Source organism: Methylobacterium sp. NPDC080182 (genome assembly GCF_050281105.1).
Taxonomy (GTDB): Bacteria; Pseudomonadota; Alphaproteobacteria; order Rhizobiales; family Beijerinckiaceae; genus Methylobacterium.
In genome coordinates this window covers 384,639-437,832 of the sequence record NZ_JBNNWO010000001.1, presented here as the reverse complement: position 1 = coordinate 437,832, position 53,194 = coordinate 384,639, and the positions used below count along the sequence as shown (strand labels likewise).

Sequence of the window (53,194 nt, the reverse complement as noted above, 5' to 3'; positions counted from 1 at the left end):
GGATTCGGCAGGGGCGTCGAGGGAGTCGCGGAATGGCGAAGGGGAGTCTGAAGCTGGGGGCGGCGGTGCTGGTCGGCACCGTCCTGTTCGGCACGGCGGCGTTCGCGCAGAGCGCGGCACCGGAATGCGGTGCCATCCAGAAGACCCTGGCCGAGCGCAAGGCTCTGGTCGGCCGCGCCAATGCGGCGTCGCAGTCCAAGAAGAAGATGACCCCGCAGGAGGCCTGCGCCCTGTTCGGGAAGCTCCAGTCCAACGGCGCGGAGGGCATCAAGTGGATCGCCGCCAACAAGGAATGGTGCTCGATCCCCGATTCCTTCGCCGAGGGCTTCAAGGCCGACCACGTGAAGGTCAGCGGCATCCGCACCAAGATCTGCAGCGTCGCCGCCCAGGCGACCAAGATGGAGGCGCAGGCCCGCGCCCAGGCGCAGGCCCAGGCGGGCGGCGGCGGCGGCGGGCTGCTCGGCGGCCCGGGCTTGACCGGAAGCTTCAAGCTGCCGCAGGGCGCTCTCTGAGATCGTCTGAGAGGATCGCGGATCCGGCGCGGGTCCCCCCTCGGCAGCGGCGGGGGACTCACGTGCGGGACGACCGGAGATCCGACCGATGAACGGCACGGTGTTTGACGACGGGCGGCCGGCCGACGCGGTCTCCGGGCACTGGGTCGACCGGCGGGCGCCCCGGCCCTGGCGCCCGTACCTGCGCCTGGCCCGGATCGACCGGCCGATCGGCTGGTGGCTCCTCCTCCTGCCCTGCTGGTGGTCGGCCGCCCTGGCGGCGATTGCCGCGGACCAGGCCTTTCCCGACCCCTGGCACTGCCTGCTCTTCCTGATCGGCGCCGTGGCGATGCGCGGGGCGGGCTCGACCTACAACGACATCGCCGACCGCGACCTCGACGCGCAGGTCGAGCGCACGCGCCTGCGCCCCCTGCCCTCGGGCCAGGTGCGGCCGCGCCACGCCGCCCTGTTCCTGGTGATTCAGGCCCTGATCGGGCTGGCCGTCCTGCTGCAGTTCAACGCGGAGGCGGTGATCATCGGTCTCTGCTCGCTGCTGCCGGTGGCGATCTACCCGTTCATGAAACGGGTCATGCCGCTGCCGCAGGCGATCCTGGGACTGGCCTTCGCCTGGGGGGCTCTGATGGGCTGGGCCGCGGTGTTCGCCCGCCTCGATCCGCCGGCGCTCCTGCTCTACGCGGGCGCCCTGTGCTGGGTGATCGGCTACGACACGATCTACGCGGTGCAGGATATCGAGGACGACGAGATCGCGGGGATCCGCTCCTCGGCCCGCCTGTTCGGCCGGCACGTGCGGCTCGCCGTCGGGCTCTGCTACGCGCTGGCCGCTCTGTTCGTGGTTCTGGCCGCGCGCGGGGCCGGAGCGGGGCTCGTCGGGTATCTGGGGGTCGCCGCCTTCGCCGGGCACCTCGCCTGGCAGGTCCTGTCGCTGCGCGAGCGCGACGGGCGCGGGGCTCTCACGCTGTTCCGGTCGAACCGGGACGCGGGCCTGATCCTGTTCGTCGGCCTCACCGCCGACGCGCTGCTGCGCAACCTGTTCTAGGCGCCGTCGGCACCCTCAGGTGCGGGCGATGATCTCGTTCTCGCCGCGGAAGATCTGCGGGCGCGCGGGCAGCCGGCCGGTCTTGCGGCGGGCCAGGAAGCGCGGGCGACGGCGGCCGAGACCGGCGTGGCGGCGACGGATGCGGACCTGACCGAGAATCAGCCGGCCGATCTGCTGGGAGACCGGGACGAGGAGGCCGTCCTCCCGGACGATCATCCGCACGAGGCCCGCCCGCGCCGCGATGTCGCGCCACAACGCGACCACGTCGTCCTCCTCGAAGCTGCCGAGGCGCTGCAGCACGTCGCCTTCGGCGTCGACGAGGATCAGGCTGAACCGGTCGGCGCCCACGATCTCGGCGTCCTCGGTGGCGTAGGCGAGCGCGATCCCGACGGCCCGGCGCGCGCCGGGGGCGCGGCCGATCACCGGCAGCGGCGAAGCGACGAAGCGGGGCGCGGTGTCGGCACCGTGCATCGGGTGTCCTGCGTGGCTTTTGTCCGTGGCCGGGGAAGTGTTCATCGGTCCGAGTCCCTGGAGCAAGTGGCGACCCCTGTCGGGCCGTCCGTTATGCCAAGCAAAATCGCACCCGAACTCCTCCGCACCGCTTAAGAGCCGTCGTTAAGCGAATCTGGACAGCGCTGTCATTTGCGGAATGCTCAATGCTTCCTTGAATGCTCAACGTTTCCTTGCGCAGATCGGTCGTTATCGATCGATCAACCAGCATCCTTGTGGCGCTGCGGGCGCCGCCGTACAACGGGGCGACCGGGCGCGCGATCCTCCGCGCCGGGTCTTCTCAGCCCGACCGGGTGAGCCCAAGCGGGCCCGGACGTCCGCCCGCCGGACGGGCGGGCCGGCGGGGCCCTCGCGGGCCGCACGGATTCCACGCGGAGCGCGATGCCAGAGCCTCTCACCGACGATGCCGTATCCGCCCTGATGCCGGAGTTGCGCGCCGTGATGCGCGAGGCCGCCGACATCGCGCGGCCGTTCTTCAGGCTCGGCGGGCAGACTTCGGCCCGCATCTGGTCGAAGGCCGGCGGCTCGCCGGTGACCGAGGCGGACGTCGCGGTCGATGCCTTCCTGAAGGTGCGTCTGAGCGCCCTCGTGCCGCGGGCGGCATGGCTGTCGGAGGAGACCGCCGACGACCCGGCGCGCCTCGGCCACGACCTCGTGTGGATCGTCGATCCGATCGACGGGACGCGGGCGTTCCTGTCGGGCCATCCGGACTGGTCGATCGCGGTGGCGCTCCTGTCGGGCGGCGAGCCGCTGATCGGCTTCGTCCACGCGCCGGTGGGCGACGCGGATTACGAGGCCGTGCGCGGGCGCGGCGCGACGCGGAACGGCGAACCGATCCGCGTCGATGCCAGGCAGAGCCTGCCCGGCGCCCGCGTCACCGGCCCGAAGCCGATGCTCGACCGCCTGGCCCGGGGCGCCGGAGCGGACCCGGATTTCGAAGTGATCGCGCGGATCCCGTCCCTCGCCTTGAGGCTCGCCCGCGTGGCGGACGGGACGGTCGATATCGGGATGATCTCCGGGAATGCCCGCGACTGGGACCTGGCCGCCGCCGACCTCGTTCTGCGCGAGGCGGGCGGGGTGGTCTGCGATTTCTCCGGGGCTGCGACGCCGTACAATCGCGCCGACCCGGTGCACGGCGAGTTGCTCGCCGCGCCGGTGGGCCTGCGCGACCCGGTTCTCGCCGCCTGGGACCGCTGAGGCCGAGGCCCCGCGTGTCCGCGGCGAGCGACCTCAGGCCGTCGCGGTCTCGCGGATCTTCACCGCGGCGGGCGCGAGCCCGAGACGCTCGGCGAGATGCCAGTGCAGTTCACGCGGGGAGTGGTAGTTGTAGGACCGGTCGATCAGGTCGCTGAGATCGGCCCCGGTCTGGTCCGCGGTCTTGGCCCGCGCCAGCTTGCCGACCCGGAAGGTCGGGGCATCGGTGACGGGGGAACGGACGCCGCGGCGCCGTGTATACTCGAATAACATCACTGTCTTTTCTTTTCTGGACCGGACGTTGGCTACGCCCGGCGTCGTTTCTGGGATATTGCCTCCGACGCGACCGGAACCCGGGCAGTCTCGCCCGGGCAGGCAGCGTCGGAAGGGGGAACCGCGTCTGGCGGCCGCTTCATGCGCCACCCGCAATCCTCAGTTGCACACTTCGGCGCATTGAGGGCGCGGGAGGCGCCTCGGAACCCGCGACGGTCAGGCCGCCTGCAGGTTGCCGGCGGCGTCCTTGCCGCTGCGCTTGTCCGTGAGGATCTCGTAAGCGATCCGCTGGCCTTCGATCAGGTTGCGCATCCCGGCGCGCTCGACGGCCGAGATGTGGACGAACACGTCCTTGCCGCCATCGTCGGGCTGGATGAAACCGTAGCCCTTGGTCTCATTGAACCACTTCACAGTGCCGGTATTCACGTAGTGTACCTCGTTCGTCCATAGGCCATCCGCGCGGCACGAGGGCCGCGTGATGCACCACGGTCTTTCTGGATTTGGCCAGTGCGGCGGGGCGCGAGTCGCTGAACCTTGAACAGCGTCAGCCTCGGTGGATAAGCCCCCCGAGGACGTATTTAGGCGCAGGCTGCGGCCGCAACAAGGCATGGGCGGCGTATCATCTGCGTCGCAGGCCGGAATCACAGGGGGCCGAGCGGCACCGCCCCCTGTGATTCCGGGCATTCACGATGCATATACGGAATGCGCTCAAGCAGTTAAGGCGCGTGGCTCTGGACGATACATGGCAGGCATCTCGGTCTCGCTGGACGGTGCGAACATCCAGCTCTCCTTCCAGAAGGACGATCAGGCGACGGCGGTGGTGATGGATGCCCGCGCCGCCCGGGCGCTGGTGCGCGCCGTCGGGCAACTCCTCACGGCGATCGACGATACGGACGAGCCCGACATGGCCGACGAGATGGGCGACGAGGAGGTCGCCATGCTCGACGTGACGTCGTCGGCCATCGAGGTCGGTACCGACGACGAGGGCCAGGCGGTGGTCGCCCTGCAGGCCGGCGCCCTGCCGCCGTTCCAGCTCCGCCTGACGGACGAAGAGGCCCGCCACGTCGTGACGAGCCTCTCCGAGATCCTCAATGCCCCGCGCGACGTGCGGACCTCGCACGGCGGTCACTGACGGCCGGGCGCACCGCCGTCGCGGGCGCCGTCACATGCGCGTCCCGGGATCCGTCGGCGTGCCGGGGAAGATGTCCGGCTCGGAGCCCGGACCGCCGGGTTCGCCGATCCCCGGATCGTTCACCGGATAGGGCGTGCGCGGGCCGGTCGGGCCGATATCGGGCTCCTCTTCGGGCGTCGGCGGGGGCGGCGGCAGGTCGCCGGGCGTGGGCTTGGGAAGGCCGGGATTGGCCATGACGCGACTCCTGATGGTTGGGATGGGGACCAACGGGCCGCCTTCCCCGGGGGTTCCGATCACCGGTCCGGGGTCCGCTCCAGGACGCGGCCGGGCGGCGGAGGGCCGCGGGAACGGGCGGCACGAGCCTCCGTTAGCCGGGCAGATCCCCCGACCGGAGACCGCCATGCCCGACATCCGCCAAGCCAAGATCCTGATCCTCGCCACCGACGGTTTCGAGGAGAGCGAGTTGACCGTCCCGCAGGCCAAGCTGGCCGAGGCCGGCGCCGCGGTGACCGTCGCCGCCCCGCAGTCGCGCCAGAGCAAGGGCACGATCCGCGGCTGGGACAAGACCGACTGGGGCCGGGAGGTCGCGGTCGACACCGACCTGGAGCAGGTCGACCCGGCATCCTACGACGCCCTCGTCCTCCCGGGCGGCCAGATCAACCCGGACAAGCTCCGGCTCGAGCCCCAGGCCCTCGCCCTGATCAGGAGCTTCCTGACGTCCGGCAAGGTCGTGGCCGCGATCTGCCACGCCCCGTGGCTGCTGATCGAGACCGGCGCGGCCAAGGGCCGCGACCTGACCTCGTTCAGCTCGATCCGGACCGACGTGATCAATGCCGGCGGCCGGTGGCACGACAAGGACGTCGTGACCGACCACGGCATCGTCACGAGCCGCAACCCGGGCGACCTCGACGCGTTCTGCGCGAAGATCGTCGAGGAGATCCAGGAGGGCGGCCACGGCGCCCGCCAGTTGGCGGCGTGACCCGCGCGGGCGCCGGACGACCGGCGCCCGTGCTCAGCCGCGGCCGCGCTCGCCGGTGACTTCCAGCACCGTACATCCGCGGATCGGGCGGCCGTACTCGTCCGCGCCCTCCACGGTCACCCGGTGGGCGCCGGGGGCGAGGTCGTCCGGGAGCCGCGCCGTCCAGATATGGGTCGAGGGCACCGCCTTCACCCAGCTCTTCTTCGTCTCCGGGTAGCGCTCGTAGAGCTCGGTGACGAACGGGTCGGGGCGGCGGGTGCGCGCCATCGGCCGGGGCGTCGCGTCCCCGACCCGGAACGCGAGGCGCGTGCGCGGGCCGCCGTCGAACACGTTCACCACCAGGGTCGTGTCGGCGAGCGCGTCCTGCGGCACCGGCGGCCGCAGCCCCTGCACCGGCCGGGTCCAGCGCACCACCTCGGGCGCGCCGGCCCGCAGCTCGCTCTCGAACAGGATCCGCATGGTCTCGTCCGGCTGACCCTGCGCGGCGACGTAGCGCGTCGTGTAGTCGGTGCCGCGGATCGACAGGACGTGGAACCCGTTCGGCGTGCCGTCGCGGCTGTCGGCCGAGGGGATGCCCGTGCGGGTGTCGGGACCGCTCCACCACGAGCCCGAGACGGCGGTGAGCACGTGATGGTGGTGGCCGTCGGCGAGGTGGTGGTGCTCGGTCGTGTGGGTGTGGCCGGCGAGGCTCAGCACCTTGCGGCCGGCGAGCAGGTCGAGGAGCGCGGCGCGGTCCGTGGTGTGGGTGCGGGGCTCTTCGGGGCCGGTCTCGGTGTGCAGGGGGATGTGCATGGCCAGCACGATCAGGTCGTCCCGCGGGATCTCGGCCAGGAGGTTGCGCAGGAAGGCCAGGCCGCGGTCGCCGATCCGGCCCCGGTAGGTGTTGGCGCCCACCGGCACCGGCGGCCCGAGCCACTCGACGTTGTCGAGCATCACGAACCACGCCCGTCCGTGCCGGAACGCGTAGGTCGGCGCGCCGAACACCCGCTTCCAAGTCTCGCGGCTGTAGCGCGCGTCCGGCGCCTGCATGTTGAGGTCGTGGTTGCCCGGCAGGCTGTACCAGGGCAGGCCGATCCGACCGACGATCCGGTTGGACCGGCCGTAGAGCGAGAGATCGTCGAACAGCACGTCGCCTGTGGTCAGGCCGAAGGCGGCCGGGATCGCCATGGCGCGGGCGACCGCGGTGTCGCGCACGTGGTCGAGTTCGAACCGGCTCTCGGGCTGGGGATCTGTGAACAGCACGACGTCGAAGTCGTCCGGCTCGTCCGCGCGGGTCAGGGTGAAGTCGATCGAGGCCGGGAGCGGCCCGGTGGGCGCGAGGCCGCGGTAGCGCAGGCCCAGCTCGGCGGGCGTGCCCCCGGGCTGGTGGATGTAGGAGTGGCGCGGCACGTTGTCGGCGTCGCGCGGCAGGGCGTAGCCCGGCGGCTTGATGACGAAGACCGCGCCGTCGCCCGACATCGGCAGGCGGTATCGGCCCCGCTCGTCGGTCCGCGCGATCTCGCGGCCGTTGGACACCAGCACGCCCGGCAGCGGGACCGGGTCCCCGCCGGCCGCGTCGCGCGCGGAGACGATCCCGGTGGCCTCGGCGGCCTCGGCGGGCTCCTGCGCACCGGCCCGGCCCGCGACGAGGCCGAGGGCGGCGGCGCCCGCCATGGTGCTCCGGCGGGTCAGGCCTCCGGGCTGGGTGTCGCGCGACATCGATGGCTCCTGCACGGCTTCGCGGCGCGGCGTCCCGCGGGAGGCCGGCAACCGGCATCCGGGACGCTGCCTGCGCGGCCAACCAGACGCGTTTGACCTCCGGATGACAGGCGCGGCCCCGAACGCGCGAGGCCCGCGCCTCGGCAGAGGTGCGGGCCTCGGATCGGGTTCGACGGGCGGGCGTCGCCGGGAGCGGCCGGCGCCCGCGGGTCCGACTACTCCTCGTCGCCGGGCTCGAAGGTCTGCGGCATCGGCTCGGCGCTGGCGACCGGGGTCGGCGCGCCGATGGTCGAGGGCACGTTCACGCCGTCACGCTTGTAGATGTCGTCGCGGAACTGGACGATGCCGTCCGGGGTCGACCAGGCGGTGATGTAGGTCCAGTAGACCGGCACCGGCTGGGAGATGTTGGCGTCGATGCGCTTGCCGCTCTCGATCGCCTCCTCGACCTTCTGACGGTCCCAGCCGGGCGTGTCCTTCAGCAGCCACGTGATGTACTCGCGCACGTTCTGCACGCGCACGCAGCCTGAGGAGATGAAGCGGAAATCGTCGCCGAACACGCCCTTGGTGTTCGTGTCGTGCATGAACACGCCGTAGGGGTTCGGGATGTTGATGCGGACGATGCCCATCGAGTTGAAGTCGGCGCCCGAATCCTGCCGGTAGGTGTAGCGGGTGCCCTCGTCCGAGAACCAGTTCACCGACTTCGGCGAGACCTCGGAGCCGTTCGACAGGATCCGGATCTTGTTGTCCGTGAGGTAGTTCGGATCCTTCTGCATCTTCGGGATCAGGTCCTTCTTCACGATGGAAGCCGGGACCGTCCAGGTCGGGTTGAAATTGATCTGCGTCGCCTTGGTGTTCATGATCGGCGACTGGCGGTCGATCTTGCCCACGCCGGCGGCGTGGAGCGTGACGACCTGACCGTTCTCGACCGTCTCGACGAGCGCGGCCGGGATGTTGGTGATCACGAAGCGCCGGCCGAGATCGCCCGAGTAGGAGCGCAGGCGCACGACGTTGATCTCGAGCTGGCGCAGGCGCACGTCGGCGGGCACGTTCATGGCCTGCTGGGTCGCCATCGTCATCGCGCCGGTCTGGCTGAGGCCGTGCCGGGCCTGGAACCGCTTCACGCCCGCGGCGACGTACGAATCGTACACGCCCGAGCCGCCCGCGGCCGGATCGAGGTCGCCGGTGACGATCAGGCGCTGGCGGATGGCCGCCACGGCCGGGCCGCGCGAGCCGATCCGCAGGTGGTCGGCGCCGGAAACCTGCCGCCAGCCACCGCGGGCGACGATGTCCTTGTAGCGCTCCACCATCTGCTCGGTGGACGTCACGGTCTGGGGCGAGAGGATCGGCACCGTCTCGCGCTGCACCTGCATGCCGGCGGGTGAGGCGTAGTCCTGCGCCCACTCGGCCTGGGCATAGTTGCCCTGATCGCGGGCTTGGGCGCCGCCGATGCCGAGCGCGCCGAGGGCGGCGACGCCGAGGATCGCGGGGAACCGGTTTTGTGCCTTCTTGCGCATCGGTCGCTGGCTCTGGTCCGGGGTTCGTCAGGTCGTGACGGGAGCGGATTGTCTCGGGCGCCACGGTGTCGGGATGGCGTTAAGACTCCCTATCGAAGGGGCCGGAATGTGGCATCGCCGTGCGCCAGCGCACGCGGCGTCCGTCTGCGGCACCCTGGCAACAGCCATCGTCGCGCCGGTGTGGCAGGGATGCCATAGCGGTCCGGTTCGGACGGCGCGCGGGAGCAGCATGGATTCGGGCGAGGCCCTTTCGGATCGACGTGTCGGGCCGGCCCTGCGGGCCGTCGTCGCCCTGCTGGCGCTCTACGCCCTGCTGCTCCAGGCCTTTCTCGGCGGCCTGATGCCGGTGCCGGCGGCGACCGACGGCCTCTGCGCGCAGCATGCCGACGCGTCCGCTCCATCGGGCGCGCCCGTCCCCCACGACCACGGCGATTGCTGCACGGCGGCCCAGGCCACCGGCCCGGCGCTCCCGCCGCGCCCCCCGTCCGTCGGCTTCCGATGGGTCGCGACCGCGGACCTGCGGCCGGCCTGGCCCCTCAACCGGAGCGTCGGCGCCCGCGCGCCGCCCGGCACCATCGCGTCCCCGAGGGGGCCGCCGACCGCCTGAGCGATCACCACCTCTCGGATCCCTCAGGACGGATGTATTCCCATGAAGACCCTTGTCTCGGCCGCCCTCGGCCTCGGGCTGCTCGCCTCCGCGGCGCAGGCCCACGCGGTGCTGGAACGCAAGCAGGCAGCCCCCGGCGCCTCGTATCGCGGCGTCGTCCAGATCATGCACGGCTGCAACGGCAAGCCGACGACGCGCGTGAGCGTCACCATCCCGGAGGGCCTGATCGGCGCCAAGCCGATGCCGAAACCCGGCTGGACCCTCGCGACGACGCGCGGACCCTACGCCAAGACCTACGCGACCCATCACGGCACGGCCGCGGAGGGCGTGACATCGATCACGTGGAGCGGCGGCTCCCTTCCGGACGATCAGGTCGACGAGTTCACCTTCCTGGCGCAGGTCGCCGGCACCTTCGAGCCCGGCGCGACCGTCTACGTCCCGGTCCAGCAGGATTGCGCGGAGGGCAGCTATTCCTGGTCGGAGATCCCCAAGGCCGGTCAGGACGCCCACGACCTGAAGGCGGCCGCGCCGTCCTTTCGGATCGTCCAGGTCGCCCAGGCGGGCGGCGCGCCGGCCGCGGGGACGGCCGCGGCCGCGACGACCGTGAAGGCCGGTGACCTGACGATCGAGACGCCGTGGCTGCGCGCCACGCCGAACGGCGCCAAGGTCGCCGGCGGGTACGTGCGCATCACCAACACGGGGAGCGCCCCGGACACGCTCACGGGCGCCACGGTGCCGTTCGCCAAGAGCAGCGACATCCACTCCATGTCGATGGAGGGCGGCGTCATGAAGATGGCGCCGGTCACGAACGGCCTGACCATCAAGCCCGGCGAGACCGTGGAGCTGAAGCCCGGCGGCTATCACCTCATGTTCGAGGACCTGACCGGCGCGCCGAAGGCGGGCGAGACGGTCGCGGGGACGCTCACCTTCCAGCGGGCCGGCGCCGTGCCGGTGACCTTCACGGTGGCGCCGATCGGCGCGGGCGCGCCGGGCGGCCAGCACCAGCACCAGCACTAGCAGCCCGGGACGGAGCTTCGGCCGCCGGGCGACAGCCGTGACGCGAGCAGATCCACGAGGCCGGGCCGCCGCGGCGCCCGGCCGTCGCGGCCGCGCGGACCCTCGGGTCGCCCCCGCGCGGCCGGCGCGCGCGCTCGCCCGGATCGTGGCGCTCCTCGCCCTCTACGCCCTGGCGCTGCAGGGCGTCCTCGGCGGCCTGGCCTCCGCCGCCGCGGGGCCGGACCACGTCCTCTGCCTCGCCGACGGCGGCCCGACCGATCCGGCACCGACCGGCAAACAGCTGCCGGCCCCTCACCGCGGGGATTGCTGCGTCGCCTGCCACGCGGCCGGCCCCGCCACCCTGCCCGGGCCGTCGGCCGTCGCCGCCGTCCCGGTCGCCCGACCCGTCGCGGCCGCCGCCTCACGGCCGCGGCGCGTCGCCCTCCCGCGGGCGCCCCCGCGTCCCGGCCTCGGAGCCCGCGCCCCGCCCGCCGTCTGACCGATCGCCCCACCTTCCCCGATCGCCAGACACGGATCCCGCCCCATGCCCCGCCAGTTCCGGGCCGGCCGCCGCGCCGCGCTCCTGCTGTTCACCTGCGCGACGCCGGCCGCGGCCCAGGCACCGTCCGCCGCCTCGGTCACCCTGTCCGAACTCAGCGTCGTCGGCGCCGCCGCGACGGACGCGCCGTCGCACGAGACCCGCGGCTCGCTCTCGGTGCCGAGCGTCGACCGCCAGAGGGCCGCGCTCGCGGGGACCGTCGGCTCCGTGGCCTTCGTCGACGCCGCGGCGCTCCAGGACCGCTACACCAACACGCTCCGCGACGTGCTCAAGGACGTGCCCGGCGTCTACGTGCAGGAGCGCTACGGGCAGGAGCTGCGCCTGTCGGTCCGCGGCTCGGGCATCGCCCGCGCCTTCCACCTGCGCGGGCTGGAGCTGCTGCAGGACGGGATCCCGCTCAACCTCGCGGACGGGAGCGGCGACTTCTATCAGGTGGACCCGCTCGCCCTGCGCTCGGTGGAGGTCTACAAGGGCGGCAACGCCCTGACCTTCGGGGCAACGACGCTCGGCGGCGCCGTCAACGCCGTCACGCCCACGGCCTACACCGCGCTGGCGCCCAACATCCTGCGGGTCGACGGCGGCAGCTTCGGCACGATCCGCGAGCAGGCCCAGATGTCCCGCATCGACGGGCCGCTCGACGGGCTGGTCAACGCGACGCTGACCAATTCCGACGGGTTCCGCGCCCACGAGGCCCAGGCCACGAAGAACTTCAACGCCAATATCGGCTACCGGATCGCGCCCGACATCGAGACCCGCTTCTATCTCGGCACCTACCTCACCGATCAGAAGCTGCCGGGCACCCTGACTCTCGGCCAGAGCCTCTCGACCCCGACGCTGGCCAACCCCACGGCGATCACCGGCAACCAGTCCCGCAAGGTCGAGACGGAGCGGATCGCGAACCGCACCTCGTTCCTGCTCGACGTGGGCAAGCTCGACGTCGACACCTGGGCGATCCACAAGAGCCTGTACCACCCGATCTTCCAGGCGATCGACCAGGACGGCTGGACCTACGGGATCAGCCCGCACTGGGCCGGGACCTTCGATCTCGGCGGCTTCCGCGACGACGTGGTGCTGGGCCTGCGCGCCTTCGCGGGCCAGAACTCCGCGCTGCAATTCGTCAACGTCCGCGGGCAGCGGGGGGCGCAGACGCTCAACGCCCTCCAGAGCGCCTCGAGCCTCGAGGCCTACGGCGAGAACCGATTCTGGTTCCTGCCGGACATGGCGCTGATGACCGGCGCGAAGGCGTTCTCGTCGAACCGGACCTTCAGCGACAAGGGCGGGCTGCCGGGCAACCCGAACCCGCGCTTCGCCGACGTGACCTACGCGGGCGTCAACCCGAAGGTCGGCCTGCTGTGGCAGCCGCGGCCCGACATCCAGATCTTCGGCGACGTCGTCCGGTCCCGGGACGTGCCGGACTTCTCCGACCTCGTGCAGCAGAACCTGCTGAGCACGACCTTCGTGCCCCTGCGGGCGCAGCGCGCCTGGACCTACGAGGCCGGCGCCCGCGGCCGCGTCGACCGCCTCGCCTTCGACGTGACGCTCTACCGCTCGGACCTGCGCGACGAGCTGATCAACTTCGCGACCAATCCCGGCCTCAACATCCCGGCCGCCACCTTCAACACCCCCCGCTCCGTCCACCAGGGCGTCGAGGCGGCCGTCACCCTGGACCTCGTCCGCGACCTCGCGGCGGCGGGCGACGGGCTCAGCGTGACCCAGATCTGGACCCACAACGACTTCCGGTTCGTCGGCGACCCGGTCTTCGGCAACAACCGCATCGCCGGGATCCCGGCCGACGTGCTGCGCACCGTGCTGAGCTACCGGCACCCGCGCGGCTTCCACGTCGCGCCGTCGCTCGACTGGGTGCCGCAGGGGGCCTTCGCCGATCACGCCAACACCCTGCGGGTGCCCGGCTACGCCCTGCTCGGCGTCGAGGCCGGCCTCGATCTCGCCGACGGCGTCGCCCTGTTCGTGGATGCCCGCAACCTCACGAACGCCCGCTACGTCTCGGACATCGCCGTGGTGGCCAACGCCGCCGCGACGGCGGGCGGCCCGGCCGCGCTGGCCGCCTTCTATCCCGGGAGCGGCCGCAGCGTCTTCGGCGGTATCCGCGCCTTGTTCTGAGCGCGGGTGCCGCCATCCGCGGCACTTCTCCAGATCCCGGGCGGCGGGTTAAGGTTAAAAAAACATGAACCCTGCTGTCCGGGCCAATCGGCGCTAGGATTGCGGCGTCGTCCGAAAGCCACGGACGGAGCGTCCCGGATCGGAACGAGCCGGGCCGTCGGACGGCACAGGAGAGGCAGATGAACGGCTTCGATGTCACGTTCCGGGACGATCAGGACTGGGTCGATTTCGGCAGGTCCTACGTCAACTCGGAAGCCTTCAAGGCGCTGTTCCGCGACGGGATGACCCTGGTCGAGGAGACGGCCGCCTATCTCGACGGCGAGGGCCGCGACGAGTCGCGCCTCGTGTCCCGGGACGCGACGCTCAGCTACGCGGCCGAGAGCATGCGCCTGACCACGCTGCTGATGCAGATCGCCTCGTGGTTGCTGGTGCAGCGCGCCGTCGCCGAGGGCGAGATGACCCCGGCCGAGGCCCTCCTGGAGAAGCACCGGGTCAAGCTCGGTACGGCCGAGCCGCCGAAGCAGCAGGATTTCAACCTGCTGCCGATGCGCCTGCAGCAGCTGATCCTCCGGGCCCGGCGCCTGCACAGCCGCATCCTGCACCTCGACGCGCTGATCGCCGAGGACCGGCCGACGCCCCAGCCGGTGGAGAGCCCCGTCGCCGCGCAGCAGGGCCTGCTGCGGATGGCCTTCCGCATGAGCGAGGGCTGAGCGGGGGCCGGGCGACGCTCCGGGGAGCGCCGCCGCGCGAGGCCGGCCTCCCGGCCCCGACGCTCAGAACGCCGGGAACTGGCCCGGGAACTGTTCCTTCAGGATCTGCCGGATCGCGTCGTTCTGGAACGCGTGGACCAGCTTCGGCACCCAGGGCTTGCCCGTGTCCGCCTCGCGGACCACGATGACGTTGTTGTAGGGGTTGTCGACCTTGGACTCGATCGCGATGGAGTCCTTGCCGGGGATCAGGCCGGCATCGACGGCGTAGTTGGTGTTGATCACCGCGGCGTCGAGATCCTCGAGGCTGCGGGGCAGCTGCGCGGCGTCGACCTCCTGGAACTTCAGGCGCCTCGGATTGTCGACGACGTCGAAGACCGTCGGCAGCAGGCCGACCCCGTCCTTCAGGCGGATCAGCTTCTCGGCCTGCAGCAGCAGGAGCGCCCGACCGCCGTTCGACGGGTCGTTGGGGATGCCGATCTGCGCCCCGTCCTTCAGGTCGCCGACGGCCTTGACCCGCTTCGAATACAGGCCGATCGGCGTCACGATCGTCTCGCCGACGGGGACGATCTTGTAGCCGCGCGCCTTAACCTGGTTGGCGAGAAACGGCTTGTGCTGGAAGGCGTTGGCGTCGAGGTCGCCGGACTGGAGCGCCTCGTTCGGCAGCAGGTAGTCGGAGAACACCACCAGGTTGATGTCGAGCCCGTCGCGGGCCGCGATCTCCTTGGCCTTCGCCCAGAGGACTTCGGCATCTCCGCCCATGATGCCGACCTTGATCTTGTCCGCGGCCATGGCCGGCGCGACGGCCAGACCGACCAGGGCGAGGAACAGCAGCAGCAGACGTCTCATCGGATCTCGATCCTAGCAGTGCGTCCGGAGAGCCTCGGCCCCCGGACAGGCGGGCCGCCCGCGCGGCGGAGTTCCGGCGAACCGCGGGTGACCGGGGAAGGATACGACGGCCCGGCCGCGCTTTGAATGCGCCGGCGGCGGCCGGACCCGGCCGCGGAGGCCGCGGGCGCGGCCCGTCCGAGAAGAAGCGTTCCCGTCCCCGCATCCGGACGCGCGGTTCGCGCCAAGGTCCGGGCGATCTTCGCAAACCCGTCCTGTGGATAACGCGCGCGGCCGCGCGACGCCGCGCACGAAAACGGGCGGCCCCGCCAGGGACCGCCCGTCTCGAACAGCGTCGCCGTGACGGCTGCGGCGCTCAGCGCTTGCCGAGGTTGCCGAACCGCGAGTTGAAGCGCGACACGCGGCCGCCGCGGTCGAGCATCTTCTGCTCACCGCCGGTCCAGGCCGGATGGGTCAGCGGATCGATGTCGAGATTGAGGGTGTCGCCCTCCTTCCCGTAGGTCGAACGGGTCTGGTACTCGGTACCGTCCGTCATCACGACCTTGATGAAGTGGTAATCGGGGTGCTCGGTCCCCTTGGCCTTCGCGGCCGCGTCCTTCGCCATGACCTTGGTCCCTGTCTGGCACGCCGGCGGGAAGCGCAGGAGGCGCCGCCCGGCCCGGAATGCGGAAGATGTCACCGGTTGCACCGAACCATGGGTTCGTGGCAACGGCACGTCCAAGCCGACCGTGGTGGCGGCCCGCGGCCATTGAACACACGCAATCGGATGAGCGGCGGCCTATACCGCAGCCGCTCCCCGGTCACAAGCGCCGCGGACCGGGAGAACGACAACACGTGAGGCGTGATGGCCCGTAAGACCAAGGCGGCCGCGGCCGGCCGACCCAGAGCCCCGCTGAGCGCCCTCCGGCCGCTCCTCCCCTTCGCGCTGCGCTACCGCGCGCGGATCGCCGCGGGGCTCGTCGCCCTCATCTGCGCGTCGGCCTCGACGCTGGTCGTCCCGATCGCCATGCGCCGGGTCATCGACCACGGCTTCACGGCCGACGGCTCGACCGTGATCGACGCCTACTTCCTCGCCCTGCTCGGGGTCGTCGCGGCCTTCGCGCTGTCGAGCGCGGCCCGCGTCTACACGGTGGTGACGCTGGGCGAGCGGGTCGTCGCAGACCTCCGCAGCGCCGTCTTCGCGCGGCTGACCCAGCTCGATCCGGCGTTCTTCGACCGGGCGCAGTCCGGCGAGATCGTCTCGCGGCTCACCGCGGACGCGACGCAGATCAAGTCGGCCTTCGGCGTCTCGGTCTCGATCCTGCTGCGCAACCTGTTCCTGTTCGTGGGCGCCACCGCCATGATGGTGGTGACGAGCCCGCGCCTGTCGGTGATGGTGCTGGCCGCGATCCCGATCATCGTCTTCCCGCTGATCGTGTCGGGCCGCGGCGTGCGCCGGCGCTCCCGGGCGGCCCAGGACCGGCTCGCCGAGGCCTCGGCCTACGCCGCCGAGGCAGTCGGGGCGGTGCGGACGATGCAGGCCTTCGGCCGATCCGACTCGACGGCGGCCCGGTTCGCGGCGGCCTCCGAGGAGGCCTACGGCGCCGCCCAGGCCTCGATCCGGGCCCGCGCGCTGCTCACCGGCGTCGCGATCTTCCTGATCTCGGCCTCGGTGGTCGGGGTGATGTGGTACGGCGCCCAGGGCGTCCTGAACCACACGATGACGGGCGGCGAGCTCTCGCAGTTCGTGCTCTACGCCGTGTTCGGCGCCGGCGCCCTCGGGCAGCTCTCCGAGGTCTACGGCGACCTCGCCATGTCGGCCGGCGCGGCCGAGCGGCTCACCGAGATTCTCGCCGCGGAGCCGGCGATCCGCGCGCCGTCCCCGGCCCTCCCGCTGCCCGAGCCGGCGCGGGGCGCGGTGGCCTTCGAGGACGTGCGCTTCGCCTACCCCACCCGCCCGGAACACGCCGCCCTCGGCGGGCTGAGCTTCGCGGCCGCGCCCGGCGAGCGCATCGCCATCGTGGGGCCCTCCGGGGCTGGGAAGTCGACGGTGTTCCAGCTGCTGCTGCGCTTCTACGACCCGCAGGGCGGCCGGATCCTGGTCGACGGCGCCGACATCGCCCAGGTCGATCCCGAGCGCCTGCGCGCCCGCATCGCCCTGGTGCCCCAGGACCCCGTCGTGTTCTCCGGCACCGTCACCGAGAACATCCGCTACGGCCGCCCGGAGGCCGGCGAGGCGGAGGTCCGGCGCGCGGCCGAACTCGCCAACGCGCACGGCTTCGTCTCGGCCCTGCCGCAGGGCTACGCGACCCAGGTGGGCGAGCGCGGCGTGACCCTCTCGGGCGGCCAGCGGCAGCGCATCGCCATCGCCCGGGCGATCCTCAAGGACGCGCCGATCCTGCTCCTCGACGAGGCCACCTCGGCCCTGGACGCCGAGTCCGAGCGCGCCGTCCAGGCCGCCCTCGCCACGCTGATGCAGGGCCGCACCACGCTGGTGATCGCCCACCGGCTCGCCACGATCCGCGCCGCGGACCGCATCCTGGTCCTCGACGACGGCCGCATCGTCGAGACCGGAACCCACGAGAGCCTGCTGGCCCAGGGCGCGCTCTACGCTCAGCTCGCGAACCTGCAATTCACCGACGCGCTGGACGAGACGGCGCGGGGCAAGGAGCCCCGCAGCCGGGGCGAGCGCCTGCCGGTCGCCGAGTAGCCGGGCCGCGCCCGGAGCCGCCCGGGCCGGCGCCCGTCCGCGCGACGGATCGCCGGTGCGGGGTGTGCGGCCTCAGTGCGCGGACGCGGCCTGGCGCTGCCCCCGGGTCGCGGTATCCTGCGCCCGCTCCGCCGCGGCCTGGATCTGGCCGACCTGGGCCACGATCGTGTCGGTCGCCCGCACCATCTGCCCGGCCAGGTCCCTGACCTCCGCGGCCGCGGCCGCGAAGCCCCGGCCCTCTCCGCCGTCGCGGGCCGCCTCGATCGCGGCCCGGAGCGCCATCAGGCTGGTCTGACCGGCGATGCCGGCCAGGAGGCCGGTCGCCGCGTCGGCCGCCGCCGCGGCGGACGCGGCGTCGTCCGCGGCCCGCACGCCCGCGCGCAGGTCCGTCAGCCCGTCCTCGAAGACCCGCACGGCCGCGGCGATCGCGCTGGCCTCGTCCCGCAGGGCGACGTGCGGCCGGGGGTGATCGTCGGCTCCGGGCCGAACCGCGTTCAGGGACAGGCTGAGCTTCGACATCGATACGGTCTCCCTGGATCGGCCGCACCATGGGACGTCAAGGATAACGATGCGTTAATCCAGCAGAGCTGCGGCGCGCACAGGAGAAATCGGCGCCCGCCGGAACAATTACCGCCTATCTCTTCCGGCTTCTGGTGTTCGAAGCTCTCGTAAGACGATCGGATGCTGGCTTGATCGGCACATGCACCTGGGAATGCGGGGCGAGATCGCCGCGAAACTGGTCACCGGACGCGGGCCGCGCGCCGACACCCCCTGCGGCGCCGCGGCGGTCCGACAGCGCTAGCGCTCGGTGAGCTTCATCTCGATCCGGCGGTTGCGGGCGTAGGCTTCCTCGGTCGCCCCGGCTTCGAGGGGCTGGAACTCGCCGAAGGCGCCCGCCAGGAGGTGCTGCGGCGGGATCCCCTTGCCGGCGAGGAACTGCACCACCGCGATGGCGCGCGCCGCCGAGAGCGACCAGTTCGACGGGAACTGCGACGTGCTGATCGGGCGCGCGTCGGTGTGCCCGTCGACGCGGAGCACCCAGGGCAGATCCGCCGGGATCTGCTTGGCGAGCTCCGAGACCGCGCCGGCGATGCGGTCGAGCTCCGGCCCGGCCTCGGGCTTGAGGGTCGCGGAGCCGGCCGGGAACAGCACCTCGGATTGCAGCACGAAGCGGTCGCCGACCACGCGGATGTCGGGCCGGTTGCCGAGGATCTGCCGGAGGCGGCCGAAGAAGTCGGACCGGTAGCGGGCCAGCTCCTGGACTTTCTGCGCGAGGGCGACGTTCAGCCGGCTGCCCAGCTCGGCGATCCGGGCCTGGGATTCCTTGTCGCGGCTCTCGGAGGCCGCGAGGGCGTCCTCCAGGGCTGCGAGCTGGCGGCGCATGGCGCTGATCTGCTCGTTGAGCAGGTCGATCTGGGACTGCGCCCGCCGGGTCGCGCCGCGCTCGGTCTCCAGCTGCTTGTCGAGGGTGCCCGCCGCGCCCTGGCTGACCGTCGCGGCCTCGGCCTGCACCTTGGCCCGGTCGCGCTCGGCCTCGACGCCGGCGAGCGTCGTGCGGAGATTGCGGGCCTCCTCCTCCTGGTTGCGGCGGTTCGTCCGCTCCAGGGCGAGGAGGTCGGTGAGGTCGGCGATCTGGCGGTTGAGCCTGGCCAGGGTCTCGTCCCGTCCGGTCAGCTCCTGCGACAGGAAGAACTGCCCGACCACGAAGACCGTGAGCAGGAAGACCACCGACAGCAGCAGCGTGGCCAGCGCGTCGACGTAGCCGGGCCAGACGTTGAGCGTCCGCCGGGTCCGGGTCGCCGTGGAGGCCACTAGACGCGCTCCCGGCCCAGCCGGTCCAGCACCTGCTTCAGCTCGCGCTCGCGGCTCGCCTGCGCCTCGACCCAGTCGCGGATCATCTGCTGCTCCGCGCGCATGTGCTGGACGAGCCCCTGGATGCCCTCGGCGAGGTTGGTCATCGCCTGGGTCGCCGCGCGGCTGCCGCCGCCCTCGGCCACCAGGGCGCTCAGGCGGTCGACCGCCTCCTTCAGCTCCTGCGTGCCGGCGGCCGGCCGCGCCGCGGTCGCCGCCGCCGCGACCGGCGCCGTCTCCGGAGCTGCCGCGCCGGACATCAGCCAGTCCTGCAGCTCGTTGTGGAACCGGGCATGGGCCTGGCCCGCCTGCAGTTCCAGGAAGCCGGTGATCAGCGACGAGGCGAGGCCGAACAGCGAGGCCGAGAAGGCCAGACCGATGCCGGAGAGCGGAACCGCGAGGCCCGATTTCAGCTCGTCGAACATCACGCCGGCATCGCCGCCGCCGCGCATGCCCTTGATGACGCCGCCGACCGCCGACAGCGTGTCGATGAGGCCCCAGAAGGTGCCGAGCAGGCCGAGCAGGATCAGGATGCCGGAGATGTAGCGCAGGATCTCGCGGCCCTCGTCGAGGCGCACCGCGATCGTGTCGAGGTAGCCGGTCGTCCCCGGCAGGGTGGCTCCGCCGGCCCGCGCGGCGATCATCGGCGCCATCGGCGCCAGCAGGGCGGGCGGCTTCTTGACCTGCGCGCCGCCCGCGACGGCGTTGACGTAGGCGGTCTCGCGGAACAGCCGGACGACCTGCCCGAAGGCGATCAGGACGGCGATCAGCAGCACACCGAGGATGAGCCCGTTGAGCCCGGGATTGGCCAGGAAGGCCGGTGTGATCTGCCGGAACAGAATGAAGGCCAGGAAGCCTACAAGGATCAGGAAGATGACCATCCGCCCGAGATAGATCCCGGGCTGTGCCAGCGGCCCATTCTTGTCGTCGCCGGTTTCTCGGGCGGCCATCGATCGTTCTAGCCTGATCTCACCACGCGGCAGCCGGCCATCGGCGCCCCTCGGGGGGCACTGTGGGGGTAGGCCCGCACGCGATCAAGTCTCGGGAAGGTCATCGCGGAGCTATGCCCAGGCCGATCGAGACCAGTCCCGCACAAAAGGCTTAGCCGCCCGCGACCGCCTTACGCCAAACCGGCATCCACCGGGGCGGACAGGGCGCTAATCCCAGAAATGCGGCGCGGTCTCCTCGAGATTCGGCCCCAGGCGGAGGGCCGCGACCCGCGTGGCGAGGCCGCGCGCGTCCGTCTCCACCGCGATGCCGCACAGGGTGCCCTCGCCGACGGCGACCTCCCAGCGGGAGCCGGGCGTCTTCTGGATCATGCGGCGGATCGGCTCGTCCTTCTGCATGCCGATCACCGAATCGTAATCGCCGCACATGCCCGCATCCGACATGTAGGCCGTGCCGCCGGGCAGGATCCGGTGATCTGCCGTGGGCGTGTGCGTGTGCGTCCCGACGACGAGGCTCGCCCGGCCGTCGAGGTAGTGGCCGAAGGCCTGCTTCTCGCTCGTCGCCTCGGCGTGGACGTCGACGATCACCGCGTCCGCCGCCGCGCCGAGGGGGCAGGCGGTGAGCTCGCGCTCCACCGCCGCGAAGGGATCGTCCATCGCGTCGAGGAAGACCCGGCCCATCACGTTGACCACGAGGACGCGGGCGCCGCCCTGGGTCTCCACGACCGTGGCGCCGCGGCCCGGGGTGCCGGGCGGATAGTTCGCCGGCCGCACCAGGCGCGGCTGGCGGGCGATGAACACCATCGCCTCGCGCTGGTCGAAACTGTGGTTGCCGAGGGTGACCGCGTCGGCGCCCGCCTGGATCAGCTCGTCGCAGATCGTCTCGGAGATGCCGAAGCCGCCGGCCGCGTTCTCGCCGTTGACCACCACGCAGTCGAGGCGCCAGCGCTCCCGGAGCCGCGGCAGGTGCTCGCACACCACGGTGCGGCCCGAACGCCCGACGACGTCGCCGAGGAAGAGCAGGCGCATGGGTCAGGCGGTCCTGTCGCAGCGGATCACGCCGTCTTCGGTGATCACGAACTGGAGGGGGCGGTCGTGCGGCTCGGCCGGCACCCGCGCCACCTCCTGGGCGGCGAAGCCGATGCCGACGGTCAGGACGGGGTTCGTCCGGGACAGGCGCGCGATCGCGCCGTCGTAGTAGCCGCGGCCGTACCCGATGCGCTGCCCGGTCCGGTCGAAGGCCGCGAGCGGCACGATCAGCGCGTCGGGCTCCACCGGCGGCAGCGACGGGTCGGGCTCGCTGAGGCCGAACCGGCCGGCGACGAGGGCGTCGCCGGCGCGCCATTCCCGGAACACCAGGCCGTCCGGCGTGACGTGCGGCAGGGCCACGGCTTGCCCGCGGGCGCGCAGGCCCTCGGCGGCGGGCCGGGGATCGACCTCGCTGCGGATCGGCCAGAAGGCGCCCACGAGACGGGCCTGGGCGAGCTCGGGCAGCGCGAGGAGCGCGTTCCCGATCGCCGTCGAGGCCGCCTGCCGGGCCGCAGGCTCGAGGGCGTCGCGGGCGGCGAGGGCCGCGGCGCGGAGTTCCGCCTTGCGGGCGGCGTCCGGAGCCTCGGTGCCGGTTCTGGGAGAGGTCGGGTGCGGAGCCACGTGAGCCGTTGGAGGATCGATCCCGGGAAACCTACAGCGTAGGTGGGCGCCGTGTTGGCCAAGTCCAGGGACGAGGCCAGGGACAGCTCCCGAGGGAGTCGATAAGGCCCCGGGGATAGTGCTCCTGACGAACTCTGCAGCCCCGCTCCCATCATGTAGCGGTCCCGGCGCGTTCCCGCCAGGGCCGGGCACCGCAAAATCCGCGGGCCGGTCCGTCAGGCCGGCCCGCCCGGCCCGTCCTTCGTCCCGGCGGCCCGCGCCCGGGCCACCGCCAGGATCGCGTTGCGGCCCTCCTGGTCGGCGATCGACTGCCACAGGCCGATCAGCTCGCTGAGCTCCGCCAGCGGGCGCGGCGCCGGCGCCCCGAAGAAGGCGGCGATCGGGACGCCGGTGGCGGCCGCGATCCGACGCAGGCGGGCGCTGGCGTCGCGCCGGCCGCCGCCCCGGTCCTCGACGCCGATCGCTTCCATGGCAGAGCACCTGAATTAGAGTACAGACCGCAGCTTGAAGCGATTGTTGCGTCTCGGAAGAGCCAATACAATTTATCCGATCGGGGAATAGAGCAGCCCGAAGGCGTTATCCACGCCGATGTCTGAACGCATGGGTCTGGGTCGGCGGGCGCTGCGGCACCGCGGCGTGCGGGATATCCGATCGCGCCCTCGGCGGCCCGCCGCGATGCGACGGCGCGGCCGACACGCTGCAGCAACACCGGGACCGCGATGAACGAGGCGTGCGCGGGAGCGCGCCGCGCGGATTTGATTTACCACGCTCCCAGTCATCCGGGCCGCTCCGGCGCGGATCGCGGTCCCGATCCATTGTCAGGAGGCTGCGCGACTCTTGCAGTGGGGAAGGCACCCGCGAGGGACCGACCAGGTTTGAGACGACGGTGACCGATCGTGGCACAGATCGACCATAACATCGCTGTCGCGACGTGGCTCGGCCCCGTGCAGCCGGCGCATCCCGAGCGTCCGGGCCCGTACCGTCCCGACACCACCGCCGAGCTGGGCGACCTGTGGCGGATCCTGTGGCGGCGCAAGCGGCTGGTCCTCGGGACGGCGCTGCTCCTCGGCCTGCTCGCCCTCGCCTACGCGCTGATCACGCCCTCCCTCTATACCGCCACCGCGCAGATCCTGATCGATCCCCGCGACCGCCAGGTCGTCTCGAACGACGTCAACCCCGCCGGGCTGTCGCCGGACGGCGGCATCGCCCAGGTCGAGAGCCAGGTGAAGGTGATCGAGTCGGACGCCGTGCTGGGCCGGGCGGTCGATCAGGTCGGGCTCGCGACCGCGCCGGGCTTCGGCGCGCCGCAGGACGGCGTCGTCACGCGGGCCCTCAGCGAACTCCGCGCGCTGGTGGCCGGGCCGAGGGCGGAGCGGCCCGTCGACGCCCGCGGCCGGGCGCTGGACCAGCTGCGGCGGCGGCTCGCGGTCAAGCGCGCCGACAAGGTCTTCGTCATCGATCTCGTGGTCACCACGACGGATCCCGATCTCTCGGCGCGGATCGTCAACGCCATCGCGAGCGCCTACCTGACGGACCAGACCGACGCCCGCTCGGACGCCGCCAAGCGCGCCGCGGGCGAGCTGCGCGGCCGCCTCGACGAGCTGCGCAACGCGGTCAACGTCGCCGACAAGAAGCTCGAGGATTACAAGGCGCGCAACGGCCTGATCGCGTCGAGCGGCCGGCTCGTGAACGAGCAGCAGCTCACCGACCTGAACGCGCGGCTGGTCGCCGCGCGGGCGCGGACCGCCGACGCCAAGGCGCGGCTCCAGGGGATCCGGGAGGCGCGCGGGCAGGCGATCGGGTCCGGAGCGATGCCGGAGGCGGTCCAGTCCTCGGTGATCGAGCGCCTGCGCGGGCAGTACGCGGAGCTCGCCGCCAAGGAGGCGGACCTGCGCACCAATCTCGGCGAGCGCCACCCGTTCATCGCCGCGGTGCGCGCCCAGATGCAGGACGTCCGCCGGCTGATCGACGCCGAGCTGAACCGCATCGCGGGCGCGGCGGAGACCGAGGCCCAGCGCGCCCAGGCCAACGAGCGGACCCTCGCGGCGGAGCTGGAGCGCCTGCAGCGGCAGTCGGCGGTGAACGCCCAGTCGTCGGTGCAGCAGCGCGAGCTCGAGCGCGAGGTCGACGCGGCGCGCTCGGTCTACAACGCGTTCCTGGTGCGCGCCCGGGAGATCAAGGAGCAGACCAGCATCGACAGCTCGAACGCCCGGATCATCACCGCGGCGCGGCCGCCGCAGGATCCGAGCTGGCCGCCGCGGCTGATCCTGGTCGCCGCCGCCCTCGCGGGCGGCCTCGGCCTCGGCGCCGGCCTCGCGCTGACGCGGGAATATCTGGCGCCGACCGTGCTCTCGCCGCGGCAGCTGGAGCGGCTGTCGAACGCCCCGGTGGTGGCCGTGCTGCCCGGCCTGCGGCCGCGGGGCGCGAGCGCGAGCGCCGCGAGCCTCACCCTCGACCACCTGGCCGCGACCTCCGGCAAGAGCGGCCACGCCCTGGCGCTGCTCGTCACCTCGGGCGAATCCGACGAGGCCGAGCGCCAGGCGGTGATCGGGCTGCTCGCCGCGGTGGCCGTCGCGCGCGGTGACCGCGTCCTGCGCATCGACGCCGACCTGCGGGCGGACGGCTCCGGCACCGGCGGCCTCCTCGACGTGCTCCGCGGCGAGCAGAGCCTCAACGCCGTGACCCGGACGGACCCGGCCTCCGGCGCCCGCCGGGTCGGGCTCGGCGACACCGAGAAGCCCCTGCGCGATGCCCTGACCCCCGCCAATGTCGAGCGCTTCATCGCGGGCGTGAAGGGACGCTTCGACCTCGTGCTCGTCGACGGCGGCGTGCTGACCGAGAACCTGCGGCTCGGTCCCCTGGCGGCCGCCGCCGACCGGCTGCTGCTCGTCGCCTGCAACGGCGCGACGCGCCAGCGCGACCTGATCGACCTCGTCGACACGTCGGAGGCGCTGGGCCGGCCGATCTCGGGCTCCCTGCTCCTGACCCGGCGCAAGGCGTGAGGACCCTCCGGCAGACCGGCTTCGCGCGCCGCCACGATCCGGCGGCGCGCACGGGTCCGGTGCTGCGCGCCCTGCTGCGGGCGGAATCGGTGGCGCTGTCGGTCTGGGCCCTGCTCCTCGTCGGGGTCTCGGGCGGCCTCCTGTGGGTGCTCGGCCTCAATTACGAGGGGATCACCGGCTCGGCCGCCTCGAAGATCCACCCCGCCACCTACTTGGCGGTCGTCCTGATCGGCTGGACCCTGATGCGCGCGGGCAATCCGGTGATCCCGGTGGCCGGGGCGCTGAACCGGCGGCCGGCCAGCGTGCTCCTGGCCGCCTGCGGCGTGCTGCTCCTCGCGCTGATCGCGGCCCGGGGCGGCGCGGGCCTCGCCGGCTCCATCGACACCTTCGTGCTCGCCGGCCTCGTCCCGATCCTCCTGATGGATCGGGACGCCGAAACGCTCGGGCGGCTGGAGACGATCTTCCACCTCGTGATGCTCGCCAACGCCCTGCTCGGCCTGTTCGAGCTCGCGAGCGGCCAGCGCTTCTTCCCCTACCGGTTCGACGGCGTGGCGTTCGAGTCCGACACCCGCTCGGCGGCCCTCCAGGGCCACCCGCTGGCCAACGCGACCATGACGGCGTGCTACATCCTGGCGCTGGCAAAGGGCGGCGGCCGCCTGGCGCCGATGCCGCGCGCCGCCATGATCGTCCTCCAGCTCGTCGCCCTGGTCACGTTCGGGGGCCGCTCGGCCACCGTCACGACGCTGATCCTCGGCGGCGCTGTCGGGCTCGTGTCCCTGAACCGCACCCTGCGCACCGGCCGCGTCCCGCTGGCGGCGGCGGCCTGCGCGTGCTTCGCCCTGACGCTGCTGCCCGTGCTGGTCGCGGTCCTCGCCTCGGCCGGGTTCTTCGACACCCTGCTGGACCGGTTCGTCTCGGACGGCGGCAGCGCGCAGGCCCGGGTCGACATGCTCACGGTGTTCGACGCGATCCCGTTCCGGCAGCTCCTGCTCGCCCCCGACTTCCTGCAGGTGAACACGCTGCGCCGGATCTACGGCCTGGAATGGGGCATCGAGAACTCGATCATCTCGGCCGTGCTCTACCACGGCATCCTGGTCACGGGGGTGCTGGTGATCGCGGTGGGGCTCTACCTCGCGGAGATCGCGCGGGATTGCCGGCGCGGCGTCTGGCTCCCGATCCTGGCCTTCGTGATCCTCGTGAACACGTTCGAAGGTCTGGCCGGCAAGACGACCCTGCTCGCCAAGTTCGCCCTGATGCTCATCGTCCTGTTCCCGCCCCTTCCGCGCCGCGGCTGAGAGGGCCCGAGCCGCGGATCGGTCGGGGACCGCCTCAGGGCCGGGCCCGCAGCCCGAGCGCCGCGATCAGGGCGGGATCGGCGACGTGCGCGTCGTCCATGAGGCCGAGGCCGTCGAACAGGTTCCAGAACGACCACGCGAACCCGTTCGCCTCCGCCGCCAGCCGCACGTCCCGGATGTAGGCGGCCCGGTCCGGCGCCCGGGACGCCGTGAAACGGGCGTCGGTGCGCAGGGCGCCGAACTCGCCCATCAGCACCTGCCCGCGCGGGATCCCGTAGAGGTCCGCCCAGGTCGCGACCGGCGCCATCGCGTCGGCGATGTAGGCCGGGCCGGGCGCGGCCTCGAAATACGCGTGCAGTTTCGCCTCGATCACCGCGCGGTCGCGCGCCTTCTCGGCCTGCGGCACCGTGCGGTCCGTCTCCATGCGCGCCCGCACCGCCTCGAGGGTCTCGCGCAGCGTGCCGCGGCTCCCGGGCCAGGGCACGGCGGTGAGCCAGCGGTAGAACGGCTCCTCGGTGAGCCAGGTCGCCCCCTGGTGGGAGAACAGGTACGGCTCGTAGAAGTGGAAGGTGTAGAGGAGCGGCGCGAACCGCGCGAGCGCGGCCGGATCCAGAGCCGTCAGGCCGGCGACGAGGCTGCCGCAGGAGCCGGTCGCCACCAGGGTGAGCGCCGGCGCGGCCGCGCGGGCCGCGGCCAGGAGCCCGTCCTGCACCCGGTTCCAGGCGCCGGCGCCGCAGGCCTGCGGCGGCTCGTTCACCGGCTCCAGGACCACGCGGTCCGTGCCCTTCCGCGCGCACAGGCGCGCGAGGTCTCCGACGAGGTCGCGATAGGCCGCGAAGAGCGGCGCCCGGTCCGAGCCGTAGAACGCGTCGGGCGTGTAGTGGTGGGTCGCGGCGTTCGCCTGGACATTGACCAGGACGCGCAGCCCGGCCGCCAGCGCCGCGTCGACGGCCTCCGACAAGGTGCCGAGGAGTTCGGCGCGCCGCGGCCCCGTGAAGGCCACGAACGGCCCGGGATCGAGGGGCAGGCGCACGAAGTCGAAGCCGAACCCGGCGATCCGGGCGAGGTCGTCGCGGGTCGGCACCGGCCGGCCGGCCTGGAAGGGCGGCCACGCGTAGTCGGTCCGCGGGGGCGGGTACTCGGTGGTCAGCGAGAACCAGGGCCAGAGGGCGATGCCCCGGCGCAGGGTGACCGGCGCGGGACTACCCTGGACGGGCCGGACACCCGCACCCGCCGCGAGGGCGCCGGCGAGCACCGACCGCCGGCTGGGGCCTACCATCTCGGACCGGCCGGAGCGGCGACGGGCTCGGCCGCGGTGGCGCGCGCCGCGCGGTCCGCGGCCGGCGGGTAGCCGCCGACACGGCGCAGCGCGTCCTCGTAGGCGGCCAGCACGGCGTCCCAGCGGAACTGCTCGGCGCGCGCCCGCGCGGCCGCGCGGCCCGCCGCGACCGCGGCCCCGTCGGAGAGCACGAGCTCGATGGCCGCCGCGCAGCTGTCCGGATCCGAGAAATAGAATTGCGCGTCCCCGGCCGTGCCCCGGTTGAACGGATTGTCGTGGGCGACCACGGCGTTGCCCGCCCAGAGCGCCTCGACCAGCGACGGGTTGGTGCCGCCCACCGTGTGGCCGTGGAGGTAGGCCCGCGCGTGGACCCGCAGGGCCTGGACCTGCTCGGGCTCGTAGATGGCGCCGGGAAACAGCACCTCCGGCGAGGCGGCTGCCTCCACGGCGCGATGGTACGGGTTGCCGACCCTCAGCGTGCCGAGCACCACCAGCCGCACGCCGCGGGCACGGCGCGAGAAGGCCTCGACGAGCGTCAGGATGTTGTTGTCCGGCTCGATGCGGGCGATCGAGACGAGGTAGCGGTCGGGCTCGAGGCCGAGGGGCGGCGGTCCGACATCGGCCGCCGGGGGATCGCCGCCGTACGGGATGGTCGCGATGGCGCCGCGCGGCCTGCGACGGGCGAGGTGGTCGGCGATGACGGGATGGTCCGCCACCAGCCGCTGCGAGGACCACGCGGCGATCCACTCGCTGACGTAGAAGAAGGCGCGCACGGGCAGCGACCATTTCGGACGGCGCCACTCGATCCCGTCCATGTTGGTCAGGATACGCCCGCCCCGCGCCCGCAGGTAGGGCAGGAACGCGGCGCCGTTGTAGCCGAGCACGAGGCAGACGCCCCCGCGGGTCGCGGCATCGTGGGCGCAGATCGCGTCGAAGACGAGTGTCGCCGCGGGGCCGCGCAGGCCGATCTCCACGGTGATCAGCTCGACGCCGTTCCAGGTGCTGCACGCGATGCGCTCCCGCACCGTCTCGACATCCCTCTGGCAGTACACGCCGACCTGCCAGCCGCGTTCGACCAAGTAGAGCGCGAGACGTTCCGCGAAAGTCTCGAAACCACCGTGGGCGGCCGGGATACCGCGCGTGCCGAGAATAAGTAGTTTCGGTGCGCGGTCAGGCATGAAACTTCCTTTCCAATGTGTCGGCCCTATTGTAGATCCGAAGGATACAATCCCGACGACCGGCTTCTACAACTGCTAGTTGTTTATTCAATACAGAAATCATCTTATGGTAGATAACTTCGGACTGAGAGCGGCGCGCGACAGCGATCGTGCTGCCGCCCCCGCGCTGCGGGCCGTCGGCAACGCCGCTGCGGAGCTTCGGATCACGTGCGTCCACCAGGGATTCGAGCTGTACGGCTCGGATCGCTGCTTCATCGAGACCGTCCGCACGATCCGGGCCGCCCATCCGGGTGCGCGGATCGACGTGGTGCTGCCGCGACGCGGGCCGATCGTGGCCGCGCTGGAGCCCTTCGCCAGCGAGATCGTGATCGCCCCGCTCTGGATCCTGCGGCGCAAGAACCTGGCGCGCCTCGTAACCCTGGGTCTGATGGCTCTGCCCATCGCGATGATCCGTGCGTGGCGCCGCATCCGCGCGAGCGACCTCGTCTACATCAACACCACCGTGGTGGCCGACTACCTGCTGGCCGCCCGGCTGGTCCCCGGCCGGAGCATCGTCCACGTCCACGAGATCCCCGAAGGCGCCGTGCTGAAGGTCCTGCGCGGGCTGATCCGCTGGAGCGGCGCCAACGTGGTGTTCAACTCGCGCGCCACAGAGCGGGCCTACGCCCTCCCCCGCGGGGCGACCGCCCGGGTCGTCTACAACGGGATCGCGGGTCCCGCCGAGCCGAATCGGAGCGCCTACGACGGCTCCCGCCCGCTCCGCGTGCTGATGCTCGGCCGGATCAGCCGGATCAAGGGCCAGGACGTCCTCGTGGAGGCGCTGGCCTCCCTGCCGGAGCCCGTGCGTCGGCGGATCGCGCTGCGCATCGTCGGCAGCGCCTTCGAGGACGAGGCCCGCGAGCGGGCCCTGGTCGGGCGGATCGCCGAGGCGGGGCTCGCCGCGCAGGTCACGCTCGAGCCGTTCGTGGCCGATCCCGCCGCCCTCTACCGCTGGGCCGACGTGGTCACGATGCCGTCGCAGCGGCCCGAATCCCTCGGCCGCGTGGCGATCGAGGCGATGTCCTACGGCGTGCCGCCGCTCGTCACGGCGATCGGCGGCCTGCCCGAGGTGGTGGAGGACGGGAAGACCGGCTGGATCGTCCCGCCGGGCGGCCCGGAGCCGATCGCCGCCGTGCTGGCGGATCTGGTCGCCGACCCGGCGCGCTGGCGCGACTTCGGCCGGGCGGCCCGGGCGCGCTACCTGAGCCTGTTCTCGGAGGCCTCGGCGGCGGAGGGCATCGAGGCCATGGTCCGGACGACGCTGCGCCGCCCGACGGCGACGGATCCGTCCCGCGCCGCGGACGCGCCGGCGCGACCGGCCGCCTAGGATCCCCGCGCGTCCCGGCGGGACCGGCGTCGGTCCGGAACGGGCGTCCGCCCTGAGCGCGGGCGCCCTCGGCGTTACCGGGACGACCTCCTGCTCGCCCGCGGTCCGTGGCCAAGCGCCGCGGCCGGGCCTGCTGCCGGCGCCGCGCAACGACCGGCCCGGGCGCGTCCCCTCACCGGCCCCGGCCGCCCGCGCACCGGGGCCCCGCTCACGACCCAGCGGAAACCGATCCGCGCGGCCACCGTCACCCTGTGGACGATCGGCCGCGCGAGGATGCAATGCGGCGGCGCCTGACCGATGAGGCGTGCGGCGCGGGAACCCCTGCCCGGCCGGGACGGGGCGCGAGGACGAGGAGCGACATGGCGGCCAAGCTCGCGGTTCAAGAGACCGCGGATGCCCTGGACTGGGACCGGCGGGTCTGGGCCTGCCCGGGCGCCAACATCTATTGCGGCAGCCCCTGGGGCACCTACAAGGCGCGGCGCGGCCTGGAGGTGCGGCGGGCGGTCGTGTCCGGCGACGGTGCGGACCTCGCCTTCGTCCAGTGGCAGACGCGCCGGAAGGGGCCGGCGCGGTTCATCCACGTCCAGGGCGGCCCGCTGCTGACCGCGGCGGGCGCGCACCGCGCGGAGGCGGTGTTCGCCGCGTTCATCGACCACCTCGCGCTCGGCCGGCTCGACGTCCTCGCCGTCGACTACGAGCAGTTCGAGACCCGCGACGCGACGCTGGCGCTGCTGATGCACGGCTTCGCCCCGGTGATCGGCGCGCCCGACCACACCCTCGAGCTCGACCTGACCCAGGACCTCGACGCCATCCAGGCCGGCATGGAGCCGCGCTGGCGCAAGGCCCTGCGCAAGGCCGAGCGCAACCCCGAGGTGACGACGCACTTCCTCGAGGACAGGGCCGAGCGCCTCGAAGCCTTCGACGACTTCACCGCGATGTTCGCGGCCCTGCGCGAGCGCAAGGGCTTCGCCACGACGCTGCAGCCGCAGGCCTACCGCGACATCGCGGCCGAGGACGAGCGCCTGCTGTTCCTCGACGTCCGCGAGAACGGGCAGCGCGTCCTCGTGCGGATCGCGCACCTGTCGGACAGCCGCTGCACGGATTTCTACACGGCCTCGAACGAGCGGGCCCGCGCGACAGGCGCCGCGACCCTCGCGGTCTGGCGCTTCGTGGAGCGGGCGAAGCAGGAGGGCTGCCGGGTCTTCGATTTCGGCGGGATCGATCCGGCGGCGAACCGGCCCGTCTTCGAGTTCAAGCGCGGCCTGTGCACCGACGTGGTCCAGCACAATCCGCTCTGGGTCTACAGCCGGACGCCGGCGCTGCGGAGACTGGCGCCGGCCCTGCTCGCGCTGCGCTAAGCGACGGGCCGGTCACGCGGCGCCGAGGGGTCGCGCCGGTCCCGGGCGCCGCGCCAGGGTCCGGAAGGCCGAGACCGACCAGACCAGCGTCGCAACCTCGGAGGCCAGCAGGCCGGCGAGCGCGGTGGCGGGCGGCAGCAGCAGCAGCAGCGCGGGCACCATCACGGCCATCCCGAGGGCGGCGCTCGCCACCGCCCCCGCCGTGATGGTCCGGAACGCCGCCGAGGCCTCGAGATAGGCCCGCGGGATCGCGTAGAGCAGCGACACGGTCACCACCGCCCAGACACCGAGCCCGATCCAGCCCATCGGCTGCGCGGCGAACCGACCCTTGAACAGGATGTCCTCGACCAGCGGCAGGGCGGCCGCCATCACCGCCCCGTAGGCGAGGCAGGCGCTGCCGAGCAGGATTCCGTTGCGGACGACGAGCCGGCGGGCGGCGTCGACCTGCCCGGCCGCGAGCAACCGGCTGATCTCGGGCAGGATCATGTTCAGCAGCGCGCTCGCGGGGATGCGCAGCGGCGCGTAGAGCACGATCGTGGCGGCGATCGGCGCGTAGGCGGCAGGGCCGGCCAGGAGCGCCAGCAGCAGGGTCAGCCCCTGACCCTGGACCGTCAGGCTGGTGACGCCGGCGAGCGACCACGCCAGGGTCCGCCAGATGGCCCGGTAGCGGGCGCGCGCCCGCGCGTGCAGCGAGAAGCGGATCCGCTCGCGCAGCGCCGCGTAGGCCACCGCGATCGCGACCGCGTGCGCGAGCGCGATCGCCGTGAAGGCCCGATCGAGAAGGGCCGTGCCCTCCCCGTTCAGCCAGCGCGCGACGAGGAGACCGCCGCAGACCGCGTAGACCAGGTCGCTCAGGCCGGCGATCCGGGGCCGGCCGCGGGCGAGGAGCACGATCCGCAGGTAGCTGCGGAAGGCGTAGAGGCCCACGAAGGCCCCGGCCGCGAGGGCGCCGAGGCCGATCACCGGGATCAGCAGAAGGCCGACGGCGGCCGCCATGAGGCCGGAGACCAGCACCGCGCCCGAGCCGAACATCACGTCGTAGCCGAGCGCCGCCGGACGCCCCAGGCTGCGGGCGACGTGGATCGTCGCCGGGACCGCCACCAGGGCCCGGATGTAGGTGATGCCGACCGCCCCGACCGCGAAGACGATGGCGAACAGGCCGTAATCGTGCGCGCCGAGCGCGCGCACCAGCAGGATGTTGAGGAGGAAGTGGAACAGGCTCTGGGTCAGCTCACCCGACAGGATCACGGCGAACCGCCCCGACAGGACGGCACGCATCGGTCCGGGCAGGCGGAGGCGGCCGGCGCCCGGGAGCCGGAGCCGATCACCGGGACGCGGCATCGAATCGGTCATGTGGGGGTGGACGGTCTCCGTGTGAGCGCGCGGGCCGGGCGCCGGCGCCGGGAAGCGGTCGGCGGCGCGGCATCGTCTCGCGACTCGCTCCCGGCCCGGGGCTCATGCCGGAGCGTCCGTTTCCGGACCGTCTCAGGTGATCCCCCGGAAGGCTCCGGACAGTGCGGCAAGGCAGCGCGCGAGGTCGTCCTCGTCCGCCCAGACGTGCGGGCTGATGCGCAGCGCGCCGGAGCGCTCGCTCACGTAGACCCGGTCCCGCTGCAGGCGATCGACGAGGCCCGTCGGCAGACCCGCGGGCGGCCGCAGACCGAGGATGTGCGGCGCCCGCAGGGAAGCCGGCAACGGCGCCAGGCCGAGGCCGGCGGCCCCGTCCGCCAAGCGGTCCGTCAGCCGGCGCAACCGGGCGGCGACGGCCGGCACGCCCCATTCGGCGATCTGCTCCAGCCCGGTCACGGCCATGAACAGCGCGACCGGATCGTTGAGCTCGCCCCGGTCGTAGCGGCGGGCACCGGCGGCCGGCGGGCGGTTCCCGATATTCTCCTCGATGGCCGCCCCGTCCTGCCGGTGCGGCGCTGCGTACAGGAAGGCGAGACCGTACGGTCCGAGAGCCCACTTGTAGGTCGGGAAGGCCAGAAAGTCCGGGCGCCACCGGGCGACGTCGACCGGCACGGCGCCCACGGCCTGCGTGGCGTCGATCACCAGGGCCGCGCCGGCGGCGTGGACCGAGGGAGCGAGCCGGTCGAGGTCGATCAGGCTGCCGTCGGTCCAGTGCAGCGGGGTCAGGGTGGCGAGGGCGAGCGGCGGGGCGCCCGGCCGGTCGATCGCGGCCGCGACCGCCGCGGTCCAGTCGCCGTCCGGGGGGCGCGGCACCTCCTCCACCACCAGACCCTGCCGGTCGACCAGCCGATCGAAGGCGAAGCGCAGAGACGGGAACTCGTCGGCTACGCGGAGCAGGCGCCCGCCCGGCCTCAGGGTCAGGTTGCGGGCGGCCACCGCCATGGCGTGGCTGACCGCGCCGACGATCGCGATCTCGTCCGCGCCGGCGCCGATCAGCCGGGCGGCCGCAGCGCGCGCCCGCTCGGCCCAGGGCGGGACCGCCGTGCGGGGATGGTCCCAGGGACGGCTCTTGAACTGGATCCCCGCCTCGCCCGCCGCGCGCACGGCCCGCGGCAGCGGCGACCAGGCGGCGGCGTCGAGGTAGCTGACGTCGGCGGGCATCTCGAAGAGATGGCGCTGGCACGGGAGCGCCGCGGCGACGGATTCGGTGAACGCCATGATGCGCGACAGCCTAGAGGATCGGATCCGCCGGCACCACGGCCCGGACTCCATCGCGCGGCGCCCAGGCCGCAGGCCGGCGCGTCGCGGTCCGCGCGGATCGGCGGCGGCGTGCCCCCTGGCGGACCACCGCATCCTGGGGCTCCAACGCTCCGGCGCCCTGTCGAGCCTCGCGGGACGCGACGGGCTGGTCGACCTCACCGAGGATCTGACCGTGATCCGCCCGAACGACGCCCGGCCCGACCGGCCGCACCGGGTGTTCGGCGGGGGCGGCAGCTGAGCTGTTGTTCCGGGCCGCGAGCCTGTAGAGCCTCGGGACACATCGCCACGACCCGACCGAGACTCCGTGACCCTGCTCGCCGATCGCGCCCCCGCCAAGGTCAACCTGACGCTCCACGTCCTCGGCCGCCGCGTCGGTGACGGCTACCACGTGCTCGAGAGCCTCGTCGCCTTCGCGGGCACGGCCGACCGCCTGACGCTGGATCCCGCGGCACCGCTCAGCCTGACCGTCAGCGGCCCCACCGCCGGCCCCGCCGGCCCGACGGACGACAACCTCGTCCTCCGGGCCGCCCGGGGGCTCGCCGCGCGGGTGCCGAACCTGCGCGTGGGCGCCTTCCACTTGGTGAAGCGCCTGCCGGTCGCGGCGGGGATCGGCGGCGGCTCCTCCGACGCCGCCGCGGCCCTGCGCCTGCTGGCGCGCCTCAACGGGCTGCCCCTCGACCACGAGGCCGTCGGCGCGGTGGCGCGGGAGACCGGCGCCGACGTGCCGGTCTGCCTCGACCCGCGGGCCCGGATGATGCGCGGCGCGGGCGAGGCGATCGGGCCGGTCCTCGGCCTCGCACCGCTGCCCGCGGTGCTGATCAATCCCGGCGTTCCGGTGCCCACCGCCCCGGTCTTCAAGGCGCTGGACCTGAGCGTCGGCCAGGATCTCGCGGGCGCGCCGCACCCGACGATCCCGCGGGCCATGGCGAGCGACCCGCTGCTCCGGGCCCTGGCCGGGGCCCGCAACGATCTGGAGGCGCCGGCCCTGACCGTGGCGCCGGTGATCGGCGACGCGCTGGCGGCCCTCCGCGCCCAGGGCTGCCGCCTCGCGCGGATGTCGGGCTCCGGCGCGACCGTTTTCGCGCTGTTCGCCGACCGGCGCGCGGCCGTCCGGGCCGCCGCCGCCCTGCGCGCCGCCCATCCGGGATGGTGGGTGGCGCCGACCTTCCTGCGCTGACCCGGCCCGCGGGCGGCGTTCAGCCGGGCTCCGCCTCGTACACCGTCACGACGCCGCGGCCCTCGGGCACCATCACGCGCCAGCCGCGTGCCCGCGGCAGGTCGCCGGTATCGATCGCACTGGCCCGACCGGTCCCGACATCGAAGGTCGCGAGTCGGCCGTCCGAGATGCGTCCGCGCAGATACGCCCGGCCGTCGCCGAGGTGGAGCGCGGCCGGAGCGGCGGTGACGCCGTAGGCGACGTCCGCGAGGGCGCCGCTCGGCGCCAGGACGGCCCCCGGCAGCGCCAGCACGTCGGCCTCGGGAGCGATCTCGGACGCGACCCGCAGGTGGCCATCGACCGCGTGACGGCGGTTCAGCAGCAGGGCCTCCCGACGTCCCTCACGCTGCACGACGAGGGCGAGATCCGGCCCGTCCCGGCCGGCGATCAGGTAGACGCTGCCCGGCGCGAGCCGATCGAGGCGGGTGGTCCGGCCGGGACGGTGCAGGTCCAGGGTCATGCTTCCATCCGCGCGCGCCGCTCACCCCGCCCCTTCCGGTAGAACGCGCGACGCTCGGCTTCGGCCCGAACTACGGTGGCGCGCACCTGGAGCAGGTCCTTTCGGGTCAGGAGCCCGACGAGGCCGCCGGTGCGCGGATCGGTGACCGGCAGGCGCCCCTGCCCGGCCGACAGCATCACGTCGAGGGCGTGCGAGACCACGTCGCCCGGATGGACGACGGCGAGATCTGCGTCCGAGACGCGCTCGCCGAGGGTGCCCGCCTCGGCCTCGCCGTCGCGCTCCTCCAGGGTCCAGCGCAGGGCGTCGCTGCGCGAGACGAGACCCACGGGCCGGCCCGCGCCGTCGACCACCGGATAGGCGTGGTGGGCACCGATCTCGATCGCCGCGAGGGCGTCGGCCAGGGGCAGGTCCGCGTCGAGGGTCTCGACCGTGCGGGTCATCACCGCCTCGACCCGGGCGAGTTCGTAGGGATCGATCCCGTATTCCCGGGTCACGTGCTGCCCGCGCCGGGCGATCTTCTCGGTCAGGATCGAGCGCTTGAGGAGGAGCACGGTCACCGCGTAGGCCGCCATGGTGGCGGCGAGCAGCGGCGCCAGGGCGGCGACGTTGCCGGTCACCTCGACGGCGAAGACGACGCCGGTCAGCGGCGCCGGCAGGGTGCCGCCGAGCATCGCCGCCATGCCGATGAGCGCCCAGAAGCCGTGGGCGCCCGGCAAGAGGAGGCCGATCAGCCAGCCGACGGCGCCGCCGAGGATCAGCAGCGGCGCGAGCACGCCTCCGGACGTGCCCGACGACAGGGCGGCGAGCCAGATCACCGCCTTCACCACGAGGATCAGCACGACGGCGTTCGCCAGCATGTGGCCGGAGAGCAGGTCGTGGATGACGTCGTAGCCGACGCCGAGCGCCCGGGGCTCCACGAGGCCGCCCAGCCCGACCACGACGGCGCCGAGGGCGGGCCACCACATCCAGTGGAGGGGAAGCCGCCCGAAACCGTCCTCCAGCGCGTAGAGCGCCCGGGTCAGCGCCCCCGAGATCAGGCCGCAGGCGACCCCGAGCAGCGCGCAGGCGGGCAGCCCCCACCAGGGCAGGACCGGATTGTCGGCGAAGGGGAAGAGCGGGCCGGCGCCGAACAGGGCCGGCCGCCAGCAGGCCGCGGTGACCGCCCCGACGGTCACCGGGACGAGGCTGCGCGGCCGCCACTCGAACAGCAGGACCTCCACGGCGAGCAGCACGGCCGCCACGGGCGTCCCGAAGATGGCGGTCATGCCGGCCGCCGCGCCCGCCACCAGCAGGGTCTTCCGCTCGGCGGCGCTGAGATGGAAGAACTGGGCGAAGAGCGAGCCGACCGCGCCGCCCGTCACGATGATCGGCCCCTCGGCGCCGAACGGGCCGCCGGTGCCGATCGCCACCGCCGAGGAGAGCGGCTTGAGCACGGCGACCTTGGGCGACATCCGGCTGCTGCCGATCAGGATCGCCTCCATCGCCTCCGGGATCCCGTGGCCGCGGATCTTCTCCGAGCCGTAGCGCGCCATGGCGCCGACGATCAGCGCCCCGATCACCGGGATCGCCACCATCCAGGGCCCCGGCGCCGCGCCGGCCAGGGAGGTCAGGTCGGTGTCGAGCCGGCCGTACCACGCGAGGTTGGTCACGAGGCCGATCAGCGTGAGCAGGATCCAGGCGGTGCCGCTGGCGGCGGTCCCGGTGACGACCGCCATGCCGGCCAGCGTCAGGACCCGCCGGTCCGCGCTGAAATCTCCCAGCGCCCGCCGCGACGGCCTACCGTCCCCGCTCCCGCTCCCAGTCCCGCCGATCATCAGGGCCTCCTTTCCTCGCGGCGGCACTTATGTCGTGATCCGATATATTCGACAATGGCTCGACCGTTGCAGCCGGGACAGGACTGCCGATACGACGCAGCATCGGCGGCTCGGACGATTCACCACGGAGGCGATCATGGAGGCCGATGCCCCCGGAACGGCGGCGCTGTCGCGGGAGCAGTACGCGGCGCTGGCGGATTTCCGATTCCGTCTCCGCCGCTTCCTGGCGTTCAGCGAGGCCGCCGCGGCCCGGGAGGGGCTGCCGCCGCAGCAGCATCAGGCGCTGCTGACGCTCGCGGGCCACGTCGGGCGCGCGCCCGCCACGGTCGGCCTGCTGGCCGAGCAGCTGCTCATCGCCCCCCACAGCGCGGCCGAGCTGGTGTCCCGCATGGTCGAGGCCGGCCTGCTGACCAAGACCCGCGCCGTCGAGGACAGGCGGCGGAGCGAGCTGTCGCTGACGCCGCGCGCCGAGGCCCTGCTGCGGACCCTCACGGACGCGCATCTCGCGGAGCTGCGCGACCTCGCCCCCGCCCTCACCGAGGCCCTCGGGCCCGTGACGCGGTGAGGCCGACGCGCGCCGTCAAGCTGGCGGAGGTCGGTGGCCGTCGACGCGGGAGCCGAGGGCGCCCGCCCTCAGCGCGCCCGCGCCACGCAGAACTCGACGGCCCCGAGGAGCGCCGCCTTGACGGGCCCGTCCGGGAAGATGTCGAGGGCGGCCCGGGCCTCGGCGCCGTAATGGTGGGCGCGGGCCACGGTCTCCTCCAGGGCGCCGTGGCGCTGCAGGAGGTCGAGGGCGGTCTCCAGGTCGGTCTCGCCGATCTCGCCCTGCTGCAGGGTGCGCCGCCAGAAGCCGCGCTCGCCCTCGCTGGCGCGGCGATAGGCCAGCACGATCGGCAAGGTGATCTTGCCCTCGCGGAAATCGTCGCCGACGTTCTTGCCGAGCTCCGCGGAGGTGCCGCCGTAGTCGAGCACGTCGTCGATCAGCTGGAAGGCGATGCCGAGATTCATCCCGTAGGACCGGGCGGCCGCCTGCTCGGCCTCGGGCCGCCCGGCGAGCACCGGCCCAACCTCGCAGGCGGCGGCGAACAGCTCGGCGGTCTTGCCGCGGATCACCGCGAGGTAGGCGGCCTCGTCGGTCTCCAGGTTCTTGGCGTTGGTGAGCTGCATCACCTCGCCCTCGGCGATCACCGTGGCGGCGGCCGAGAGGATGTCGAGCGCCTTGAGCGAGCCGACCTCCACCATCATCCGGAAGGCCTGGCCGAGCAGGAAGTCGCCGACCAGCACGGAGGCCTCGTTGCCCCACTTGATCCGGGCGGCGACGCGGCCGCGCCGCATGTCGCTCTCGTCGACCACGTCGTCGTGGAGGAGCGTGGCGGTGTGCATGAACTCGACGCTGGCGGCGAGCTTCACGTCGCCGTCGGCGGCGCCCGCGTAGCCGCAGAGCCGGGCGCAGGCCAGCGTCAGGATCGGGCGCAGGCGCTTGCCGCCGGAGGCGATCAGGTGGTTGGCGACCTCGGGGATCATCGCCACGTCCGATCCCGTCCGCGACAGGATCGTGGTGTTGACCCGCGCCATGCCGTCGGCCACCAGCGCGACGAGGTCGTTGAGCCCCGCCTCCGCCTCGGGCTTCGGATTCTCGATGGAGAGGGCCATACCCAAGATCCGTGACCTCCAGACCGGTCGCCCCGCAGGGGGCGGGCGATCCCTTCGCACGCGCCCCGCGGCGCCGCAACATCGTCGCCGGCCGGATATGGGGTGTCGCCAGCGCGGATCTCACGCGACGAAACCGCCGATCCCCGCCCGTTCCGGAGCCGCGCCGCGATGATCGAGCTGATCCGGGCCAACGACGTCGTGCTGATCGGGTTCGCCCGCTCGGTCCTCGAGGCGGCCGAGATCCCGGTCCTCGTGGCCGACAGTCACATGAGCCTGATGGAGGGGTCGATCGGCGTCTTCGGCCAGCGCCTCCTCGTGCCGCGCGACCACGAGGCCCAGGCCCGCCGCCTGCTGACCGATGCCGGCATCGCCCACGAGCTGCGCCAGCCGTGACCGCCGAGGCCGGCAGCGGCGCCGATCCCTTCCTCGGCGGCCGCCTGCGCCTGCATCAGCCGCCGCGGGGCGCGCACCGCGCCGGGACCGACGCGGTGCTGCTCGCCCAGCTGCTCGCGCCGCGGGCCGGGGACCGGCTCTGCGACGTCGGCGCCGGGACCGGCGCCGTCGGCCTCGCCTGCGCGGCCCTGGCGCCGGGGCTCCGGCCGACCCTGGTCGAGCGCGACCCGGCACTCGCCGATCTGGCCCGCGCCAACGCGGCCCTCAACGGCATCGACGCGCGGATCGTGGTCGCCGACGTGCTGGCCCCCGCGGCGGAACGCCGCGCCGCCGGTCTGCTGCCGGACAGTTTCGACGTCGTGCTCACCAACCCGCCGTTCTTCGCGGCCGGCGATCACCGCGCCTCGCCGCATCCGGGCCGCGCCGCCGCCCACACCTTCGCGGGCGGCGATCTCGACGCCTGGATCCGCGCCTGCACGGCAATCCTGCGGCCCGGCGGGCGCCTGGGCCTCATCCACCGGGCGGACGCCCTCCCGGCCTGCCTCGACGCGCTCCGGGGCCGCTACGGCGGGCTGGCGATCCGCCCGGTCCATCCCCGCGGCGACGTGCCCGCGATCCGCGTGCTGGTCGCGGCGACCCGCGGCAGCCGCGCCTTGCCGAGCCTGCTGCCGCCCCTCGTCCTGCACAGCCCCGACGGCACTTTCACCGACGAGGCCGAGGCGCTCCATCGCGGCGCGCCGTGGCCGGCCCCCTGAGCGCCCGCGTCACGCCGCGAGGGCGGCGGGCTCGGCGTCGCGGATGCCGAGGAACCGCTCGACCTCCGGAAGGTCCGGGAAGGCGAGGAATTCGGGACGCAGCGGCTCGGGCAGCCCCTCGAAGTTGAGCCCCGGGAACGTGTCGGGATGCGGGTAGAGCTGCCAGGCCGCGCCGGGCTCGACCGGGGGGAACAGGATCGCGACCTTCTCGGCGCCGAGGCGGACGATCCGCGTCGGGCTGTACGACAGGGTCTCGATGCTCCAGCCGTGGTGGGAATCCCGGCGGGCCTTCATGGTGCGGCGGCTCGTCGCGCGATGCATGGCGGTCTCCTTCGGTGGGGGTGGAAGCGGGATCAGGCGGCGCTGCGGCGTCCGGCGCGCTTCGGCCAGCCCAGCGCCACGAGGCGGGCCTTGGCGTAGTCGCGCACCTCGTCGCGGGTGCCGGGCGGCATCGTCGCCAGGACGGCCTGGGTGGCGCCGTCCAGCATCAGGTCGGTGACGGCGTTGATGGTCTCGGCCTCGTCGATGCGGCGCTTGAGGTCGCCCTCGGCCTCGGTCACCTCGTCGAAGGCGGGCGCCTCCTCGAAATCCTCGTCGACGGCCCGGACCGGGACCTGATGGGCCCGGAACTCGTCGGCCTCCTCCTCGGAGTAGACGAGGCCGTGCAGCTCGATGAGCTTGAGGATGACGCGGTCCTTCCCGCGCTTCTCGGCCATGGCGTAGACGTAGGCCGCCTGCTTGCCCGAGACGCGGTAGTTCACGTTGACCAGCGCCTCGCCCATGGACCACTCGACCCGCTCGGTCCCGGGCTTCGCGCCGGGCAGCCGGCCGGTCACCAGGATCACGGCCTCGTCGCGCTCGGCCCGGATGACGGTCGGCGGCTCGAACACGATGCCGGCCTGGGCGGCGATGCGCTCCAGGGTCTTGTGGTAGATGACGGCGGTCCCCTGGACGCGCCAGACGTTGCCCCCGAAGGGCTCGCCGTAGCGGACGAGGATGTCGGCGATCTGCTTGTCGGCGGTTCGCATGGGGCGCTCGGTCCGTCAGGGTGAGGTCGCGTCGTCCACAGCTTTTATCGGGGACGCTCTTTCGTTCTCTTTTTGTTCACATCTATATGCGCAATCCGCCCGCGATGCGCAAGGCTCGGACGCGAAAAGCCGCGGCCGCGGACGTGCGTCATCGTCGGACACGTGCGGGCGTGGCGCGGGTCCCCGCTCCCGTGCGGGAGAGCGCGTGCGTCGCGGATGTCTCAGGAAGACGGCTCGTTGTCGGCGCAGTCGTACAGCAGCTTCTCGGATCCGAAGGCCCGACGGAGTCCGGCCCGGCGCACGATGCCACTGCGGCACCCCCGCCGCCTGCGCCGCCGACCCGCATTGTTGCTGCACCGCACCCTAGGCTAGACCGCTTCCACGATGTCCGAGACAGCTGCCGCGATGACGCCTTCCCTCTGGACCCGCCTGTCGAACCCCAGCCACTTCATGCGGTGGTCGGGGGCGCTCGTGCCGTGGCTGACGGCCCTGTCCCTCGGCGTGCTGGCCCTGGGCCTGTACCAGACCTTCTTCGTGGTGCCGCCCGACTACCAGCAGGGCGAGACGGTGCGGATCATGTACATCCACGTCCCGGCGGCGTGGCTCGGCGTGTTCTTCTACGGCGCGATGAGCGTGTCGGCGATCGGAACCCTGGTCTGGCGCCACCCGCTGGCCGACGTCGCCCAGCGGGCGGCCGCGCCGATCGGGGCCGCCTTCACGCTGATCTGCCTCGTGACCGGCTCGCTGTGGGGCAAGCCCATGTGGGGCACCTACTGGGTCTGGGACGCGCGCCTGACCTCCATGCTGATCCTGCTGCTGATCTACTGCGGCATCATCGCCCTGTGGCGGACCCTGGAGGATCCGAACCGCGCCGCGCGCGCGGTGGCGATCCTGACGCTGGTCGGCGCCGTGAACCTGCCGATCATCAAGTTCTCGGTGAACTGGTGGTCGACGCTTCACCAGCCGGCCTCGATCCTGCGCATGGGCGGCTCCACCATCGATCCCTCGATGCTCCACCCGCTGCTGGTCATGATCGCCGCCGCGACCCTCGGCGGGACGACCCTGCACCTCTACGCGATGCGCACCGAGATCATGCGCCGCCGGGTGCGGACGCTGACGATCCGCGAGGCCGAGCGCCTCGACCGCGCCCAGCCGCGCCTCACCCCGACACCGGCCGCGATGCCGGTCGGGCAGCCGGTCTAGGAGGACCGCGATGGATCTCGGGTCTCACGGCGGCTTCATCCTGGCCGCCTACGCGTTCACGGCGGTGGTGATGGTCGCCCTCGTGGGCAACGCCCTGCGCGACCGACGGGCGCAGCGGCGCGCCCTCAGGGGCTTCGGCGAGGACCGGCGATGAGCGCGCCCCTCGACGACACCGCCGGCCGGACACCGCCGGTCCGCCGCTCGCTGCTGCTGATCCTGCCGGCGCTCGTCTTCGCGGCGCTCGCCGCCGTGCTGTTCCTGCGCCTGCGCTCCGGCGCCGACCCGGCCGCCCTCCCCTCCGCGATGATCGGCAAGCCGGTCCCGCACTTCGACCTGCCCGCGGTGCCGGGGCTGACCGCCAACGGCGCGCCCGTGCCCGGCCTGTCGAGCGCGGACCTCAAGGGCCAGATCACGGTGCTCAACGTCTTCGCCTCGTGGTGCGCACCCTGCCAGGTGGAGCACCCGATGCTGATGCGGCTGGCGAAGGAGCCCGGCATCCGGCTCGTGGGGATCGACTACAAGGAGCCGAACCCCGAGGCCGGCCAGCGCTTCCTGACCCGGCACGGCGTGCCGTTCAGCGCGGTGGGAGCCGATGCCGGCGGCCGCGCGGCGATCGATTTCGGCGTCTACGGCGTGCCCGAGACCTTCATCATCGGGCCCGACGGCGTGATCCGCGACAAGCTGGTCGGCATCCTCACGCCGGAGAATTTTTCCAGCGTGCTCGCCCGCATCCGCGCGGCCGGCAAGGTCGCGGCGGCGCAGTAGGCGTCACGCCTCCGGCTGCGCCTTCTTGCGCTCGTAGCGGGTGAGCAGCGGCGTCTGCGCGAGGGCGAACAGCACGGTGATCGGCATGATGCCGAACACCTTGAAGTTGACCCAGAAATCCTCCGTCTGGGTCCGCCAGACCAGCTCGTTGAGCGCCGCCAGCACGAAGAAGAACACGCCCCAGCGGAAGGTGAGCTTCCGCCAGCCCTCGTCGGTCAGGCTGAACATCGAGTCGAGCACCACCGACAGCAGCGAGCGCCCGAACACGAGGCCGCCGAGCAGCACGGTGCCGAACAGGGCGTTAACGATGGTCGGCTTGACCATGATGAAGGTCTTGTCCTGCAGCGCCAGGGTCAGGCCGCCGAACACAACCACCACCACGCCGGACACGAGTGGCATGATCGGCAGGCGGCGCACCATCACGTAGTGGATCGCCAGAGCCACCACGGTCGCCGCGATGAACACGCCCGTGGCCACGAACAGCTTCTGGTCCGGGGCGACGCCGAACTTCTCGGAATAGGCGTTGCCGAGGAAGAACAGCACCAGCGGCCCGAGTTCCAGCGCCAGCTTCACGAGCGGCGGCAGGTGGCGGTGCGGGGGGACGGATTCGATCTGCATACGCTCGGTTGGCTCGGCTGCGGCGCTCACGGTCGGCTGAGAGCGTCGGACGGGATTCGCCGGGGTGTGTGGAACGCGGAGCGCGCGATGTCCATGACATCGCGCACCTGAGACCTTCGAGCGGCTGCCGCCTAATCCTTCTCCAGCCCGGCGATCGCCCGGGCGAAGTCGCGGGCCGCGAAGGGCTCCAGATCCTCCACGCCCTCGCCGACGCCGATGAAGTGCACCGGCAGGCCGAACTTCGCCGCCAGTGCCACCAGGATGCCGCCCCGGGCGGTGCCGTCGAGCTTGGTCATCACCAGGCCCGAGACCGGCGCGGCCTGCGAGAACAGCTCCACTTGGCTGAGCGCGTTCTGGCCGACCGTGGCGTCGAGGACGAGGAGCGTGGCGTGCGGCGCCTCCGGGTCCTGCTTGCGCAGGACGCGGACGATCTTCTCCAGCTCGGCCATCAGGCCGGCCTTGTTCTGGAGCCGGCCGGCGGTGTCGATCAGCAGCACGTCGGTGCCGGCGGCGCCCGCCTGCTTCAGGGCGTCGAAGGCGAGGCCCGCCGCGTCCGCCCCCTGCGCGCCGCTCACCACCGGCGTGCCGGTGCGCGCACCCCAGACCTTGAGCTGGTCGATCGCCGCCGCCCGGAACGTGTCGCCGGCCGCCAACATCACGGTGCGCCCCTCCGCCCGGAGCTTCGAGGCGAGCTTGCCGAGCGTCGTGGTCTTGCCGGCGCCGTTCACGCCGACGGTCAGGATCACGTACGGCTTCCGGCTCGCGTCGATGGCGAGCGGCACCGCCACGGGCTCCAGCGCCCGCTCCACCTCCGCGGCCAGGATCGCCCGGACCTCGTCGGGCGAGATGCCCTTCTCGTAGCGGCCCTTGCCAACGGCCTCCGAGACCCGCATCGCGGTCTCCAGGCCGAAATCGGCCTGGATCAGGGCGTCCTCCAAGTCCTCAAGGGTCGTGGCGTCGAGCTTGCGCTTGGTGAACAGGCCCGTGACCCGGTCGGACAGCGCCGACGAGGTCCGCTTCATCCCGGAGGTGAGGCGGCTCCACCAGCCCTTGGCCTCCGGCTCGCGGTCCGGTCCGGCGCCGGCGTCGTGCGCGAGGGCCGCGGCGCTGTCGACCGGCTGGATGTCGGACTGGGAATCGGGTTGAATCTCGGGCTGCACGTCGGCAGCCGGCTCCACCACCGGCTCGCGGTTCATATCACCCGTATCGACCGGGTCGGCGCCGTGCGCGGGATCGTCACCGGCGGTGCCGGCCGGCGGACGCTCCGGCTCGCCCTCCACGGGCAGCAGGTCCGCACCCTCGACCGCGTCCGGGACCGGCTCCCCGGTCTCCTCGGGCGGCAGCGGGACGTGGGAGACATCTTCCGCGGCGGTGGCGAAGTCCGGCTCCCCCTCGGAGGGCGAGGCCGCCCCGGCCGGAAGCTCGGCCTCGGGCTTGTCCTCGGCCTGATCCTCGGCTCTGTCCTCGGGCGCGGGCTGGCCTTTGCGCCCGAACAGGCGTCCGAACCAGCCGGGCTTCTCCTCGCTCGCCATGAAATCGCGTCCTCGCCCCACCTTGCCCCGCCGACACCGACCCTCTAGCCGATCCGGATGTCCAACGCCTTCGACATAGGCGCGCGCCTCCTCTACCGCGATGCCCTGCTGCTCGTCATCGACAAGCCGGCGGGTTTGCCGGTCCATCCGGGCCCCCGCGGCGGCGAGACGCTCACCGACCACCTCGACGCGCTCCGGTTCGGCCTGCCCCGCCGGCCGGAGGCCGCGCACCGGCTCGACCGCGACACCTCCGGCTGCCTCGCGCTGGGCCGCCACGCCAAGGCTCTGGCGCGGCTCGGAAAGCTCTTCTCCGGCAGCGCCGTCGACAAGACCTACTGGGCGATCGTGGCCGGCGGTCCCGCCGAGGAAGAAGGCAGCATCGACCTGGCGCTGGCCCGCCGCTCGGACGATCCGCGCTCGTGGTGGATGAAGGCCGACCCCGCGGGCGACCCGTCATTGACGCACTGGCGGGTGCTCGGCCGCGCCGGGGGGCGGACGTGGCTGGAGCTGAAGCCGGTCACCGGGCGGACCCACCAGCTCCGGGTCCACTGCGCCGCCTCCGGCTGGCCGATCCTGGGCGACGCGGTCTACGGCGGCGCGCCCCGCGGGAGCGCGCTGCACCTCCACGCGCGGGCGCTGTCGATCCCGCTTTATCCTAAACGGGAGGCCATCACGGTGACGGCGCCGCCCCCACCGCACATCGCCGAAGCCGTGGCGACGATGGGCGCGTGAGCCTCGCATCATCGCGAGCGCAGCGAAGCGACCCAGGGCAGCGCGACATCGGGAGACCTGGCGCCGCTGGATTGCTTCGCTCCGCTCGCAAAGACGGCGGCGGGCACGATTGAACATGCGCCTGGACCGCATCCGTCCTTTCGGGGCCGGCACGGAGCGTCACAGGCCAGGAAGACCGGGCGCTAGGCGCCGATCAGCCGCGCCCCGTCGTGCCCCGCGATGGCGATGCTGTGGAACGTCCCGGGCGCCTCATCGGCCGCCAGCCGCACGGCCGTGAAATCCACACTCCGCCCAACGCCGCCGCGCTCCGCCAGCACCGTGAGGCGACGGCCGACCTGGGCGTCGAGGTGCCGCCGCAGGGCACCCGCACCCGCCTCGCGCAGCCGCGCCGCCCGCGCACGGATCACGTCTGGCGCAACCGGCGGCATGCGCGCGGCCGGCGTGCCGGGACGTGGGGAATAGGGGAAGACGTGCAGGTGCGTCAGGCCGCATTCCGCCACGAGGTCGAGGGAGCGGGCGAACTGCGCCTCCGTCTCGGTCGGGAAGCCCGCGATCAGGTCGGCGCCGAGCACGATGTCGGGTCGCAGCCGCCGCACCGTCTCGCAGAAGCGGATCGCGTCGGCGCGCAGGTGCCGGCGCTTCATGCGCTTGAGGATCAGGTCGTCGCCGGCCTGCAGCGACAGGTGCAGGTGCGGCATGAGCCGCTCCTCCTCGGCGATCGCCGCCATCAGGGCGTCGTCGGCCTCGACAGAATCGATCGAGGAGAGGCGCAGGCGCGCGAGGTCGGGCACCGCCCGGAGGATCGCCCGCACGAGACCGCCGAGGGTCGGGGCCGGGCCGGCGAGGTCGCGGCCGTAGGCGGTGAGGTCGACGCCGGTCAGCACCACCTCGCGCCCGCCCCGGGCCACGAGGGTCTCGACCTGCGCGATCACGTCCGCCTCCGGCACCGAGCGGGAGACGCCCCGCCCGAACGGGATCACGCAGAAGGTGCAGCGGTGGTCGCAGCCGTTCTGCACGGGCACGAAGGCACGGGTGTGCCCGGCGACCGCCTCGACCCGCGTCGGCTCGGCCGTTCGCGCCGCCATGACGGCGCCCGGACCGGTCGCGGCCGCAGACCAGCCCTCCGGCCGCAGCTTCTCGGCGTTGCCGACGAGGCGCGCGACCTCCGGCATGGCCGCGTAGGCCTCCGTCTCGACCTCGGCGCCGCAGCCGGTGACGACGATCTCGGCGGCGGGCCGCTCCCGGGCGATGCGCCGGATCGCCTTGCGGGCCTGCCGCCCGGCCTCGGCGGTCACCGCGCAGGTGTTCACCACCACGCGGTCGCGCCCGTCCGCAGCCGCGTGGGCCCTCAGGGCCTCGGACTCGACGGTGTTGAGGCGGCAGCCGAAGGTGAGGGTCTCGACCGCCATCAGGCCGCGCTGTCGAACAGCTCCGGCGCCAGGGTCCCCTCGGCGACGAGCGCGACCGGACCGGTCATCAGGACGTGGTCGTCGGCGCGCCACTCGACGAACAGCTCGCCGCCCGGCAGCGCGACGCTGGCCTGTCGGCCGATCATCCGCAGGCGCGAGGCGGCCACCACGGTGGCGCAGGCGGCGGTGCCACAGGCGAGCGTCAGCCCGGCCCCCCGCTCCCAGACGCGGAGCTTGATCGCCTCGCGGCCCGTCACCTGCGCCACCGAGATGTTGGCGCGCTCCGGGAACAGCGGGTGGTTCTCCAGCATCGGGCCGATCCGGGCGAGGTCGAAGCTGTCCGGATCCTGCTCCACGAAGAACACCGCGTGCGGGTTGCCCATGTTCACGGCGCCCGGCGAGTGCAGGATCGGGTCGTCGATCGGGCCGATCTGCAGCTCGATCCGCCGGGTGTCGGGGAACGGCTCGGACAGGGGGATCTCGTCCCAGGCGAGCCGCGGCCGGCCCATATCGACCGTGAAGGCGCGCTCCGAGACGCGGCGCACTCCGAGCAGGCCGGCCTTGGTCTCCAGGGTGAGCCGGCCGCCCTCGGCCGGCCGCGCCATGGCCGGGTCGTCGAGCATCGCGTAGGCGACGCAGCGCGTGCCGTTGCCGCAGGCGCCCGATTCCGAACCGTCGGTGTTGTAGATGCGCATGAACGCGTCCGTGCCCGGGCTCACGGGATCGTGCAGGACCATCAGCTGATCGAAGGTCGAGCCGGGATCCTGGGCGATCGCCCGCGCCTCCTCGGGCCGGACTTTCGCCGCGGAGCCGCGCAGGTCCAGCACCACGATCGCGTTGCCGGCGCCGTGCATCTTCAGGAAGCGTCTGTGGGCGAGTGCGCTCATGCGGTCCCGCGGTTGGAGGAAGGCGCGGGCTATATCGCAAAAGCCGCTGCCCGGCGCGAGGGGTGCCACGGCGTGGCAGATGCGCCGCACCCGCGGCTCTCGTCCGCGGCGCCCTCGCGGGCCGTCCCGTTCGCCACTAGGTTACGCCGCGGGAGCCCGCGCGATCATCCGTGGGCCTCGACCGGAGCGCCCTACGTGATCCGCCTTCGTCCGCTCGTCGCCCTCTCGGCCGCCCTCGTGCTCGCGTCGGCCGGCCCGATCGCCGCCCAGCAGCAGCCCGCGCCGCCGCCCTCCACGGCGCCCGCGCCGGCCCAGACGAACCCGCTGCCGACCACGACCGCGCCGAACCCGGTCGCCGACCCGGACAAGAGCGCGGCCCCGGCCCCGCAGCAATCGGTGGCGCCCCCGCCCGCGGGCCAGTCTGCGGCGGGAACGCCCCCGGCCACGAGCACGGGGACACCCGGCCGGCCCACGCTCATCGAGAAGGCCGGCGAGCCCGGCGACGTCGACGAGGTCACCCTCCCGGCCAAGCCCGCCGCGATCCTGTCCGGCAAGACCAAGTGGGAGGAGGCCGTGCCGAACCTGAAGCAGGCCTTCGCGCGGATCGAGGCCGACCTCGCCAAGCTCGGCGTCGCGCCGGCCGGCCGGCCGCTCGCGGTCTTCACCCGCACGGACGACGACGGCTTCGAGTTCGAGGCGATGGTCCCGGTGGCGGCCGCGCCGAGCCCGGCACCGGCCGAGACCGACGGCCTGCGCTTCGGCACGACGCCCTCCGGCAAGGCGCTGCGCTTCGCCCACAAGGGCTCCTACGAGTCGATCGACAGCACCTACGAGACGCTGACCGCCTACCTCGATGCCAAGGACATCGTCGTGCAGGACCGGTTCGTGGAGGAGTACGCCACCGACCTCAAGGACAGCACCGACGACAGTCTCGACGTGAACATCTACGCGCTGGTGAAGTAGGCGAGCGCGGGCCGGCGGCGGCGCCCTTCGGTCGCGACGACCGCCTCGGAATCGAGCGCGCCCTGCTCTCCGCTGGAAGCGCGCGGACCCGACGATGCGGACAGATCGCCGCTGCCCCGTACCGGCAGGAACAGGGGCGGCGGCTGGCGGATTCGCCCGACATGCCCGCCGCCGACCTCAGATCCGCAACCGTCCCGCGTTCACGCCGCAAGGCGGTCCCCGCCGTCGCGGATCCGGCGCTGGCCGAGAAGGCGCTCGCCGTCCACGCGCGGCTCTGCCCGGTCTACGGCTGCCCGATCCCGTACTTCCACAGCCTCGATCCGGTCAGCGAGCTCGTCTCGTCGCTCCTGTCGCACCGGACCCGCAATGCCGAATCCGGCCGGGCCTTCAAGGCGCTGCGGGCGCGCTTCCCCGACTGGGACGCGATGCTCGACGCGGACGTGCCGGAGATCGAGGCCGCCATCGCGGGCGTGACTTGGCCGGAGCTGAAGGCGCCGCGTATCCGCGACGTGCTCCGCGCCCTGCGCGACCGGCACGGCAGCCTCGACCTCGCCTTCCTGGCCGACATGGAGGTCGAGGCGGCGCGGGAATGGCTGCAGGCGATCCCGGGCGTCGGGCCGAAGACCAGCGCGGCGGTCCTGTCCTTCTCCACCCTGCGGATGCCGGCGCTGCCGGTCGACAGCCACCATCATCGGGTCGCCCAGCGCCTCGGGCTGATCGGCAGGCGGGTCGATGTCGGCCCGTCGCACCCGATCCTGCGGGCGCAGCTCCCCGCGGACTGGAGCGCGCAGGACCTCTACGACAATCACGAGATCCTGATGCTGCACGGGCAGAAGGTCTGCCATCATCATCGCCCGGCCTGCGGGCGCTGCGTCCTGGTCGACCTCTGCCCCAGCGCGAAGCTGCCCACGCGGGAGCCGTGAGCGCGTCCTTGACCATTCCGGCCTACGGGTGCGAGTAACCGCGCGCCCGGACGGCGCGGAGCCCCGGTCTTCCCTCGCTCAGGATCGGCGCCGATGGCCGCGTTCACCGAATTGGTCTTCTCGGGCGTCCAGCCCACCGGCAATCTGCACCTCGGCAACTATCTCGGGGCGGTGAAGCGCTTCGTGGAGATGCAGGAGCGCGACGCGCAGTGCCTGTACTGCGTCGTCGACCTGCACGCGATCACCGTCTGGCAGGATCCCGAGGCCCTGCGCGGCCAGATCCGCGAGGTCACCGCCGCCTTCCTCGCCGCCGGCATCGATCCGAAGCGCTCGATCGTGTTCAACCAGAGCCAGGTGCCCCAGCACGCCGAGCTCGCCTGGGTGTTCAACTGCGTCGCCCGTCTCGGCTGGCTGAACCGCATGACCCAGTTCAAGGAGAAGGCCGGCAAGGACCGGGAGAACGCCTCGATCGGCCTCTACGACTACCCGGTGCTGATGGCGGCCGATATCCTGGCCTACCGGGCGACCCATGTGCCGGTCGGCGAGGACCAGAAGCAGCACCTGGAGCTGACTCGGGACATCGCACAGAAGTTCAACACCGATTTCTCGGGGTCGATCACGGCGCACGGCCACGGCGACGCGTTCTTCCCGATCACGGAGCCGCTGATCGGCGGGCCGGCCGCCCGGGTCATGTCGCTGCGCGACGGCACCAAGAAGATGTCGAAGTCGGACCCGTCGGACAACGCCCGCATCAACCTCACGGACGACGCGGACGCCATCGCGCAGAAGATCCGGAGAGCGAAGACCGACCCCGAGCCCCTGCCCTCCGAGGTGGCGGGCCTGAAGGAGCGGCCCGAGGCCGACAACCTCGTGGGGATCTACGCGGCGCTCGCCGGGATCACCCGCGAGGACGTTCTGCGCGATTTCGGCGGGGCGCAGTTCTCGACCTTCAAGCCAGCGCTCGCCGACCTCGCGGTGACGAGCCTCGCGCCGATCGCCGAGGAGATGCGCCGCCTCACCGCCGATCCGGGCCATATCGACGCCGTGCTGGCCGACGGCGGCGCCCGGGCCGAGACCATCGCGGCGCAGACCCTCGACGCGGTCAAGGACATCGTCGGCTTCGTCCGGCGCGGTCCCAGCCTGCAGGCGGTGCGGTGACCGTCCGGGCGCTGGTCTTCGACGTCTTCGGGACGCTGGTCGACTGGCGCTCCGGCGTCGCCCGCGAGGCGGCGCGGCTGCTCGCGCCCGTCGCGCCGGACCTCGATGCCGGCGCCTTCGCGGACGCGTGGCGGGCCCGCTACAACCCATCGATGGAGACGGTGCGCTCCGGCGCCCGACCCTACGTCGACCTCGACACGCTCCAGGCCGAGTCGCTGCCCGGCGTGCTGGCGCAGTTCGGCATCGCGGGCGTCTCCGAGGCCGTGCGGGGCGAGCTGGTCCAGGCATGGCACCGGCTCGACGCGTGGCCCGAGGTGCCGGACGCGCTGCGACGCCTGCGCGAGAAGCACCTCCTGGCACCGAACTCCAACGGACATGTCCGGCTGATGGCCGACCTCGCCCGCCGCAACGGCCTGATCTTCGACGCGGTGCTCGGCGCCGGCTATTCCCGCGACTACAAGCCGAAGCCGGCGCTCTACCGCGACGCGGTCGCGGCCTTCGGCTTCGCGGCCGGCGAGACCATGATGGTCGCCGCCCACTCGAACGATCTCGCGGCGGCCGCCAGCCACGGGCTCGCCACCGCCCACATCGCCCGCCCGCACGAGCACGGCCCGGCCGGCGGCGAGACCGCGCCGACGGTGCCGGTCACCCACGCGGCGCGGGATCTCGCGGATCTCGCCGACCGGCTCGGCTGCTGACGGATCGATACGGGAGGGTGTGATGGCCGACTGGAACCCCGCCCTCTACACCCGCTTCGAGGACGAGCGGACCCGCCCCGCCGCCGAACTCCTCGCCCGCGTGCCCCTCGACGCACCGCGGCTCGCCGTCGATCTCGGCTGCGGGCCCGGCAACTCGACCGCGCTGATCGCGGCGCGCTTCCCCGACGCGGAGGTGATCGGCCTCGACACTTCCCCGGCGATGCTGGAGAGCGCCCGCGCCCGCCTGCCGGGCCTGTCCTTCGCGCTGGCCGACGCCGCCACCTGGGTACCCGAGCGGGCCCCGGACCTGATCTACGCCAACGCCGTGCTGCAATGGCTGCCGGACCACGCGACCCTGCTGCCGCGGCTGTTCGGTCTGCTCGCCCCGGGCGGCGTGCTCGCTGTGCAGATGCCCGACAACCTCGCGGAGCACACCCATCGCCTGATGCGCGCGGTCGCGGCGGACGGCCCCTGGGCGGCCGCGATCGGCGATCCCGCCGTGGCCGGCCGCCTCGGGCGGATGCTGGAACCCGCCGCCTACTACGACCTGCTGGCGCCGCGCGCCGCCGCCGTCGACGTCTGGCGCACCGCCTACCACCACCGCATGGCGGACGCGGCCGCCATCGTGGACTGGGTCAGCGCGACCGGGCTCCGGCCGTTCCTCGACCCGCTGGATCCGGAGGAGCGGGCCGGCTTCCTGGCGGCCTACACCCGCGCGATCGACGCCGCCTACCCGCCGCGCAGCGACGGGCGGCGCCTGCTCGCCTTCCCGCGCGTGTTCATCGTCGCCCGCAAGGCGCGGTAGCGCGGGCCGGCACGGCGACCATCAGGCCGCGCGCACCGTTCCGAGGAAGCGGCCGACCTCCGCCCGGAGATGCGCGGATTGCCGCGACAGGTCCGCGGACGATTCCAGCACCTGACCGGCGGCAGAGCCGGTCATGTCGGCGGCTTCGGCCACGCGGGCGATGTTCGTCGTCACCTCGCCCGTGCCGGCGGCGGCCTGGGTCACGTTGCG

General features: G+C 73.0%; 57 protein-coding genes and 1 other RNA gene (1 of these 58 running past the window's edge). 29 read left to right on the top strand and 29 right to left on the bottom strand.

Going from position 1 to position 53,194, the window contains the following annotated elements; translation table 11 throughout:
• The first annotated feature begins 32 nt into the window (after positions 1-32).
• On the top strand, positions 33-512 hold the full coding sequence (locus ACQKQD_RS02205) for a hypothetical protein (RefSeq protein WP_020090668.1): 480 nt from the start codon (positions 33-35) through the stop codon (positions 510-512).
• A gap of 88 nt (positions 513-600) precedes the next feature.
• A complete protein-coding gene (ubiA, locus tag ACQKQD_RS02200) occupies positions 601-1,548 on the top strand; it encodes a 4-hydroxybenzoate octaprenyltransferase (protein ID WP_020090669.1) in 948 nt (315 codons plus the stop codon).
• A gap of 15 nt (positions 1,549-1,563) precedes the next feature.
• Here ubiA and ACQKQD_RS02195 read toward each other — a convergent pair whose 3' ends face one another.
• Positions 1,564-2,019, bottom strand: a complete 456-nt coding sequence (locus tag ACQKQD_RS02195) for a DUF6101 family protein (RefSeq protein WP_056531694.1) — start codon at positions 2,017-2,019, stop codon at positions 1,564-1,566.
• Between the two features lie 420 nt (positions 2,020-2,439).
• Between ACQKQD_RS02195 and ACQKQD_RS02190 the strand changes: the two genes are divergently transcribed.
• A complete protein-coding gene (locus ACQKQD_RS02190) occupies positions 2,440-3,255 on the top strand; it encodes an inositol monophosphatase family protein (RefSeq protein WP_427507368.1) in 816 nt (271 codons plus the stop codon).
• A gap of 33 nt (positions 3,256-3,288) precedes the next feature.
• Here the strand turns inward: ACQKQD_RS02190 and ACQKQD_RS02185 are convergent, their stop codons facing one another.
• Together ACQKQD_RS02185 and ACQKQD_RS02180 are read right to left on the bottom strand one after the other, a co-directional pair.
• On the bottom strand, positions 3,289-3,525 hold the full coding sequence (locus tag ACQKQD_RS02185; RefSeq protein ID WP_091679178.1) for an AsnC family transcriptional regulator: 237 nt from the start codon (positions 3,523-3,525) through the stop codon (positions 3,289-3,291).
• 216 nt (positions 3,526-3,741) lie between these two features.
• Positions 3,742-3,951: a cold-shock protein gene (locus tag ACQKQD_RS02180; RefSeq protein ID WP_012322269.1), complete on the bottom strand. Its 210-nt coding sequence runs from the start codon at positions 3,949-3,951 to the stop codon at positions 3,742-3,744.
• A gap of 316 nt (positions 3,952-4,267) precedes the next feature.
• Here ACQKQD_RS02180 and ACQKQD_RS02175 point away from each other — a divergent pair, with 316 nt between their 5' ends.
• The gene (locus ACQKQD_RS02175; RefSeq protein WP_020090673.1) at positions 4,268-4,657 is read left to right on the top strand and encodes a hypothetical protein; all 390 of its coding nucleotides are present in this window, start codon (positions 4,268-4,270) and stop codon (positions 4,655-4,657) included.
• Positions 4,658-4,687: 30 nt separating this feature from the next.
• Here ACQKQD_RS02175 and ACQKQD_RS02170 read toward each other — a convergent pair whose 3' ends face one another.
• Entirely contained in the window at positions 4,688-4,891 is a 204-nt protein-coding gene (locus tag ACQKQD_RS02170) for a hypothetical protein (protein WP_427507367.1), read from the bottom strand.
• A gap of 166 nt (positions 4,892-5,057) precedes the next feature.
• Here ACQKQD_RS02170 and ACQKQD_RS02165 point away from each other — a divergent pair, with 166 nt between their 5' ends.
• Positions 5,058-5,636, top strand: a complete 579-nt coding sequence (locus ACQKQD_RS02165) for a type 1 glutamine amidotransferase domain-containing protein (RefSeq protein ID WP_427507366.1) — start codon at positions 5,058-5,060, stop codon at positions 5,634-5,636.
• Positions 5,637-5,669: 33 nt separating this feature from the next.
• Here the strand turns inward: ACQKQD_RS02165 and ACQKQD_RS02160 are convergent, their stop codons facing one another.
• Both ACQKQD_RS02160 and ACQKQD_RS02155 read right to left on the bottom strand, forming a co-directional pair.
• Positions 5,670-7,334 carry a calcineurin-like phosphoesterase C-terminal domain-containing protein gene (locus ACQKQD_RS02160; RefSeq protein ID WP_091925443.1) on the bottom strand — a complete coding sequence of 555 codons (1,665 nt, stop codon included), beginning with the start codon at positions 7,332-7,334 and terminating at the stop codon, positions 5,670-5,672.
• Positions 7,335-7,549: 215 nt separating this feature from the next.
• Positions 7,550-8,848 (bottom strand): L,D-transpeptidase family protein, encoded by a 1,299-nt coding sequence (locus ACQKQD_RS02155; RefSeq protein ID WP_020090677.1) that lies wholly within the window; start codon positions 8,846-8,848, stop codon positions 7,550-7,552.
• Between the two features lie 229 nt (positions 8,849-9,077).
• Between ACQKQD_RS02155 and ACQKQD_RS02150 the strand changes: the two genes are divergently transcribed.
• The 5 genes from ACQKQD_RS02150 to ACQKQD_RS02130 all read left to right on the top strand — a co-directional run bounded on the left by ACQKQD_RS02150 (position 9,078) and on the right by ACQKQD_RS02130 (position 13,841).
• Positions 9,078-9,455 carry a hypothetical protein gene (locus ACQKQD_RS02150; protein ID WP_234082040.1) on the top strand — a complete coding sequence of 126 codons (378 nt, stop codon included), beginning with the start codon at positions 9,078-9,080 and terminating at the stop codon, positions 9,453-9,455.
• Positions 9,456-9,497: 42 nt separating this feature from the next.
• Positions 9,498-10,472: a DUF1775 domain-containing protein gene (locus ACQKQD_RS02145; protein WP_331299363.1), complete on the top strand. Its 975-nt coding sequence runs from the start codon at positions 9,498-9,500 to the stop codon at positions 10,470-10,472.
• 37 nt (positions 10,473-10,509) lie between these two features.
• Positions 10,510-10,950, top strand: coding sequence for a hypothetical protein (locus tag ACQKQD_RS02140; protein WP_427507365.1), 441 nt, complete (start codon positions 10,510-10,512; stop codon positions 10,948-10,950).
• A 45-nt stretch (positions 10,951-10,995) separates the two neighbouring features.
• A complete protein-coding gene (locus ACQKQD_RS02135) occupies positions 10,996-13,131 on the top strand; it encodes a TonB-dependent receptor family protein (RefSeq protein ID WP_427507364.1) in 2,136 nt (711 codons plus the stop codon).
• Between the two features lie 179 nt (positions 13,132-13,310).
• A complete protein-coding gene (locus ACQKQD_RS02130) occupies positions 13,311-13,841 on the top strand; it encodes a DUF1465 family protein (RefSeq protein WP_020090682.1) in 531 nt (176 codons plus the stop codon).
• Positions 13,842-13,904: 63 nt separating this feature from the next.
• Here ACQKQD_RS02130 and ACQKQD_RS02125 read toward each other — a convergent pair whose 3' ends face one another.
• Together ACQKQD_RS02125 and rpmE are read right to left on the bottom strand one after the other, a co-directional pair.
• The gene (locus tag ACQKQD_RS02125; protein ID WP_427507363.1) at positions 13,905-14,687 is read right to left on the bottom strand and encodes a MetQ/NlpA family ABC transporter substrate-binding protein; all 783 of its coding nucleotides are present in this window, start codon (positions 14,685-14,687) and stop codon (positions 13,905-13,907) included.
• Between the two features lie 355 nt (positions 14,688-15,042).
• Positions 15,043-15,291: a 50S ribosomal protein L31 gene (gene rpmE / locus ACQKQD_RS02120; RefSeq protein WP_012322259.1), complete on the bottom strand. Its 249-nt coding sequence runs from the start codon at positions 15,289-15,291 to the stop codon at positions 15,043-15,045.
• 240 nt (positions 15,292-15,531) lie between these two features.
• Here rpmE and ACQKQD_RS02115 point away from each other — a divergent pair, with 240 nt between their 5' ends.
• Positions 15,532-17,376 (top strand): ABC transporter transmembrane domain-containing protein, encoded by a 1,845-nt coding sequence (locus tag ACQKQD_RS02115; protein WP_427507362.1) that lies wholly within the window; start codon positions 15,532-15,534, stop codon positions 17,374-17,376.
• A gap of 72 nt (positions 17,377-17,448) precedes the next feature.
• Here the strand turns inward: ACQKQD_RS02115 and ACQKQD_RS02110 are convergent, their stop codons facing one another.
• The 7 genes from ACQKQD_RS02110 to ACQKQD_RS02080 all read right to left on the bottom strand — a co-directional run bounded on the left by ACQKQD_RS02110 (position 17,449) and on the right by ACQKQD_RS02080 (position 22,294).
• Positions 17,449-17,895, bottom strand: a complete 447-nt coding sequence (locus ACQKQD_RS02110; protein WP_267965782.1) for a methyl-accepting chemotaxis protein — start codon at positions 17,893-17,895, stop codon at positions 17,449-17,451.
• Positions 17,896-18,174: 279 nt separating this feature from the next.
• On the bottom strand, positions 18,175-19,188 hold the full coding sequence (locus ACQKQD_RS02105; RefSeq protein ID WP_020090686.1) for a peptidoglycan -binding protein: 1,014 nt from the start codon (positions 19,186-19,188) through the stop codon (positions 18,175-18,177).
• Positions 19,188-20,177 (bottom strand): MotA/TolQ/ExbB proton channel family protein, encoded by a 990-nt coding sequence (locus ACQKQD_RS02100; protein ID WP_020090687.1) that lies wholly within the window; start codon positions 20,175-20,177, stop codon positions 19,188-19,190. Before ACQKQD_RS02100 ends, ACQKQD_RS02105 begins: the two co-directional genes overlap by 1 nt.
• Positions 20,178-20,384: 207 nt before the next feature.
• Complete coding sequence (locus tag ACQKQD_RS02095; protein WP_012322254.1) at positions 20,385-21,203, bottom strand: TIGR00282 family metallophosphoesterase; 819 nt, start codon at positions 21,201-21,203, stop codon at positions 20,385-20,387.
• Positions 21,204-21,206: 3 nt separating this feature from the next.
• Positions 21,207-21,824, bottom strand: a complete 618-nt coding sequence (locus ACQKQD_RS02090) for a 5-formyltetrahydrofolate cyclo-ligase (protein ID WP_427507361.1) — start codon at positions 21,822-21,824, stop codon at positions 21,207-21,209.
• Positions 21,814-21,970, bottom strand: a non-coding RNA gene (gene ssrS / locus ACQKQD_RS02085) — 6S RNA. Before ssrS ends, ACQKQD_RS02090 begins: the two co-directional genes overlap by 11 nt.
• Positions 21,971-22,039: 69 nt before the next feature.
• Positions 22,040-22,294 carry a hypothetical protein gene (locus tag ACQKQD_RS02080; protein ID WP_091679202.1) on the bottom strand — a complete coding sequence of 85 codons (255 nt, stop codon included), beginning with the start codon at positions 22,292-22,294 and terminating at the stop codon, positions 22,040-22,042.
• A gap of 426 nt (positions 22,295-22,720) precedes the next feature.
• Here ACQKQD_RS02080 and ACQKQD_RS02075 point away from each other — a divergent pair, with 426 nt between their 5' ends.
• Both ACQKQD_RS02075 and ACQKQD_RS02070 read left to right on the top strand, forming a co-directional pair.
• Positions 22,721-24,826 (top strand): GumC family protein, encoded by a 2,106-nt coding sequence (locus ACQKQD_RS02075; RefSeq protein ID WP_427507360.1) that lies wholly within the window; start codon positions 22,721-22,723, stop codon positions 24,824-24,826.
• Positions 24,823-26,121 carry a VpsF family polysaccharide biosynthesis protein gene (locus tag ACQKQD_RS02070; RefSeq protein WP_056531666.1) on the top strand — a complete coding sequence of 433 codons (1,299 nt, stop codon included), beginning with the start codon at positions 24,823-24,825 and terminating at the stop codon, positions 26,119-26,121. The genes ACQKQD_RS02075 and ACQKQD_RS02070 overlap by 4 nt, the downstream gene beginning before the upstream one ends.
• A 34-nt stretch (positions 26,122-26,155) precedes the next feature.
• Here the strand turns inward: ACQKQD_RS02070 and ACQKQD_RS02065 are convergent, their stop codons facing one another.
• Complete coding sequence (locus ACQKQD_RS02065; protein WP_427507359.1) at positions 26,156-27,400, bottom strand: glycoside hydrolase family 5 protein; 1,245 nt, start codon at positions 27,398-27,400, stop codon at positions 26,156-26,158.
• The gene (locus ACQKQD_RS02060) at positions 27,394-28,578 is read right to left on the bottom strand and encodes a DUF1972 domain-containing protein (RefSeq protein ID WP_427507358.1); all 1,185 of its coding nucleotides are present in this window, start codon (positions 28,576-28,578) and stop codon (positions 27,394-27,396) included. Before ACQKQD_RS02060 ends, ACQKQD_RS02065 begins: the two co-directional genes overlap by 7 nt.
• A 106-nt stretch (positions 28,579-28,684) precedes the next feature.
• Between ACQKQD_RS02060 and ACQKQD_RS02055 the strand changes: the two genes are divergently transcribed.
• Both ACQKQD_RS02055 and ACQKQD_RS02050 read left to right on the top strand, forming a co-directional pair.
• Entirely contained in the window at positions 28,685-29,944 is a 1,260-nt protein-coding gene (locus ACQKQD_RS02055; RefSeq protein WP_427507357.1) for a glycosyltransferase family 4 protein, read from the top strand.
• A gap of 359 nt (positions 29,945-30,303) precedes the next feature.
• Complete coding sequence (locus tag ACQKQD_RS02050; protein ID WP_427507356.1) at positions 30,304-31,302, top strand: lipid II:glycine glycyltransferase FemX; 999 nt, start codon at positions 30,304-30,306, stop codon at positions 31,300-31,302.
• Positions 31,303-31,314: 12 nt separating this feature from the next.
• On the opposite strand, the gene ACQKQD_RS02045 is transcribed toward ACQKQD_RS02050, so the two are convergent.
• A complete protein-coding gene (locus ACQKQD_RS02045; protein WP_427507355.1) occupies positions 31,315-32,655 on the bottom strand; it encodes a hypothetical protein in 1,341 nt (446 codons plus the stop codon).
• A 132-nt stretch (positions 32,656-32,787) separates the two neighbouring features.
• Positions 32,788-33,930 carry an aminotransferase class V-fold PLP-dependent enzyme gene (locus ACQKQD_RS02040; RefSeq protein WP_427507354.1) on the bottom strand — a complete coding sequence of 381 codons (1,143 nt, stop codon included), beginning with the start codon at positions 33,928-33,930 and terminating at the stop codon, positions 32,788-32,790.
• On the opposite strand from ACQKQD_RS02040, the gene ACQKQD_RS02035 reads away from it, so the two are divergent.
• Both ACQKQD_RS02035 and ACQKQD_RS02030 read left to right on the top strand, forming a co-directional pair.
• The gene (locus ACQKQD_RS02035) at positions 33,929-34,210 is read left to right on the top strand and encodes a hypothetical protein (protein WP_427507353.1); all 282 of its coding nucleotides are present in this window, start codon (positions 33,929-33,931) and stop codon (positions 34,208-34,210) included. The two genes, ACQKQD_RS02040 and ACQKQD_RS02035, sit on opposite strands and share 2 nt — an antisense overlap.
• A gap of 66 nt (positions 34,211-34,276) precedes the next feature.
• Complete coding sequence (locus ACQKQD_RS02030; RefSeq protein WP_427507352.1) at positions 34,277-35,149, top strand: 4-(cytidine 5'-diphospho)-2-C-methyl-D-erythritol kinase; 873 nt, start codon at positions 34,277-34,279, stop codon at positions 35,147-35,149.
• Positions 35,150-35,168: 19 nt separating this feature from the next.
• Here ACQKQD_RS02030 and ACQKQD_RS02025 read toward each other — a convergent pair whose 3' ends face one another.
• Complete coding sequence (locus tag ACQKQD_RS02025) at positions 35,169-35,648, bottom strand: hypothetical protein (protein ID WP_427507351.1); 480 nt, start codon at positions 35,646-35,648, stop codon at positions 35,169-35,171.
• Complete coding sequence (locus ACQKQD_RS02020) at positions 35,645-37,462, bottom strand: chloride channel protein (RefSeq protein WP_427507350.1); 1,818 nt, start codon at positions 37,460-37,462, stop codon at positions 35,645-35,647. The genes ACQKQD_RS02025 and ACQKQD_RS02020 overlap by 4 nt, the downstream gene beginning before the upstream one ends.
• 136 nt (positions 37,463-37,598) lie before the next feature.
• On the opposite strand from ACQKQD_RS02020, the gene ACQKQD_RS02015 reads away from it, so the two are divergent.
• Positions 37,599-38,027, top strand: coding sequence for a MarR family winged helix-turn-helix transcriptional regulator (locus tag ACQKQD_RS02015; protein ID WP_427507349.1), 429 nt, complete (start codon positions 37,599-37,601; stop codon positions 38,025-38,027).
• A gap of 68 nt (positions 38,028-38,095) precedes the next feature.
• Here the strand turns inward: ACQKQD_RS02015 and ACQKQD_RS02010 are convergent, their stop codons facing one another.
• A complete protein-coding gene (locus ACQKQD_RS02010; RefSeq protein WP_091679233.1) occupies positions 38,096-39,115 on the bottom strand; it encodes a polyprenyl synthetase family protein in 1,020 nt (339 codons plus the stop codon).
• 168 nt (positions 39,116-39,283) lie between these two features.
• Between ACQKQD_RS02010 and ACQKQD_RS02005 the strand changes: the two genes are divergently transcribed.
• Both ACQKQD_RS02005 and ACQKQD_RS02000 read left to right on the top strand, forming a co-directional pair.
• Positions 39,284-39,508, top strand: coding sequence for a DUF2007 domain-containing protein (locus ACQKQD_RS02005; protein WP_026604550.1), 225 nt, complete (start codon positions 39,284-39,286; stop codon positions 39,506-39,508).
• Positions 39,505-40,263, top strand: a complete 759-nt coding sequence (locus ACQKQD_RS02000) for a tRNA1(Val) (adenine(37)-N6)-methyltransferase (protein WP_427507348.1) — start codon at positions 39,505-39,507, stop codon at positions 40,261-40,263. Before ACQKQD_RS02005 ends, ACQKQD_RS02000 begins: the two co-directional genes overlap by 4 nt.
• A 9-nt stretch (positions 40,264-40,272) precedes the next feature.
• On the opposite strand, the gene ACQKQD_RS01995 is transcribed toward ACQKQD_RS02000, so the two are convergent.
• Both ACQKQD_RS01995 and ACQKQD_RS01990 read right to left on the bottom strand, forming a co-directional pair.
• Entirely contained in the window at positions 40,273-40,584 is a 312-nt protein-coding gene (locus tag ACQKQD_RS01995; protein WP_020090705.1) for a hypothetical protein, read from the bottom strand.
• 32 nt (positions 40,585-40,616) lie between these two features.
• Positions 40,617-41,291, bottom strand: coding sequence for a hypothetical protein (locus ACQKQD_RS01990; protein ID WP_056531636.1), 675 nt, complete (start codon positions 41,289-41,291; stop codon positions 40,617-40,619).
• Positions 41,292-41,696: 405 nt separating this feature from the next.
• Here ACQKQD_RS01990 and ACQKQD_RS01985 point away from each other — a divergent pair, with 405 nt between their 5' ends.
• Genes ACQKQD_RS01985 through ACQKQD_RS01975 form a run of 3 tightly spaced genes read left to right on the top strand, consistent with a single transcriptional unit; the run spans position 41,697 to position 43,259 of the window.
• Positions 41,697-42,494: a heme ABC transporter permease gene (locus ACQKQD_RS01985; protein ID WP_026604551.1), complete on the top strand. Its 798-nt coding sequence runs from the start codon at positions 41,697-41,699 to the stop codon at positions 42,492-42,494.
• Between the two features lie 10 nt (positions 42,495-42,504).
• Positions 42,505-42,648: a heme exporter protein CcmD gene (gene ccmD / locus ACQKQD_RS01980; protein WP_020090708.1), complete on the top strand. Its 144-nt coding sequence runs from the start codon at positions 42,505-42,507 to the stop codon at positions 42,646-42,648.
• Positions 42,645-43,259: a DsbE family thiol:disulfide interchange protein gene (locus tag ACQKQD_RS01975; protein ID WP_427507347.1), complete on the top strand. Its 615-nt coding sequence runs from the start codon at positions 42,645-42,647 to the stop codon at positions 43,257-43,259. Before ccmD ends, ACQKQD_RS01975 begins: the two co-directional genes overlap by 4 nt.
• A 3-nt stretch (positions 43,260-43,262) precedes the next feature.
• On the opposite strand, the gene ACQKQD_RS01970 is transcribed toward ACQKQD_RS01975, so the two are convergent.
• Together ACQKQD_RS01970 and ftsY are read right to left on the bottom strand one after the other, a co-directional pair.
• On the bottom strand, positions 43,263-43,877 hold the full coding sequence (locus ACQKQD_RS01970; RefSeq protein ID WP_091679240.1) for a septation protein A: 615 nt from the start codon (positions 43,875-43,877) through the stop codon (positions 43,263-43,265).
• A 131-nt stretch (positions 43,878-44,008) separates the two neighbouring features.
• A complete protein-coding gene (gene ftsY, locus ACQKQD_RS01965) occupies positions 44,009-45,409 on the bottom strand; it encodes a signal recognition particle-docking protein FtsY (protein WP_427507346.1) in 1,401 nt (466 codons plus the stop codon).
• Positions 45,410-45,466: 57 nt separating this feature from the next.
• Between ftsY and ACQKQD_RS01960 the strand changes: the two genes are divergently transcribed.
• A complete protein-coding gene (locus tag ACQKQD_RS01960; RefSeq protein WP_091679246.1) occupies positions 45,467-46,141 on the top strand; it encodes an RluA family pseudouridine synthase in 675 nt (224 codons plus the stop codon).
• A 182-nt stretch (positions 46,142-46,323) separates the two neighbouring features.
• Here the strand turns inward: ACQKQD_RS01960 and mtaB are convergent, their stop codons facing one another.
• Together mtaB and dapF are read right to left on the bottom strand one after the other, a co-directional pair.
• The gene (gene mtaB / locus ACQKQD_RS01955) at positions 46,324-47,550 is read right to left on the bottom strand and encodes a tRNA (N(6)-L-threonylcarbamoyladenosine(37)-C(2))-methylthiotransferase MtaB (RefSeq protein WP_427507345.1); all 1,227 of its coding nucleotides are present in this window, start codon (positions 47,548-47,550) and stop codon (positions 46,324-46,326) included.
• Positions 47,550-48,437, bottom strand: coding sequence for a diaminopimelate epimerase (dapF, locus tag ACQKQD_RS01950; protein WP_205833818.1), 888 nt, complete (start codon positions 48,435-48,437; stop codon positions 47,550-47,552). Before dapF ends, mtaB begins: the two co-directional genes overlap by 1 nt.
• A gap of 195 nt (positions 48,438-48,632) precedes the next feature.
• On the opposite strand from dapF, the gene ACQKQD_RS01945 reads away from it, so the two are divergent.
• The 5 genes from ACQKQD_RS01945 to tam all read left to right on the top strand — a co-directional run bounded on the left by ACQKQD_RS01945 (position 48,633) and on the right by tam (position 52,984).
• Complete coding sequence (locus ACQKQD_RS01945) at positions 48,633-49,400, top strand: GyrI-like domain-containing protein (RefSeq protein ID WP_091679256.1); 768 nt, start codon at positions 48,633-48,635, stop codon at positions 49,398-49,400.
• A gap of 161 nt (positions 49,401-49,561) precedes the next feature.
• The gene (locus ACQKQD_RS01940) at positions 49,562-50,323 is read left to right on the top strand and encodes an endonuclease III domain-containing protein (protein ID WP_091925525.1); all 762 of its coding nucleotides are present in this window, start codon (positions 49,562-49,564) and stop codon (positions 50,321-50,323) included.
• A 93-nt stretch (positions 50,324-50,416) separates the two neighbouring features.
• Positions 50,417-51,481 carry a tryptophan--tRNA ligase gene (gene trpS, locus ACQKQD_RS01935; RefSeq protein ID WP_020090717.1) on the top strand — a complete coding sequence of 355 codons (1,065 nt, stop codon included), beginning with the start codon at positions 50,417-50,419 and terminating at the stop codon, positions 51,479-51,481.
• The gene (locus tag ACQKQD_RS01930; RefSeq protein WP_091925528.1) at positions 51,478-52,179 is read left to right on the top strand and encodes a haloacid dehalogenase type II; all 702 of its coding nucleotides are present in this window, start codon (positions 51,478-51,480) and stop codon (positions 52,177-52,179) included. Before trpS ends, ACQKQD_RS01930 begins: the two co-directional genes overlap by 4 nt.
• A gap of 22 nt (positions 52,180-52,201) precedes the next feature.
• Positions 52,202-52,984: a trans-aconitate 2-methyltransferase gene (gene tam, locus ACQKQD_RS01925; protein WP_427507344.1), complete on the top strand. Its 783-nt coding sequence runs from the start codon at positions 52,202-52,204 to the stop codon at positions 52,982-52,984.
• A 21-nt stretch (positions 52,985-53,005) separates the two neighbouring features.
• Here tam and ACQKQD_RS01920 read toward each other — a convergent pair whose 3' ends face one another.
• Positions 53,006-53,194: the final stretch of a methyl-accepting chemotaxis protein gene (locus ACQKQD_RS01920; RefSeq protein WP_427507343.1), read on the bottom strand. 1,887 nt of this gene lie beyond the right edge of the window; 189 of the gene's 2,076 nt are visible here — the last part of the coding sequence; the start codon falls outside the window, past its right edge; the stop codon is at positions 53,006-53,008.

Excerpts from the sequence above, each read along its gene's own strand:
- ACQKQD_RS02100 (WP_020090687.1), bottom strand. The coding sequence starts at position 20,177 with ATGGCCGCCCGAGAAACCGGCGACGACAAGAATGGGCCGCTGGCACAG.
- ACQKQD_RS01990 (WP_056531636.1), bottom strand. The coding sequence starts at position 41,291 with ATGCGAACCGCCGACAAGCAGATCGCCGACATCCTCGTCCGCTACGGC.
- rpmE (WP_012322259.1), bottom strand. The coding sequence starts at position 15,291 with ATGGCGAAGGACGCGGCCGCGAAGGCCAAGGGGACCGAGCACCCCGAT.
- ACQKQD_RS02175 (WP_020090673.1), top strand. The coding sequence starts at position 4,268 with ATGGCAGGCATCTCGGTCTCGCTGGACGGTGCGAACATCCAGCTCTCC.
- ACQKQD_RS02130 (WP_020090682.1), top strand. The coding sequence starts at position 13,311 with ATGAACGGCTTCGATGTCACGTTCCGGGACGATCAGGACTGGGTCGAT.
- ubiA (WP_020090669.1), top strand. The coding sequence starts at position 601 with ATGAACGGCACGGTGTTTGACGACGGGCGGCCGGCCGACGCGGTCTCC.
- ACQKQD_RS02010 (WP_091679233.1), bottom strand. The coding sequence starts at position 39,115 with ATGGCCCTCTCCATCGAGAATCCGAAGCCCGAGGCGGAGGCGGGGCTC.
- ACQKQD_RS01975 (WP_427507347.1), top strand. The coding sequence starts at position 42,645 with ATGAGCGCGCCCCTCGACGACACCGCCGGCCGGACACCGCCGGTCCGC.
- ACQKQD_RS02205 (WP_020090668.1), top strand. The coding sequence starts at position 33 with ATGGCGAAGGGGAGTCTGAAGCTGGGGGCGGCGGTGCTGGTCGGCACC.
- mtaB (WP_427507345.1), bottom strand. The coding sequence starts at position 47,550 with ATGGCGGTCGAGACCCTCACCTTCGGCTGCCGCCTCAACACCGTCGAG.
- ACQKQD_RS02095 (WP_012322254.1), bottom strand. The coding sequence starts at position 21,203 with ATGCGCCTGCTCTTCCTCGGCGACGTCGTCGGGCGTTCGGGCCGCACC.
- ACQKQD_RS02050 (WP_427507356.1), top strand. The coding sequence starts at position 30,304 with ATGGCGGCCAAGCTCGCGGTTCAAGAGACCGCGGATGCCCTGGACTGG.
- ACQKQD_RS02060 (WP_427507358.1), bottom strand. The coding sequence starts at position 28,578 with ATGCCTGACCGCGCACCGAAACTACTTATTCTCGGCACGCGCGGTATC.
- dapF (WP_205833818.1), bottom strand. The coding sequence starts at position 48,437 with ATGAGCGCACTCGCCCACAGACGCTTCCTGAAGATGCACGGCGCCGGC.
- ACQKQD_RS02160 (WP_091925443.1), bottom strand. The coding sequence starts at position 7,334 with ATGTCGCGCGACACCCAGCCCGGAGGCCTGACCCGCCGGAGCACCATG.
- ACQKQD_RS02040 (WP_427507354.1), bottom strand. The coding sequence starts at position 33,930 with ATGGCGTTCACCGAATCCGTCGCCGCGGCGCTCCCGTGCCAGCGCCAT.
- ACQKQD_RS02155 (WP_020090677.1), bottom strand. The coding sequence starts at position 8,848 with ATGCGCAAGAAGGCACAAAACCGGTTCCCCGCGATCCTCGGCGTCGCC.
- ACQKQD_RS02045 (WP_427507355.1), bottom strand. The coding sequence starts at position 32,655 with ATGACCGATTCGATGCCGCGTCCCGGTGATCGGCTCCGGCTCCCGGGC.
- ACQKQD_RS02110 (WP_267965782.1), bottom strand. The coding sequence starts at position 17,895 with ATGTCGAAGCTCAGCCTGTCCCTGAACGCGGTTCGGCCCGGAGCCGAC.
- ACQKQD_RS02170 (WP_427507367.1), bottom strand. The coding sequence starts at position 4,891 with ATGGCCAATCCCGGCCTTCCCAAGCCCACGCCCGGCGACCTGCCGCCG.
- ACQKQD_RS02065 (WP_427507359.1), bottom strand. The coding sequence starts at position 27,400 with ATGGTAGGCCCCAGCCGGCGGTCGGTGCTCGCCGGCGCCCTCGCGGCG.
- ACQKQD_RS01995 (WP_020090705.1), bottom strand. The coding sequence starts at position 40,584 with ATGCATCGCGCGACGAGCCGCCGCACCATGAAGGCCCGCCGGGATTCC.
- ACQKQD_RS02055 (WP_427507357.1), top strand. The coding sequence starts at position 28,685 with ATGGTAGATAACTTCGGACTGAGAGCGGCGCGCGACAGCGATCGTGCT.
- ACQKQD_RS01940 (WP_091925525.1), top strand. The coding sequence starts at position 49,562 with ATGCCCGCCGCCGACCTCAGATCCGCAACCGTCCCGCGTTCACGCCGC.
- ACQKQD_RS02195 (WP_056531694.1), bottom strand. The coding sequence starts at position 2,019 with ATGCACGGTGCCGACACCGCGCCCCGCTTCGTCGCTTCGCCGCTGCCG.
- ACQKQD_RS02035 (WP_427507353.1), top strand. The coding sequence starts at position 33,929 with ATGATGCGCGACAGCCTAGAGGATCGGATCCGCCGGCACCACGGCCCG.
- trpS (WP_020090717.1), top strand. The coding sequence starts at position 50,417 with ATGGCCGCGTTCACCGAATTGGTCTTCTCGGGCGTCCAGCCCACCGGC.
- tam (WP_427507344.1), top strand. The coding sequence starts at position 52,202 with ATGGCCGACTGGAACCCCGCCCTCTACACCCGCTTCGAGGACGAGCGG.
- ACQKQD_RS02145 (WP_331299363.1), top strand. The coding sequence starts at position 9,498 with ATGAAGACCCTTGTCTCGGCCGCCCTCGGCCTCGGGCTGCTCGCCTCC.
- ACQKQD_RS02115 (WP_427507362.1), top strand. The coding sequence starts at position 15,532 with ATGGCCCGTAAGACCAAGGCGGCCGCGGCCGGCCGACCCAGAGCCCCG.
- ACQKQD_RS02190 (WP_427507368.1), top strand. The coding sequence starts at position 2,440 with ATGCCAGAGCCTCTCACCGACGATGCCGTATCCGCCCTGATGCCGGAG.
- ACQKQD_RS02125 (WP_427507363.1), bottom strand. The coding sequence starts at position 14,687 with ATGAGACGTCTGCTGCTGCTGTTCCTCGCCCTGGTCGGTCTGGCCGTC.
- ACQKQD_RS02135 (WP_427507364.1), top strand. The coding sequence starts at position 10,996 with ATGCCCCGCCAGTTCCGGGCCGGCCGCCGCGCCGCGCTCCTGCTGTTC.
- ACQKQD_RS02020 (WP_427507350.1), bottom strand. The coding sequence starts at position 37,462 with ATGATCGGCGGGACTGGGAGCGGGAGCGGGGACGGTAGGCCGTCGCGG.
- ACQKQD_RS02005 (WP_026604550.1), top strand. The coding sequence starts at position 39,284 with ATGATCGAGCTGATCCGGGCCAACGACGTCGTGCTGATCGGGTTCGCC.
- ACQKQD_RS02165 (WP_427507366.1), top strand. The coding sequence starts at position 5,058 with ATGCCCGACATCCGCCAAGCCAAGATCCTGATCCTCGCCACCGACGGT.
- ccmD (WP_020090708.1), top strand. The coding sequence starts at position 42,505 with ATGGATCTCGGGTCTCACGGCGGCTTCATCCTGGCCGCCTACGCGTTC.
- ftsY (WP_427507346.1), bottom strand. The coding sequence starts at position 45,409 with ATGGCGAGCGAGGAGAAGCCCGGCTGGTTCGGACGCCTGTTCGGGCGC.
- ACQKQD_RS02025 (WP_427507351.1), bottom strand. The coding sequence starts at position 35,648 with ATGACCCTGGACCTGCACCGTCCCGGCCGGACCACCCGCCTCGATCGG.
- ACQKQD_RS02080 (WP_091679202.1), bottom strand. The coding sequence starts at position 22,294 with ATGGAAGCGATCGGCGTCGAGGACCGGGGCGGCGGCCGGCGCGACGCC.
- ACQKQD_RS01970 (WP_091679240.1), bottom strand. The coding sequence starts at position 43,877 with ATGCAGATCGAATCCGTCCCCCCGCACCGCCACCTGCCGCCGCTCGTG.
- ACQKQD_RS02015 (WP_427507349.1), top strand. The coding sequence starts at position 37,599 with ATGGAGGCCGATGCCCCCGGAACGGCGGCGCTGTCGCGGGAGCAGTAC.
- ACQKQD_RS02185 (WP_091679178.1), bottom strand. The coding sequence starts at position 3,525 with ATGTTATTCGAGTATACACGGCGCCGCGGCGTCCGTTCCCCCGTCACC.
- ACQKQD_RS01960 (WP_091679246.1), top strand. The coding sequence starts at position 45,467 with ATGTCCAACGCCTTCGACATAGGCGCGCGCCTCCTCTACCGCGATGCC.
- ACQKQD_RS02150 (WP_234082040.1), top strand. The coding sequence starts at position 9,078 with ATGGATTCGGGCGAGGCCCTTTCGGATCGACGTGTCGGGCCGGCCCTG.
- ACQKQD_RS01985 (WP_026604551.1), top strand. The coding sequence starts at position 41,697 with ATGACGCCTTCCCTCTGGACCCGCCTGTCGAACCCCAGCCACTTCATG.